Raw genomic sequence first — 57,671 nt, 5'->3', positions numbered from 1 at the left:
CTCGACCGAGCGGAATTCCTCGAAACGCAGCTCCGGCATGCCCCAAACGCGATCGCTGAGATCGATGAAGGCCTGAGCTTTGGCGTCGGCGCAGCGTGAAATATGGTCGGCGTCGAGAACGTCATTCCGCCGTGTCGCCTCAGCCCGGTCGTCGTGCATATCAGTCATTCCTCGATCACTTAAGAATATCGGTGCCTGCGCAGGCGAGCAGCACGGCCAGTCCGACGGACATTTCGGGAAGGGTCGTCGCCGGATCCACGTCCGTCCACTCGTTCAGCGTATGGGCGTCGCCACCCTTCCCTCCCCACGAAAGGGTAACGGTCGGAACACCGAGGCTCATGGCGACATTGGCATCCGTCGAAAACGAGCTGAACACCGGGCTCTGGCCAATCGCTGTGATGGCAGCCGCCGCAGACCGCGTCAGCTCACCGTCGGCGGTGACCCCGGCCGGCCGATCGCCGATCAGCACGATCTCGACTGCAATTGAGCCCTTCTCGATCGAACGGCTATCGTTCTCGACATGGCAGGACTGCAACACGATCTCGCGAAAGCGAGTATCGAGATCTGCCAGCTCGGATGCCGAATTGGAACGCAGGTCCACCATCAGCGAAACCTCCGCGGGGATGGCATTGACGGAACTGCCACCCTTGATGACCGTGGAACTGCACGTGGTCTTCGGGTCGTCCGGCAAGGACAGGCGTCCAAGCTCGACAACGGCACGGGCTGCGGCAATCATCGGATTGACGATTCCATGGTCCGCAAAACTGTGGCCGCCCGGTCCTCGGAAGGTGACCCGGTAGCGCTTCGATCCCGTTCCCGCGGAAACGATGGTATTGGCCGGCGTCGGACCATCAAGGCATACGAGAGCCGCAATGCGGTCACGATAGGCGCTGTTGGCAAAGAAGTGCCGCATGCCACGTAGATCGCCTTCGCCTTCCTCGCCAACGCTCGCCAGAACAAGAATATCGTCCCGAGTCTCTATTCCGGCAGAATCGAGAGCGCGGAGATAGGCCAGGATGGTGGCAAGGCCACGGGTGTTGTCGCCCACGCCCGGCGCGGAAAGATGAAAGCCATCGCGCCGGACGGCAACATCGGTACCCTCGGGAAACACGGTATCGAGGTGAGCGGAAACCGCGATCATGCGACCGCCCGAAGTGTTGCCCCGGCGAACTCCCATGACATTGCCGATGGAATCGATCGCGACGTCCTCCAGCCCGGCAGCTTCGAGCATGTCCCGGTATGCCTGCCCACGAGCCTCTTCCTTGAAGGGGGGCGCCGGAATTTCGGTGAGCGTCACTAGCTCGCTGATGAAACGCTCATGCGTCTGGGCGAGAGAGTTTATCACAGCGCGAAAAGACGCGCTGGCGAGGAGCGCCGGGATCGCAGTGTCTCCGGCGAGCGGGGCGGTTTTGAAGGTTTGCATGGTCAGGCCGCTTCGTTGAGATGACAGGCTGAAAGGCGCCCAGGGCCGATCGCTTTGAGTTCGGGAATGTCTCGCTTGCAGCGATCCATTGCGCTCGGGCAGCGCGGATGGAACGGACAACCCGACGGAGGATCGAGCGGCGATGGAAGCTCGCCCTGGATCGGCTTGTAGTCGCGTTCGCCGGCTTCGAGCACCGGCAACTGCTCCAGCAACAGCTGCGTATAGGGATGGTTGGGAGTAGAAAACAGTTCTTCGGTCGGCGCGATTTCCACCACCCGGCCGAGATACATGATGACCACCCGGTCGGAGATATGTTCGACCACGCCGAGATTGTGCGAAATGAACAGATAGGTCAGGTCCAGCTCGTCACGCAGATCCATGAAGAGGTTCAGCACCTGCGCCTGGATCGAGACATCGAGCGCGGCGACCGCCTCATCGCAGATGATCAACGATGGCTTGACCGCAAGAGCGCGGGCAATGCCGATGCGCTGCCGCTGACCTCCGGAAAACTGGTGTGGATAGCGGTTGGCATAGGCACCGGAAAGCCCGACCTTTTCCATGAGGTCGACGACGTAGGCCCGCTGCTCGGCCTTGCGGATCAACCCGTGGGCGACCGGCGCTTCACCGATGATATCGACCACGCGCATGCGCGGATTAAGTGAGGCGAACGGGTCCTGAAAAATCATCTGGACGCTGAGCGCAAAATCCCGGCGCTGTTCGGGCGTCATCGTCGCGGACGAAACCCCTTTGTAGCTGATGGTGCCGGCGCTGATACTGCTGATGCCGGCGATCATCCGAGCTACGGTGGACTTGCCGCAGCCGGACTCGCCGACGATCCCGACGACCTCTCCCCTTCTCACGGAAAGATCGATGCCTGCAACGGCGCGCACGTCGATCCTCTTGACCCCGGCGCCAAAGAGGTTGGCGATGTGCCCGGCCACGCCGACCGGCTTGGTGAACGTCTTGGCGAGGGAACGGAGTTCCAGCATCGGTTCCTGCTGGCTTTTTTCTGTCGTCATGTCCTGTCTCATAGGGCTGGATTCCAGCAGCGCACCGACTTCCCGCCCGGCAACAGGGTAGGTTCGGGTGCGACCAGACATTCGGGCGTCGCCCTTTCGCACCGTTCGCGAAAAGCGCAACCCTGCGGCAGGTTGAGCAGCGACGGCGTCATGCCCTTGATCTGGTGAAGTCTGTGGCCACGCGTGGCATGCGAAGGAACGGAGTCGATCAGCCCTTGTGTGTAGGGGTGCAGAGGCCTCTCGATCACGTCCGCGGTGGTACCCGTCTCGACGATGCGGCCGGCATACATGACCGAGATACGGTCGGCGAGACCGGCAACGACAGCGAGGTCGTGGGTGATCCAGATGAGCGCCGTGCCGGTCTTGCGGCAAAGCTGCTTCACCTCATAGATGATCTGACCCTGGATCGACACGTCGAGCGCGGTCGTCGGCTCGTCCGCGATGATGAGCTTCGGCTTGTTGATGAGAGCGATGGCGATGGCGATACGCTGCCGCATGCCGCCAGAAAGTTCGTAAGGATAGGCTTTCAGGCGTTCATCGGGAGACGGAATGCCGACCTGCACGAGGGTATCCCTGGCCCGCCGCCGGGCTTCAGCCGTGCTGACCTGGGCATGGGCCTGGACCGTTTCGATCAACTGCGTGTCGATGCGTAGAACCGGATTGAGGGTCATCGACGGATCCTGGAAGATCATCGCGATGTCATTGCCGCGCAATTGCCGGCGTGCCTCCTCGCCCATCGAAACGAGGTCGAGGCCGTCATAGTCTATGCTGCCGTCCACGATGCGGCCGGGCGGATCGATCAGACCCAGAATGGAGAAGCCGGTGATCGACTTGCCGGAACCGGACTCGCCGACAAGCCCCAGGATCTCGCCACGACCGAGTTCGATATCGACCCCATCGACCGCTTTCACGACGCCTGCTCTCGTGGCGAAATGAGTTCTCAGCCCCTTGATCGAGAGCAGCGGCTGTCTGGTCGTCGCCGTTGCTTGCATGCTGCTCACGTCCATCACAGGGCATTCCTCGGGTTGAGAATGTCGCGAAGGTGATCTCCCACGAGATTGATGCCGACGATGGCGAGAGCGAGCGCGATACCCGGAAAGAACGAGATCCAGTACTGACCGGACAGCATGAATTCGAAACCGTTGGCGATCAGCATGCCGAGCGACGGCTGGGTGACCGGAACGCCGACGCCGAGGAAGGAAAGGGTCGCCTCCAGTGCGATGGCGTTCGCAAGATCGATCGTTGCGATGACGATCAGCGGCGGAAGACAGTTCGGCAGGAGGTGGCGGGCAATGATGCGCCGCCAACCGAGCGAAAGACAGCGGGCCGCGAGAATGTATTCGCGGTTACGCTCCACAAGGGCGGTGCCTCGGACGGTCCGGGCAAAATAGGCCCATTGCACGATGATCAGCGCGATGATCACCTTGTCCAGTCCCTGGCCGAGGACCGAAAGCATGACCAACGCCACGAGGATCGCCGGGAAGGAAAGCTGGATGTCGACGATGCGCATCAGCAGGGCGTCCAGCCAGCCGCCGAAATAGGCCGCGCAGAGGCCGACCGTCGAGCCGATCAGAAGGGAGACCGTGACGGACAGGAAGGCAACCAGCAGGCTCGTCCGCATGCCGTAGAGAACGGCGGAGAGGACGTCGCGCGCCTGGCTGTCAGTGCCGAGCCAGTGGGTGATGCCGCTGACCTCGGCGACACTGCCTGGCGGCATCTGCGAATCCAGAATATCAAGCGCACCGATATCATAGGGGTTCTGAGGCGCGATCCACGGCGCCCCAAAGGCGGGAATCGCAAGCAGAATCATCAGGATCAGTCCCGCCATAGCCAGTTTGTTTTCCCTGAACTGGACCACAAAGCGGCGGAAGGGCGATTCCTCGACGGTTGTCGTGGGTAAAACGGTGGTTGGCGTGCTCATCAGTCGCGCACCTTTTCGCGGGCACTCGGGTCGATCGTCATGTAGAGAATGTCGACGACGAGGTTCAGGATCACCAGGAAAAACACCATCATGATCAGGTAGGCGACGACCACGGGACGATCGAGGGTGATGATGGAATCGATCAGCAGCTTGCCCATCCCGGGCCAGGAGAAGACGCTCTCGGTGACCACCGCAAACGCGATGGCCTGGCCGAATTCCAGCCCTGCGACAGTGATGATCGGGATGAGGATGTTCTTCAGCAGGTGGACGTTGAGAATGCGAGAGGGGCGCAGTCCCTTGGCGCGGGCAAATTTGATGTAATCCATCGGCAGGACTTCGCGGGTGGCAGCTCTGGTGACGCGGATCATCAGCGCGGCCTTGGCCAGACCGAGCGTGAGCGCCGGCAGCGCCAGATGCTGCCAACCGTCGATCGTCAATATGCTGAGGGCGACCGGGCCGATATTGACGGTTTCGCCGCGTGCCGAGGCCGGCAGGACACCGAGATAGACCGCAAACAGCATGATCAGCATGAGGCCGATCCAGAAATTCGGCAGGCTGAAGCCGAGAATCGAGCCCGTCATGATCGCCTTGCTGGACGGGGCCTTCGGCCGCAACCCGGCCAGGATGCCCAGCGGAACGCCGACAAGGACGGAAAACGTCATGGCAACGATCACGAGTTCGACGGTCGCGGGCATGCGCTCGATGATCAGCTGCAGCGCCGGCTGACCGGTGAGAAAGCTGCGACCGAAATCACCCTGCGCGGCATTTCCAAGAAACGTCAGGTATTGAACCCATATCGATTGATCGAGGCCGAGCGCCTTGCGCAGCGCCTGACGTTCGATCTCCGTTGCCTCGGGGCTGACCAGCATCGAAGTCGGATCACCGATCAGGTAAAGGCCGACAAAGACCAGTACCGACATGACAAGGATCACGCCGAATGCCTGAAACAGTCGGTTGATAATAAAAACGGGCACTTGCCTGTCCTTCTTTCGCGTGTTCCGGCCCGCTGCGCATCGCGACGCAGGCCGGAAACTTGATTTACTTCGCGGACGCGACGTCCTGAGGCAGGGTATACTGATCGGCGCGGGCAGCGTAGGTCAGGCCCTTGCGCAGCGCCCAGACCGGCACTTCGAAATGTACCGGAATGATACCGTAGTCGGACAGAACCATCTCGTCGGCCTTCTGCAGCAGCTCCTTGCGGGCTTTGTCGTCCATCGTGGCGGATGCCTTGTCGAGAAGCGCGTCGAGTTCAGGATTGGAATAACGCCCGCCGTTCGACGTGCCCGACCCCTTGGACGGCTCGCGGGTTCCGACCAGCGACCGCAGCGTCGTGGACATCTCCCCGGTGGAATTGCCCCAGGCGGCGAGATAAGCGCTGTATTCGAAATTGTCGCGGCTCTTGAAGAACACCGGCGGAGCGGCGGCGGCGACTTCGGCCTTGACGCCGGCACGCGTCCACATGGCGGCAATCGTCTGGGCGACGCGGGCGTCGTTGACATAGCGGCCGTTCGGAGTGCCGAGCGTGATCTGGAAGCCGTTGGGATAGCCGGCTTCCGCAAGCAGGGCCTTGGCCTTGGCAGTGTCGACCACCGGTGCGGCCTGGCGTGCCTTGACCGCGCCGAACATCGGCTCGGGTAGCAGGTCTCCCGTGGCGACGGCGACGCCGCCCATCACCCGTTCGGCGATTGCCTTGCGATCGATGGACAGCGAAAGCGCTTCGCGGACCCGCTTGTCCATCAGCGGGTTCTTGTTGCCCTGGCCGGGAATGCCGGGGCTTGGTTCGCCCTTCTGGTCCAGGGCGATGTAGACGATACGCGTACCGGGGGCTTCCGCGACCGACAGCTTGGGGTTCGTCTTGAACTGCTCCAGGTCCGTTGTCGGCGGGTCTTCCATCATGTCGATGTCGCCGGACAGGAGGGCAGCGGCGCGGGCCGCCGGATTGGTCATCGGGCGATAGATCACCTTGTCCCATGCCGCGGGCTTGCCCCAATAGTTCGGATTGCGCTCCAGAATCAGATCTGCGCCCTTTTGCCAGGAAACGAACTTGAACGGGCCGGTGCCGACAAGTCCTTCGCCGCGGTTGAACTCGACGGTCGTCTTGCCTTCCGGAGCCGGGCCGGATGCTGCCGCCTTCGAGAGGATCGGCAGGTTGGCAATATCAGTGACCAGCAGGGGATAAGGCTGCTTTGTGGTGATGCGCACCGTGTGCGCATCTGCTGCCTCGACCTTGGCGATCTGACGGGTGAACAGCGTGAAAGCCGTCGGGCTGTTCGGAACCTTGGGAATGCGATCGAAGGTGAAAACCACGTCATCGGCGGTCAGCGGCGAGCCGTCTGAGAACTTTGCATCCTTCCGCAACGCGAATTCCCAGACAGTATCGCTGGTCGCCTTCCAGTTCTCGGCCAGCGCCGGCTTGGGCACCAGCTTCGGGTCCATCATTACAAGCGGATCGAACATGGCGAAGGTCACCTGCATGTTCGGCACGAGAACGTGGAACTGGGGATCGAGCGAAGACGGCTCCGATTTGACGCCGATCTTCAGATCCGCGGCAGAAAGAGACAATGCACCCACAAGAAGGAAAGCGGCCGAAGCGGCCAGCCTGGTTTTCACGAAATTCATGATTTCACTCCATTTCTGTCTTCGTATTTGTATTTCTTCGAAGACGTTCCCTTTTTACCGATTGGCCCGGATGGGCAGGTTATTGGATGCGCAGGGTCCTTTCGAACCCCGCCATGACTTCACCGACGTCGATTGCCGCTCCCAACGCCCTGGCGAGTTCGAAAAGCGGTTCGGCCGCTGCCGCGTGGCCGCTCCAGGCACAGCAGGTCTGAAATTTTGCCCGCAGATCGTCCTCGTTCAGCGGGTTCTCCGGCGAACCTTTCGGATGGCTGACCGTCGCCTCCATGACCCCGCCGTCCTTCAGATAGACCCGTGTGGTCGCCTCGAAATTCGCGCCGTCGACCATCAGAGCATTGTCGTAAGCGATCAGGCGGATGCGAGACAGCCACGCGGCAATCCGCTCATCCCGCACGCTTTCCGGCGTGAAATGCTTGAGTTCCAGCCCTCCGTCGACCAGCATTCGCGCCATGCAATAGGTGCCGCTGAACCGCGCTTCCATTTCATCGGCGGGACAGTCGAAGCGAAGGTTCCGTTTTGCCATCTCGGGCAGAGACGTCTCGATCCGGTCGATCGCCTCCAGCGAAAAGCCCGGCTCTCTCTGCAGGACTTCCAAGGCATCCACGCTACGATGGACCGCCCCGCAGCAAGGAAAACGCTTTGCGAGCAAACCGCTCGTCTCGATTTCCAGCGTCTCATCGAGACCCTCGATCATGACTTCGCCACCGATGTTGCCCGCCCCGGTCATCGCCGCAAAACCCCAGTCGCCAACAAGAGGGTCGTCATTTGCGCTGATACCCGCCATGGCGAACCGAGCCGCAAGAACGGCATTCTTCGCGGCAAGCCCGGCATGGATCGGCTTTATCATGGAACCGAATTGCAGCTTCGAACCGGCAGCCATGCTGGTTGCCGCGCTCATTGCTGCGAGCACCTGGTCCGGAGTGGCGCCAAGCAGCCGCGCGCAAGCTCCGGCAGTGCCGATAGCTCCGATCGTCGAGGTGGAATGCCAGCCGCGCTCGTAGTGAGCAGGCTGCATGAGGCGGCCAATGCGCCCCTGGAGTTCCAGCCCGACGATGAATGCGTCGATAAGCGCGGTCCCATCGATCCTGCGACCATTCACCAGAGATAAAAGCGCGGGAGCGAGGACCGCCGTCGCATGGGTAAAGGCGGGCGCAAAATTGTCGTCGAAATCAAGCGCATGCGCCGCGGTTCCATTGATCAGGGCCGCCCAGGGCGCGCTCACTCTGCCGGATGCTCCAAACGCGAAGCATTGCCCCAGGCCATCTTCCGCTATCACGTTGACGACGGAACGGGTCGAAACGTCATTCATTCCGGCGATCATACACGCAGTGATATCCGAGAACGCGTCTTCACCGCGACGGTAGGCAAGCGGACTGAAGTTGCAGGCACCGGCCGCCCACTCGGACAATATCCGAAGTGGTTTTCGCTCCTCGCCCACTTGAGAGGCTCTTTGCGCCGTCACCGCGTTCATCGTCGTTCCCATCCGGCATTCTTGCCAGTTATTGAGGCCGATGATGGCCAAAGGGATGGATATCGGCAAGAAACTAACTAGTCGGCCATGATGAATTTTAGTTATAATAGAAGTGCTGTGGATGGGCTTTGAGCCTCTCGATGCGAGATCGATAGCGCTGAGAAACTGCCGCCTGAGAGAGCAGAGGCCATGCCAAACGCCACCTGGATAACCGGAAGTTATTGGACATGCGATTGGAGAGACCGTGGATCTGAGGCAGTTGAGAAATCTGGTTCTGGTGGCGCGTTATGCCAGCTTCGGGGTCGCAGCCGAGAGATTGAATGTGACACAGCCCGCGCTCAGCAAGAGCATTCGCGCACTGGAAGAGTCGTTGGGCGTTCGTCTCCTGGATCGTGGCCCCTGGGGCGTCAAACCAACTGACTATGGTTTGCGGCTCATCGAATATGGAGAGCTCGTGCTCTCCCTGACGGACGAGGCGCGGAACGAATTGGACGCCATGCGCGGTGCCCGCCGAGGCCGGTTACGCATCGGTGCGGTCACAACGGCAATGCGGGAAATCGTACCGACCGCCATCAAGCGATTTCTCAAAGCCCAACCGGAAGTCGATGTTTCACTCAACGAGGAGCTCAGCTCAGCGCTTTATGCTTCCCTGCTCAATGGCGCCATCGACATTGCCGTGATGGCCCGGCCAAAAGATATTTCCGAAGAGATCGAATTTCTCAATTTGCTTGAAATTCCGGTCGACATCGTTGCTGACCGCGATCATGAGTTGGTGAAGCTCCCCAAAGTGAGCCTTGCCGACCTGATAGAATATCGCTGGGTGATCCCTGCCCGGCCTGAACCGGACCGGTTGGCGCTCGAGTCTCTGTTTGCTGCCGCGCAGCTTCCCCGCCCCCTTGCGATCTGCGAAACAACCTCATCAACTTTCCAGATGTCGATGATCGCCGGCTCGAAATGGCTCAGCTATCTCACCCGAACAAGCGTGTTCGTACAGGGACGCGACGCGCAGTTCGTGGCCCTTAAACTCGACAGCCGGACGTGGACCCGCAATATCGGCATAGCCTACCGGCGCCGGAGCGTCTTGCGGCCCGTGGTGATGTCATTCGCCAAGGAACTGGAAGCACTTTGCACAAAATCACCAGGATAGGACTATAGCCTGGCCTTGAAGAGATCTGAAGCAGCGACCATGCTCTTTAGAGCGAAGCAGATACCGACGAAAGATCTCGACCTCGATCCCGGCCTCGTGAAGGTGAAGTGCGGTCGTCAATCCGCCGATGCCGGCGCCTGCGATGAGTGCCTTCATGACTGGTCCCTTCCTCCCGTTTCTAGACGCGGAAAACCGCAGACCGCGACCATCTACCGCGGCGTCACGCGTCTCCTGTATTCGAGCTGCATGGCGACGAAATCGGCCGTGTTTTCCCGATAGCGCTCGCCGATGGCCTTGAGCGTCTCATCCAGCGCGTCCGCCGGTTTGCGGGCAAGCGGCGCTCCGGGCACGCGCATCGTCGAAGCGCTCGCGTTCACCTGGTCGGGAACGATGCGGATACCGGCGCGGCTCTCCACCGCATCCGCGCCGGCTGCGAAGGTCATCACACGCGAGCGGTAGGTGCGCGACCAGGCATCCGCGACGAGAGCCAGCGAAACTTCGTCCACGCCTTGAGACAGCTCGATGCCGAGCGTTTCCCGGCTCCAGAAGGCGAGCGAGTTGCCGATTGCCGTCAATGCGAAGGGCCGCGTGAACGCGAAGGCGCCGCTGTCGTGTCGCGCATCCCAATCCGCGACCCCCAGACCGGCCGCGACAGCCTGAGCTTTCTCCCGGCCCGCGATCGCCTCGATCAGCGTCAGCGACATCGGCATGGAGGCGCTGATGCCCGTCGTCGTCGCAACGCGACCGTCGACGAGGAAGCGGCGGTCGGCGACATGGCGGATGGAAGGATGTTCCTCCAGCATGGCGTCCAGCGAATACCAGTGGGTCGTGGCTTTTCGCCCGTCGAGAAGGCCGGTCGCCGCAACCACCTTGGCACCGACGCAGACGCCGATGATCATCGCACCTTTATCGGCCTGGCTCCTGATCCAGCCCAACGCTGCCGGATCATCCTCGCGTACCATGGCGGGGACGATGACGTAATCGGCGCCTTCCGGATGCTGCCTGTCGAAATCCGCGATCGTCGCCTGCGGCTCGACCTTCAAAGCCGGATAGAGCACCATCGGCCCGGGCTGCGTCGACAATGCGACCACGTCGGCCACATCGGCGCGGCGCAGGATGCCGTAGGGCATCAGGTAGTCGGTGATCTCCGTACCGTCGTTGATGCCGACGATGGCGATCACGGGACGGGCACGTTTGGGCGGCTTCAAGGCCTCGACCGTGGCGCGTGTCTCCTCGCCGGGGATAGGGCCAGGAATAGGTTTGGCTTCGCCGCCCGACGAGCCGGACGGCAGGGAGACTATCCAGCCCCCGGCGACCACCAGGAAGACCGCAGCAAGCCCCAACCCGCCCGCAAGAACAAAGCGCCACTTCATGACAGTTTCGCCGATCGATCGGTTGCCTCTGTTTGCAGGCAAAGTTACCGCTGCTATCGTCTGACTGAAATGACATTAATCGGGCAAAAACTGCCATGGCTCGCACGATTGCTCTCGTGGTGCATCCAGGTTTCCAGCTTCTCGATGCGGCCGGGCCGACGTCGGCTTTCGAGATGGCGGAGCGATTCCTGCCGGGCAGTTACGACCTGATCCTGATGGCGCCGGGCGGTGGCGAGATCGAGAGCTCGTCGGGCCTCAAACTGTCGGCAGCCCCGCTCGCGGATGGGCCGTTCGACACGGTGATGGTCTCGGGCGGCGAGATCATCCGCTCCATGGAGGCGGTGCGCGAAATTCTCGAATGGCTGAAACGCACGGACGCAAGGCGCGTGACGAGCGTTTGTTCCGGGGCCTATCTGCTCGCCGAAGCGGGGCTGCTCGACGGGCGACGCGCCACCACCCATTGGAACAGTTCGCACGATTTTTCCCGCCGCTATCCCAACATAGAAATGCACGCCGAACGCATCTATGTCCAGGACGGCCATGTCTGGACTTCGGCCGGCATTTCCGCCGGTATCGACCTGGCACTTGCTCTCATAGAAGATGATCTGGGGCCGGATATTGCGCGAAGGGCGGCACAGCAGCTCGTCGTTCATCAGCGCCGGCCCGGTGGCCAGTCGCAGTTCTCGGCGCTTGTCGACCTTGGAGGACACACCGGCAGGTTCTCGGCCCTGATCGGCTGGATGCGCGAGCATCTGGCCGAGCGGCTGACCGTCGAGCGCCTGGCCGACCAGGCGGCGATGAGCCCGCGCAACTTTGCCAGGGCGTTTACAGCCGAAACCGGCACGACACCCGCCAAGGCCGTGGAGCGCCTGCGGCTCGAAACGGCGCGGATGGCGGTCGAGACCAGCCACGCGCCGCTCGAACACATTGCCGAGGCCGCCGGTTTCGGCGACGCCGGGCGAATGCGGCGGGCGTTCCTGAGAAGCTTGGGACAGCCCCCGCAGGCGCTCAGGCGTGGATACAAATAACCTCGGACGCAGATAGCCCGTCAAAGACGCGCCTAGAACTCCTGCCAATCGTTGTTGACCGCAGCGGCCGCGGAGCCGCCGGAGAAGGCAGTGGCAACCTTGCGGGCCAGATTGCGGGCCGGCGAGGCAGCCGGCGTGTCGCGGCGATCGGCCGGACGCGGAACGTGGCGCTGACCGGGCAGCTTGAACTGGGCCAGCAGTTCGTTGAGCGATGCCGCATCCCGGGCGAGACCATGGCTTGCGGCGGTCGATTCCTCGACCATCGCGGCATTCTTCTGGGTATCCTGGTCCATCTGGTTGACGGCCGTGTTGATCTGCTGAAGACCCGAAGACTGTTCCTGGGCTGACTCCACGATCGCGTTCACGTGCCGGTTGATCTCCTGCACTTCCGAAACGATCGTTACCAGCGCCTGTCCGGTCTGGCCCACCAGCTGCACCCCGGCATTGACCTGCTCGTTGGACGTCGTGATCAGCGCCTTGATCTCCTTGGCGGCCTTGGCGGAACGCTGGGCGAGTTCGCGCACTTCCTGAGCGACGACGGCAAAGCCCTTGCCGGCATCGCCCGCCCGGGCCGCTTCGACGCCGGCGTTCAATGCCAGAAGATTGGTCTGGAAGGCGATATCGTCGATGACGCCAATGATGTTGGAAATCTCGCCCGAGGACTTCTCGATCTGTTCCATCGCCTTGACGGCGCGCTGGACGACCTCGCCGGAGTTTTCCGCGCCGCTGCGGGTGCGGGCAACCAGCGCGCCGGCCTCCTGAGCGCGCTTCGTGGCGTCCTTGACGGTGGTGGTGATTTCTTCGAGAGCCGCGGCGGTTTCCTCGACGGAAGCGGCCTGCTGTTCGGTGCGCTTGGCCAGATCATCGGCGGCTGCCTTGATCTCCGCCGAGCCGGCCTGGATGCTGCGGGCATTCTCTGCCACCTGCTCCAGGGCCGTCTGCAGCTTGGTAGCCGAGGCGTTGAAATCGTTGCGGACACCGTCCAGCGTCGCGGTGAACTGCTTTTCGATGCGATAGGACACATTACCATCGGACAGATGGCTAAGGCCTTCCGCCAGATTGTCGACGGCGAACTTGATCTCGGCGGCTTCGCGCGTCTTCTGGGTTTCGCGCTCCATGCGCTCGCGCTCGGACAGGCCGCGATTGTCTTCGGCTTCCCGTTCCAGGCGTGTGCGCTCCAGCGCGTTGTCGCGGAAGATCGCAACGGCCTTGGCCATCTCGCCGATTTCGTCCTTGCGGTCGAGGCCGTCGATGGCGGCTTCCGTCTGACTGGCAGCCAGCGAAGCCATACGCTCACGCAGGCGGGCCATCGGCGCGGTGATGCCCTTATGGGCTATTGTCATGGACAGCACGGCCGCGATCGCGATGCCTAGAAGCATGCCGCAGATCGCATAGGTGATCGTGCTGGAGACCGATTGGCTCAACGTCTTGGCGCCGTTGTTGAGGATTTCGGCCATGGCGCCGTTGTTGGCGCCGAATTTCGGCGAAAGATCGACGATCGCCTGGTCGAGCTTGGCGGAGAGCGCGCGGACTTTTTCCTGCTCGCCTGCGGTATGGGCCTTGAGAAGATCGTCGCCGACCGCCTTCAGTGCGTCTGCACCGGCAAGCAGTTCGTCGATCGCAGCCTTGCGGCTCGGCACCAGCGCCGGGATCTGGGTCAACCGGTCACGGGCGCCCGCAAATTCCTTGGAAAACCGGCCGGAAAGATCCTGGAAAGCCGCGCTTGCCGGGTCCTGGGCCAGCGCGCGGCTCAGCCATGTCGTCGAGGTCCACATGCCGGCAGCGCCGCGGGGTCCGAAGGTCGCCGCATTGCTTTCCTTCTGCAGGAAGCCGGAATAAGCCTCGTTGGCGGCGCTGAACCTGCTGGTGACATACATCAGGCCTGCAAGGGAAATGACCGCGAGGATGGCAATCGCCATGAGAAATTTTGTCTTAATCTTTAAATTCTTGAGCATCAGATACCTCGAAAAACGCTGAGAGAGCGACAGAGCATCAAAAAGTGAAAAATGCCGGAGCCGTGCCGGACGGTGCACATCATGCGCATGGTGATCGAACTTGATCCTTCGTTTTTCATAAGCGCTTTTTCATAATAAAATCTTACTCTTGCCGCAGCGCGTCAAATGTTCATCCGGACCTCCCGGGAGGATTACACCACTGCTTAACCAAAGGCGGCAGAAAGCAATCTTGTTTGTTGCGACGCACAATGGACTGCCTTTAACTGTGAGGCGGACCGTGGTCTCGGTTCCCCGTCAAACCGGGCAAATTGATATGAAATCAACTATCCATAATCGAAGGATTTCAACGTGAATTTTTCACGCCGCAACATCATGACGCTTTCAGCGGCCGCCCTGGCAACCGCCTTCCCGAAAACGGCATCCGCGCAAGCGATCGGCTTTACGCCGAGCCCCATCTATCCCGATCCGGCCATCCAAATCCTCGATCCGAGCTTTGCGAAATATCGTGTCGCCAGCAGCTCGCTCGAACAGGTCGCAACCGGCGCTCGCTGGCTGGAAGGTCCGGTCTGGTTCGGCGACGGGCGTTATCTGCTTGTCAGCGACATTCCGAACAATCGGGTCATGCGCTATGACGAAGCCAACGAGAGCTGGAGCGTCTACAACGCCAACGCCAACTATGCCAACGGCCACGCCCGCGACCGTCAGGGCCGATTGCTTTCCTGCGAACATCTGACACGTCGGGTCACCCGCACCGAATATGACGGGTCGATCACCGTGCTCGCAGACAACTACAACGGCAAGAAGCTCAACTCCCCGAACGATATCGTCTGCAAGTCGGACGGCTCCATCTGGTTCACCGACCCGCCCTTCGGCATCGCCGGCGAGTGGGAGGGCGACAAGGCCACGGCGGAGCTGCCGCACTCTGTCTATCGCATATCGCCGGACGGCAAGCTTGGCCTCGTCACCGACGAGCTCAAAGGCCCGAACGGCCTCGCATTTTCGCCGGATGAAAAGAAGCTCTACGTCGTTGAAGGCCGCGCATCGCCATTCCGCATCATCTGGAGCTACGATGTCGGCGCAGACGGCGTGAGGCTTTCGAACAAGACGGCGCTGGTAACGGCCGACGACAACGGCGGCCTCGATGGCTTCAAGATCGACGTCGATGGCAATCTCTGGTGCGGCTGGGGATCGAACGGCGCTGCAGGGGCCAAGCCCGAGGATCTGAACGGCGTCAAGATATTCAACCCGGCCGGCAAGGCGATCGGCTTCATCAAGCTTCCGGAGCGGTGCCCGAACCTTGTCTTCGGCGGCCCGAAGAAGAACCGCCTCTATATGGCGAGCAGCCACTCGGTCTACGCGATCTACGTGGAAACCCGCGGCGCCGTTTAATCACCGCGACGAAATCCGAAGCGGCCGGCCGTCAGGTCCGGCCGCTTTCGCCGTGGCCGTCGATGCGCCACGCTTTCCCCGGCAATCCGCATCGCCGCGCCGTAGCCTTGCTATGCTCGACAGCGGGTCCCGAGCTTAGGCCGGACGCCGCGATATCTACCTCGTCTTCCGGCGGAAAGCCCAAAAAACTCTTTTCTGTACCCCGCCGACAGCGATCGGAGCTTCGTCATTCTCGAGCATGCGGATGATCTGGTTTATCTAGGCCGATAGGCAAAGACCTTACCGCAACTTCAACATCAACGCCCTACCTTTAGCCCCCCGATTTTCAGGGGTCGGTCATGTTTTTTTAACATTCGTCAGTTCTTATCAAGCCAATTGCGAATCTTGCTCAAATTTTTCGAAATCAATCTCAAAGAGCATTTTACGGGGGCTACATTATGCGGACTGGCTGTCGGTTTCACGGGACCAGGAAACAGACGCTACTTTCGGGGGTCTGCGGGGCGGCGTTGCTGTTGGGCTTCTGCTTCGCAATGCCGGTTGCGGCCCACGCCGTTGACTGGCACGGATTGACGAGCAGTGACTGGACGGACGGGAGCAACTGGGCAGGCGGCAGTGCGCCCGGCGTTGGCCAGGTCGCCAACATCAGCACCGGGGGGCACCCGGGGTTACACCCGTCGTCCTCGGCGTCACAGGGCCGGCCAACGTTACGGTCGGGACGGTAACCGTTGGACAGGGGGGACCAGTGCCCGGCATCCTGACGATCCAGAATGGCAGCACCCTGACTAGCACTGGTACTTCCCGGCTGGGCGGAGCAGGGGGAACCACCGGTATCGCCACCATCACCGGACCAGGATCACAATGGACTGCAACAGGCACTTTTTATATCGGATTTCTTAGTAGGGGCATCCTCAACATTGGGAATGGCGGGCAATTCAACGCGGTCACCACAGTCCTAGGTAACATCGCCGGCTCTTCCGGCACACTCAATATCAGCAGCGGCGGGATACTGCAGACCCAATCCTTTCGGGGCGGTGCCGGCGCAAGTCAGGCCAATTTCGACGACAGCATTCTGCGCGCGACTGCCGCTAATGCGACCTTCATCAACGGATTTACCGGCACCGAGCTCAACCTGCTCGCGGGCGGGCTGACGATCGACACCAACGGCTTTGCCGTGGCAACGGATGCCGCGTCCGGCTTCAGTGGCGTTGGCGGCCTCACCGTCACCGGTGGCGGCATTTTCAACCTGCAGGCAAACAGCATCTACTCAGGCGAGACCCAGATCGACTTCGGCAGCAGCCTCGCCCTGACCGGCGCTGGCGCCGTCGCCAATTCCAGCCGGGTTGTCGCAGACGGCGCCTTTAACGTTTCGGCAGCCACGGCTCCGGCCATCCAGAGCCTGGCCGGCGGCGGCACCGTGCTGCTTGGCGCTCAAACCTTGACGATCACCAATGCCAACGACACGTTCGCCGGCGTCATCGGCGGCACGGGCGGATTGACCGTCACCGGCGGCAGCCAGACGCTTTCGGGCGTCAACACCTATACCGGCGCGACGACGGTGAGCGGCGGCCGGCTGGCCGTCAACGGCTCGATCACCAGCCCGGTCGCGACCTCGGGGGCCGGCATTCTCGGCGGCACCGGCACGATCTTCGGCGATGTGACCAATGCCGGCACGATAGCGCCCGGCAATTCGATCGGCACGCTGACCATCGCCGGCAACTATACCGGCACGGGCGGCACGCTCGAAGTCGAGGCCGTGCTCGGTGGGGATGCCTCGCCGACCGACCTCCTCGTGGTGACGGGCAATACCGCGGGCACGACGAACGTCACGGTCATCAATCTCGGCGGCGGTGGCGCGCAAACCGCCGAGGGCATCAAGATCGTCGATGTCGGAGGCGTGTCCGGCGGCACTTTTTCGCTGCTCGGCAGCTATGTGTTCGAGGGCGATCAGGCCGTGGTCGCTGGTGCATATGCCTATCGGCTCTACCAGGGCGGCGTCAGTACGCCTGCCGACGGCGACTGGTATCTGCGTTCCGCGTTGCTTAATCCTGTCGGCGCCCCCATTGGACCGCTATATGCGCCGAGCGTTCCTATCTATGAGAGCTATGCCGGCGTGCTGCAGACGCTCAACGAATTCGGCACGCTGCGCCAGCGCAACGGCGGGCGGGCGATCGACGAGGGGTTAGCGGAGAACGATCCCGCCAAGGCGATCTGGACCCGCATCGACGGCACGCATGCCCATTTCAATCCGAGAACGTCGACGACCGGCACCGAATACGATGTGGACACCTGGACGATGCAAGCGGGCATCGACGGAATGCTGCATGAAAGCGCCGCCGGCGCCCTGATCGGCGGCGTCAGTTTTCACTTCGACACGGCCTCGGCGGATATCTCTTCGCGCTTCGGCAAAGGCAGCATCGATACGACAGGCTATGGCTTCGACGGCACCTTGACCTGGTACGGCAATAGCGGCTTCTACGTCGACACGCAGGCGGCTGCCACCTGGTATGACAGCAACCTCAACTCCTCGACCCTCCAATCCACACTTGCCGACAGCAATGACGGCTTCGGTTATGGCCTCAGCGTCGAAGCCGGACAAAAGATCGCCCTGACGCGCCAGTGGTCGCTGACGCCGCAGGCGCAGCTGGCCTATTCCTCCGTCCGCTTCGACGATTTCACCGACGCCTATGGCGCTGCCGTCTCGCTGGACGACGCCGACAGCCTGACCGGCCGCCTCGGCATCTCGGCCGATTATGACAGCGACTGGAAGGACGAGACGGGGGGATCAGCCGCTCGAAGTTCTACGGCATCGCCAATCTCTATTACGACTTTCTCGACGGTTCGAATGTCGATGTCTCCGGGCTCAACGTCGTCAGCGACAACCAGCCGCTCTGGGGCGGCCTCAGCCTGGGCGGCTCGCTCAGCTGGTCCGACGACCGGTATTCAGTCCACGGGGAAGCCTTCGCCCGCACCAGCCTCAAGGACTTCGGCGACAGCAACGCCATCGGCGCCAAGGTCGGGTTCAGCATGAAGTGGTAGCGAGACCGGCGCCCGTCGACCGGGGCGCCGCGATATCTACTCCGTCTTTGCGGCGGAAAGCCCGAAAAACTCTTTTCTGTATCCCGCCGACAGCGGTCGGAGCTTCGTCAAATTCTTGAGAACCCGGACAGGCCGCTTCAGAACGTTCCTGTTCAGGAAATACATATGGATCAGGCTCGGCGCCTTGCTGTGCGATCCCTTGTGGGCGACACGGTAGACCGCCCCCCTGAACGGCAGCGCGTTCAGGGGCGTACCGCGTTCGGCCAGAATGGATTCTATGCGGACGTGGCTGCCAAGCATGTCCTTGATCCATGGGAGGGAAACGTCTTCCGCCTTTGCCGGCAGTCCGTAGAGGTCCGAACGAATGATCAGCGACGTTCCGCAATAGTGGTTGAACTGGTCGCGGCACAACAGAATGCTGCCGCCATCGTCCCAGATATAGCCCTTGTCGATCGTCCAGCCGTTCTCGTTCGGGTTCCGGGCGGCATATTCGGTAATTCGGGCGCTGACGAAATCGTCATCGTCGACGATCATGAAGAAGCGGCAATCGCGGGCAGTCAGCATGCCGGCAAGCACGCGGCGGCCTTTGTCGGCGCGGAATGAATCGAGAAAATCCTCTTCCGTCGCATCGCCCCGATCGTGGATGTCGTTCGGCGGAAAGTCCACCCAAGCCACCGAGAACTTCTCCGGCAGGACAGGAAGATCGGCACCCCTGTTGGCGACGATCACACCCCGCCAGTCAGGATTGGTCTGGTTCGCGATGGACGCCACGGTCTGCGTCAGGTTTCGCTTCAGGATGCCCCAGTCGCGCGCGTTGTCCTGATGCCGTACAGGGATGATGAAGGTCACAACACTCATAACAGCCTCCGGTCGTTGATCTCAGGCAGCGTCATGCCGCGACACCCGCCTGCTCTCTTGCCCATCTGATGCCGTCGTCGAGCGAAGTCGCCTTGTAGGAGAGATCGGTGCCTCCTGAAAAGGCGTTCATGAATCGGCGGATCTTTCCGTAATTGTTGTCGAGCACCGCATGGCTGCGTCCGATGAGAAGCGAGCAGATATGCACATGCAGCCGGTCGGTCACGATCGCCTTGCCGCGGGAAATCTGGCTTATGCCGCGCTGGAAACGGTTGTTGGCCGCGGCATCCAGTTTGCGCAGCCGCATTTCAGAAGGGGTGAGATGCAGCAGTGCCGAGGCCGCCCCGAGCGCTTTTGCAACGCGCACCTTCGATCGGCTCTCGGTAATCCAGTCTTCCTTGGGGATGTCCGGATAGGCGGAAAAGTCGACCGTTCCGACCTGCTCCTTGTCCTGGCGGAGCATTGCGAGGACCGGAAATTCCGGCGCGGCCGGCTCTATCTTGCCGATGCAGAAGGCCATGTCCGGGCACAGATAGACCTGGCAATCGAAATTTTCCTTGGCGAACTGAAACGACTCCTCATCGCGCACCAGGAGCACGAAATTCTTGTGCTTGCCGATCGCGCGCTTGCTCTGCTCCAGCCGTTCTGCGGACTTGTAGTGAATCGATTGCGGAAACTGGACGATCTGCCGGTCGGGAAACAGCTCCATCACGCGCTCCCGGAAATCCTGGTGAAAGACCCATATATCGCCGAAATTGCCACCCCCATGGATGAAGATCGGGCCGTTCGGGGCAGAGCTCTTGAGTTCATCCGGTGAAAAATCATCGGTCGTGCAGACGTAGGAAGGCCGCTTTGCATACCGCTGCTGCAAATAGGCCATCTCTCCCAGCCAGATCGCGGAATCTCCGCAATTCCTGATGTCGGGAAAGTCCAGTATCGCTATCGGTTCATCAGGCCGGATGAACTCCTTAAGGCAATCGTGGGTCCTGTCCTGAAGCTTGGTGATAAGTTCGGATTGCTGAGCACCTGACATTATGCCTCTCTTTCAAAAGTTTAGAAGAACAAGCCCCGCGATCAGGCGTGGCTGACTTTGGACAAGACCTTGGCGGCGATCTTTCTGACTTCAGTCTCCGGACCGTTCGGACGATCCATAACCAGCCAGAGAAAGATGCTGGAGCCGCAGTAGAGAACGCCTCCAAGGCAGATAAGGGCGGCAAGCTGGAGGACAAGCCCGGTATGCGTGGTCTCGATGCCCATGTAGCGATCGGCAAGCGAGACGCCGGCCGCCATGACGGCCGAGCTGGCAAGCGCTCTGAAATTTGCCCATAGCTGTGCGGAGACCGAAACGCTTATGAAGCGCTTCACGATGATCATGTTCACGAAAGCGCTGAAGAGGCCGGTAAGCACACGGCTGAATATCAGCCCCGGAAGCCCCCAGAACACCAGGCCGATCGTAATCACCGGAATCCGGACGAGAAGCATCTGCGCGTCGCGGATGAACAGGGTCCGGGTTTGCCCCAGCGCCATGCCGAGAGGCTGATTGAGAGATCCCAAAGTCTGCAGCGCATAAACAGAGGCCAGCGCCTGGATGATGAAAATCACCGGAAGCCACTTTTCGCCAAGCACGAGCCTGACCAGGGGATCTGCGATGACCGCCATCCCTATCCCGGCGGGCAACGCGACCGCCGTCAGCAATGCCTGCGTTCGCTGATAGGCTGCGGCAAGACGCGCGGGATCGTGGCGGACATTGGCAAAAGCGGGATAGATGGTGGCGGTCAGCGGCGCGGTCGCCTCGCGCGTGGGCGTCATCGCCAGCTGCCCTCCCAGCGAATAATATCCCAGGGCAGAGCCGGTCAGCAGCTTGCCGATGAGCAGGTAGTCGAAACGCCAATTGAGCGTGTTGACGATCTGCCCGGCGGTAATCCAGATCGAAAACGAAAAGAATTCGCGCATATGGGAGAAGGTGATCCGGGGACGGAACGGCAGGATGAAATAGGACGCCACGACATTGGTGATCTGCATCACCAACGTGCCGACCACCAGCGCCCAATAGGTTTGATAGATGACGGCGATGGCGACGGTTGCCACAAATCCGGCAATCTTCTGGGCCACGTTCAGCACGAACTCCTGCCAGAAAATCAGCTCCCGCTGGAGCATGATCCTTCGCGGATTTGCGAACCCGTTGATGAGGAGGCTAAGGCTCAGGACAAGGAGGACGCCGAAAAGGCGCGGCTCGTCGTAGATGAGGGCCGCCGGATAGGCGAGTGCGGCGAATAAAGCGCATAATATCAGGCCGCGGGTCGCAGCCAGTGTCCATGCGGCGCTGAAATGGGACTCCCCCGGAGCCTCGTGACGGATAAGCGCTTCGTTCAACGAAAGCTCGGTTATCGTCGTCACGATGGCGAGCATGGTCGTCGCGAGCGCTACGAGGCCAAAATCCGACGGCAGCAGATACCAGGCCAGGATGATGGTACTGAGGGTCGACAATCCATTGACGATGATCCTCGAGAAGGAGACCCAGAGACTTCCGGTTACCAGGCGGTCAGCGATGCTCATGACCGACCTCTTCGAGACAAATACCGATCGTACGTGAACGACATCATTCCGTAGCTACCCTCTTTCGCGGAGTTTCGGCTCCTTTTCAAGCCGCAGGCTCCGCGCCCATGATGCGTGAGATCTCCTTGCCGCATTAAAATGGGCGGGCCTATCTGCTGGACACTTCGGTCATCGATCTCTCCATGCAATTTTTCCCCTAGTAGCTTAGCCCGCATTCTCAATGACCGAACCGGTCGATCGTCTCGTCCGACGGCGCGATCCGGCAGCCTTGGCCAAGGCTGCAGACCGCCGACGATCTAGTTGGCCGGAAATGATGTTGGTTTTGTGGTGCCGTTCGCAAGTGCGAAGAGCAGGTGCACAATGTCGAGAGGATGCGCGCGTTTCCAGCGTTTGTCGTCCGATTGCTTTTGGCATTCCCGCGATCGGGCGTTAATACATTTGCCAAGGCGAAGCCGTCGATGGGGACGATGGGCTGCCGTCTGAGTCCGTAGAAAGAATAAAGGCCTATCGGGAAAACGCGATGAGTGAATGCTGTTCAGGATCGAGACGGGAAACGGGCCAGGGAATATTCGACACACCTGCAAACACGATCTCTCGCGGCCTCCGGGGGGCAACGATTGCCGTCAAGGGTGGCGACACGTTCGTCGGAACCCATGATCCGGTGATTTCCGCCGATGGCGAGGGGCCGGAGCGCAAGGTCTCGCTGCAGGATTTTCACCTCGAGGCCGAGACGGTCACGATCGGCCGGTTTGCCGAATTCGTCGAAGCGACCGGGTATGTGACGGAATCGGAACGCTTCGGCTCTTCCGCCGTGTTCGCGCCGCTGCTCGATGACATCAGCCTTGCGACGGGTGGTGTCGTCGGTACCCCGTGGTGGACGCGCATCGACGATGCCACGTGGCGTCAGCCGGAAGGTCGGGACAGTTCGATCGACAATCGGCTTGACCATCCGGTCACCCACGTCTCCTGGAACGACGCGCTCGCATTCGCGCAATGGGTCGGCGGCCGCCTGCCGACGGAAGCGGAATGGGAGCATGCCGCGCGCGGCGGAAACCGCCGCCGGCGGTATCCCTGGGGCGAGGAGGAGCCGAGCGACGAGGCGATCTTCTGCAATATCTGGCAGGGCCGCTTTCCCGACACCAACACGCTGCGGGACGGATATTTCGGCACCGCGCCGGCGCGCAGCTTCGCCCCGAATGAGGCTGGTTTCTACAATCTCGCCGGCAATGTCTGGGAATGGACCGCCGATCCTTTCAAGGTGCGCTCACTGTCGAAACAGGCGAAGGCGCGGAACGAGCATGCCAGGCGCTTTTCCGACAAGGTGCTGAAGGGCGGTTCGTTCCTCTGCCACAAAAGTTACTGCTATCGGTACCGGATCGCAGCGCGAATGGGCCTTTCCCCGGACAGCGCCTCGAGCAATACAGGCTTCCGGGTTGCCTATGATGTCGTACCTGGAAAGGATAATGGCGCTTGATCGCAGGTGGCGCCTCAGTCGGATCGACCGAAGAGCTCCGCATGCCTTTGCCGGAGGCGATCAGTATCGCGCGTCAGGCGCTCCGGCGAAGGGATCGACGGGACTGTTGCGATTCCACGGCCTCCGCCCCATCAGCGCATCCACCACAGCGGCCTGCATCGCCTCGTGGGTGGAATAGGCGTTTATATAGGTCGGCACCCGGGGGGCGTCGTAGAGATAATAGGGAAAGCCGAAGGAAATCATCACCGTCGGCAGGCTCGTCCACGGCCGTTTCATGGCGGCCCTGAAATCTCCATGAAGTGCGCGCCAGTCCAGAAAAATACGCCCGCGCGTCAGAAGCGTCTCCTCGCCGAACAGGTAGAGGACGAGGTCGTGCCCGTCCGTATCGAGCGGCGTGCCATAGGGATGGAGGGTCACCTCGAAGCCCTCGGCAGCCAGCATGTCCGGCAGCTTGAAATCCAGCCTCGCATTCTGCATCGGCTCGACGATCCCGCCGGAAACGACAAGGATGCGGCGATGCTTTTCGCGATCGAGCGGCAGCGTGGCATTCCTGTCCTTCACCAGTGTGGGCGCGCGAGCGAAGGCTTCGTGGGCGAGCTTTTGGGCGGGAGCCGCACCGGCATGGATGGGCATCTCGACGCTGCGATGCAGGCCGAGCGACGCCTTGAGGGCGAGGACGCGTGTGACCGCGTCGTGGAAACGCTCCGCCGGAATGCGCCCGGAATGGGCGGCGTCACGCACAGCCGCGATTTCCGCCTCCGGTCTGGAGGAGAAAAGAACCATATCGCAGCCACTCGCGATAATCTCGATCTTCGCGTCATGCGCCGGCATTACCCCCGAAAGGCCGGCCATCTCGCTGGCGTCGGAGACGATCAGGCCGTTGAAGCCGAGTTCGCCCCGCAGCAGTGCTGCATTGAGGGGCGCAGAGACCGAAGCCGGCAGATAGGCTTCTTCGCCTGCATCCGGATCGCGTTCCAGGACATAGGCCGGCAGCGCGATATGCGCCGACATAACCGACTTGACCCCCTGATCGATGGCCGCCTTGTAGAGCAGGCCGAAGGTGGCTCGCCATTCTTCCATCGATAGGGGATTGATGGTGGTGACGAGGTGCTGGTCACGTTCGTCATACCCTTCGCCCGGCCAATGCTTCACGGTTGCGGCAAGGCCGAGGCGCTGGAAGACGCGCATCTGCGCAAGTGCGTGACGTTCGATCAGCGCCGGATCCGAGCCATATCCGCGGGTCGCCACGATCGGGCTGCGAAAGGCCGCATTGATATCCAGCACCGGCGTGAATGACCAGTTGATCCCGACGGAGCGGGCTTCGCGCGCCATCAGGTCGGAGATCGCCTCCGACAGCTCGACATCATCGACGGCGGCCAGGGCCAGTGGATTGGGAACGGCCGTGCCGAAGGGGAGGCTCATGCGTGAGCCTTCGAGATCGGCGGAAACGAGCAGGGGGACCCCGGCCCTGGCTTGGATCGCTGCCATATGCGCGCGTTCCCCCGTGCCGTCGGCGCCGAAATAACGGGTGATGCCACCCGGCTGCAGCTCGCCGAGGCGGACGATCTCCGTCTCGCGGTCGTCCCCGCGCGAATTGAGATTAAAAAGCTGGGCGGCGCGCGCGGTATCGTCCAGGGCCTGGAACGTCCGAGTCACCCAGTCGAGGGCTTCGCGATCGAGATTGAAGGGCGATTTCGTCAGATGATCCAGTGTCGATGGCATCGATCCCTCCGTTCAAACCTGCTCGGTGAGCGCGCGCTCAAGCGCCTCGAGCTTTTCCCGGTCCAGTTCCGGCCAAGCCGTTGCGGCCTGCACGAGCGTCTTTGCGGCGAGCGGGGCGGGCAGCGGCTTGTCCGCAAGACGAGGAAGCTCCGCGAGCAGGATGCGGCGCGTCGTTTCGTCGGCCATGAGCTTCGCGATCGGGATATTCGCCACCCGAGCTCCTTGCGCAAAATCACTCGCCCGCGCCACACTGCGCTGGCCGGAAACGACCTGCGCCCATTGTCTTTCGACGAGCAGGTGTTCGTCGCGCACCGGTCCCGTTTCCGGAAGGCCCAGCCGCTCGAACTGATCGGAGGGCGCATCGGAGGCACGCATCAGATCGACGAGCAGCTCGGCCATCCGCAATTCAATTCTATCGTCTCGGAGCGGATTTTTCTGCTCGGGATCCGTCTCAAGATCGTAGAGCAGCGTCCCGAAAACCCAGGGTCCACGGATCGTCCATCCCGGTATGCGCAGGACAGGAGCCCCTTTGGTGAAAGAGAAAGGCTGCGCGAGCTCCGCCTTCGACAGTTCGTCCGGGGAGAAGCGCGCGCGCATGTGGGTCGGCATCAGCGTATATTCATGGAGCGGCGAGTTGTCCTCGGCGGCGCAGCAACGCATGTAGACGTAACGGCCATCGGTGACACACACGTGCCCCCCGAAATTCCCGAACAGCCCGGCCGTGCGGACCGGAGCATCGTTCCTGACCGTCTCGAGAAGCGGTTTTCCCTGCATATCAGGCGTCGGCCGGAGGCCGAAGAGGTCGAGAAGCGTCGGCGCTATGTCTATGGTCTGAACGAGCGCTGAACGCCGTTCGCCGGCAACCTTGGCCCGCGGATCCCAGATGAAGAAGGGCGTGTGGATCGTCTCGTCGTACCACGGCATGACGGACTTGCCCCACCAGCCCCTTTCGCCGAGCATATAGCCATGGTCCGTGCAGACGATCAGCATCGTATCGTCCCACATGCTCTTCTCGTCCATCATGTCGAGCAGCCGGCCGAGATTGCGGTCGCACATCGAAAGCAGCGCCAGATAGCGATGCCGCGCCTGGAGAACCCGTTCTTCCGCCTCGGTGACGCGATCATAGGGCGGCCAGTCGAAATCCTCGCCGGTATCGGGATAGAGCGCGTGATATTCGGCATAGCTGAAAAACGGCTCGTGCGGATCGAAGGTCTCGAGCTGCAGCATCCAATCGTCCTGGCCGGCATTGGTCTCGATGAATTGCAGGCCGGCATCGAATGTCCGGGTTTGCGGGTGGTCACGCTCGTCCCTGAGATAGGTCCGGTTGATGGGGTCGTGCCGCTTCATCTGGTAGAGGAAGTCGACGAGACGCGTTCGATCCACGCCTTCGACAATGCCTTTCCAGAGGTCGCCTTCCTGGCCGCGAAAGAACTCGTGCGAAGAAAAGCGCGTGTGATAAGTCGCCCCCCCATCCTCCCAATAATGCTGATGGTCGGTGACGAGGTGGGTGTAGATCCCGGCGTTTCTCAGCAATTCCGGCACGCTGTCATCGAACGGCTCGATTGGCGACCACGACCGGTGAAGAAAGTTGTACCGGCCGGTATGCATTTCGCGCCGCGCCGGCATGCAAGGCATGGAACCGGCATAACAGCGGTCGAACGTGGCCGTCTTTTCTGCAAGCCGCCCGAAATTCGGCGCATGCGCGGTCCTGTCGCCATAGGGCGGCAGAAGACGACGGTTGAGGCTGTCGAACATCAGGACGATGGCGCGCATGGTTTAGGCCGTCATTTCGAGGGCGCGAAACGCGGCGCGCCGTTCCGCCTGCCTTGCGGGATCGGCGACGGGCGCGGCGAGAAGCAGGCGCTTCGTGTAGTCGTGAGCGGGGCGCGCCGTCACCTGATCGCATTCTCCGAATTCAACGATCTCGCCGAAGCGCATCACCGCGACGCGATGCGAGATGTGACGCACCGCAGCCAGATCGTGGGACACGAAGAGATAGGCGACGCCCGTCCGCTCCTGGATCTCGATGAACAGATCCATGACGCGGGACTGAGTGGAAAGATCGAGTGCGGAGACCGGTTCATCGCAGACGATGAGGCGCGGAGACAGCGCCAGCGCCCGGGCAATGGCTATGCGCTGACGCTGGCCGCCGGAAAACTCGCGGGCAAACCGTTCCGCCGCGTCGCTTGGCAGGGCGACCTGATCGAGCAGCTTGCGGACCTGCCGGGAGGCATCCGTACGCGAGGCGAGGCGACGCGCGACAATAGGCTCCGTCAGGATGTCCTCGATCGTCATCGACGGGTTGAGGGAGCTATAGGGGTCCTGGAAGACCGCCTGGATGGCCGCCTGGCCTTTGCGCGCGCGGGGCGGTACCCCGGCGATATTCTCGCCGTCGAACCATATCTCGCCGGAGCTGACCGGGCCGATGCCGAGAATGGCGCGCCCGAGCGTCGTCTTGCCCGACCCGCTCTCTCCCACCAGCCCGACGGTTTCACCGGGGCGGATGGTGAGATTGACGTGCTTCAGGACATGGTGGGCGCCGAAATGGACGTTGACGTTGCGGCAATCGACAAGGATCTGATCGTTCATGCCCGCATCCCCTCCGTCATCGGTGGTCGATATGTGCGCGTTCCGCCATCTTCGAGGACGGAATCGAGAAGCATGCGGGTGTAGTCGTGTGCCGGCGCGGCGAAGAGGTCGGCCACGGTGTTGATTTCCACGATCCTGCCGTCCTTCATGACGGCCACCCGGTCGCAGCTATCCGCCACGACACCGAAATTGTGGGTCACCAGCATGACGGCCATGTTGAACTCCTTTTGCAGGTCGCGCAGAAGATCGAGCACTTCCGCCTGCACGGTTACGTCGAGCGCGGTGGTCGGTTCGTCGGCGATCAGAAGGTCGGGACTGCAGGCGACAGCACCGGCAATGAGGACGCGCTGGGCCATGCCACCCGAGATCTCGTGCGGATAGGCGCGAAACACCCGTTCCGGGTCCGGCAGCTTCACGCGGGCAAGCAGTTTCAGCGCCCGCCGCGTCGCTTCCGCCCGCGAAATCCCAAGGACCGTCATCATCGGCTCAACGAGCTGGAATCCGATCCGGAACGCCGGATCGAGATTGGCCATCGGCTCCTGGGGAACATAGGCGATGCGCTTGCCCCGAAGAGCCCGGACCTCATCCCCGGAAGACTTTCCGAGATCGATACCGTCGAACCGGATGGAACCGGAGAGAATCCGGCCGCCGGGCGACAGAAGTCCGAGGATGGCAAAGGCCGTCTGGCTCTTGCCCGATCCGCTTTCGCCGACGAGCCCCAGAACTTCGCCTCGCCTGAGGCTGAGGCTCACGCCCTTGACGACTTCGCGCCAGCCGTCGTTTGCAGGATAGGCAACAACCAGATCCCGCACGTCGAGGAGCACGTCGGATGCGGTTTGCGGCAGCGGTTCGCTCGCCGCCAGGGGAAGGACTTTCGGCGCCCTGACCTGAACGCCGCCCTGCTGCATGCGGTCGCGGATGGCATTCGCAAGCAGCACCAACGAAGCTACCGTTGCCGTGATTGCCAGCCCCGGCCAGAGGATCGCCTGCGGCGAAACATAGATGTTGGAGAAGGCGTCCTGCAGCATGCCGCCCCAGGTCGGCGTGCTGGGGTCGCCCAGCCCGAGGAATTCGAGACCGGACTGGACGACGATGGCGATCCCCGCGACGATGGAGGTCTGGATGACCACCGGCGCCCGCACCGAAAGCAGGATATGCCTGGTGATGATCCTGAGGTCGCTCAGGCCCGAGACCCGTGCCGCATCGATATAAAGCTCGTGTTTGACGCCGTTGACGAGATTGCGCGTAAGCCGGAAGAAGCCCGGCGACAGCATCACCCCGAAGACCGCCATCGACAGGTAGATCGAGGCCCCGAGCGCCTGATAGAAGGCGAGCAATACGATCAGCGCCGGCAGCGCCATGATGCCGTCGGAGATCCAGCGGGCCACCAGATCGAGTTTCCTGCCGTAAAAGCCGGCGAAGAGCCCCGCCGTCACCCCGATGGATGCCGCGATGACGACCGTGATCAGCGCGCCGAGGAATGTGTTGCGGCCCCCATGGACGAGACGGCTCCATATGTCGCGCCCCGAACCGTCGCCGCCGAGGAGATAACCGTCGCCGGCAACGGCATTGACCTTGAATATCTGGACGGCGGACGGATCGTTGGGTGCAAGCAGAGGCGCGAAGATTGCCGATGCGATGACGATCAGCAGCGCCAGCGCAGCGACAAGGCCCGTCGGATTGGTGAGCACCGAGCGGACGAAATGACGGCGCTGCGAAGCGGCGGGGATTGGCGGCTGGGCGGTGTTGATATCGCTCATGACATCCTCACCTTCGGATTTGCCCATGCGTTGAGGAAGTCGACCAGTATGTTCACCAGAACGACCACGATGATGAGGGTCACGACCACTCCCATGAGCACGGGAACATCGCCGATCAGTGCAGCCGAGACCGTCAACGACCCCATGCCGGGAATGGCGAAGACGCGCTCGATGACGGCGGCACCGCCGAGAAGGGCGATGAACTGAACCGAAAGGACGGTCAGCGCCGCCGGCATCGCATTGCGCAGCGCATGGCGATAGAGCACCGAACGCGGGCTGACGCCGCGGGCGCGGAGTGTGCGCACATAATCCTGCTTGAGCGCATCGATAACCGCGCCCCGGATCTGCTGGGAGGCCGAGGCTATTCCCGAAAGCACCAGCGACGTTACGGGAAGCACCAGGGAAGCCGCCCAGGCGGACGGTGAAGCACTGAACGAAACATAACCGGTCGCAGGCAACAAGCCGAGCTCGACCGAGAAGGTGAGGACCAGCAGCAGGCCAAGCCAGAAGTTCGGCATGGCAAAACCCGCGACGCTGACGATCTGGATGGCGCGGTCCGCCCAGCCGCCGCGCACGGCCGCGGCGATGCCGAGCATCGCCGCAAGGAGCGCCATCAGCGCCACGGCGATCGTTACCATCGACAGGGTGACGGGCAGCCGGCTCGCAAGTGCCGACGCCACGCTCTCGCTCATCGTCCATGACGGACCGAGGTCGCCGCGGACGGCATGGCTCACCCAATCCCCGAACTGGACCATCAGGGGTCGGTCGAGCCCCAGCCGGCTGTTCAGCGCCGTCACCTGGTCGGCTGTGGCGTTTTCACCGAGGATGTTGCGGGCGACGTTGCCCGTGGCCCCGAAAACCATCATGAAGGTTACGGTCGAGACCAGGCAAAGCAGCGCGATGCCGGAAGCGACCCGTTTCAGAAGATACCGTATCATTGGCGTCCGAGCTCACTTTGCGGGCGCATAATTGCGCGGCCAGGGCACGATGTTCTGCGCCTGCATCTGGACCTTCACCTGCGCGTTGGAAATGTAAATGCTGTCGATCCGGAACCAGGGCGCAAAGAAGGCATTCTCGACCATGTATCGATTGGCGGCCTGCATCGCGGCATTCTGCTCCTTGCCTGGAGGCGTGTACTGGGCGGTCTTCAGAAGAGCCTCCAGCTTTTCGTCCTTTGCCTTGGAGGTATTCCACGGGGAGTTTGCGAAGGCGAATTTGTTGAAGTCGGCCCAGGGCGACTGGCTGCCCAGACGGAAGAGGAACATCGGGTATTTGCCCGACAGCAACTCGGCGACCGTGACGTTCGGCGGGACTTTCACCCAGCTGACGGTGACGCCGATATCCTTGAGCTGCTGGGTGATGATCGGCGTGTAGGGAGCAAGCGTGCCGATATCCGGCATCGTGACGCTGAAGCCGTTTGGATAACCCGCTTCGGCAAGCAGGGCACGGGCCGCCTTCGGGTCATATTGATAGGTCCCGTCGAGTGATGGATCAAATGCCTCGCTCGGCGGGACGAAAGGTTGATCCGTGACTTCGCCATAACCCCGGGCGACGAACTTCAGGATCGCCTTTTCATCGAATGCCATATTGAGCGCGCGCCGGACGCGGACGTCGGACAGCGCCTTCACCATTTTGCCGTCGCGGTCGGAGAGAAACAGACCCAGCCAGTCCACGGGCAATCTGGAAACCGTCAGCTTGCTCGCCTCGGCCTCGGTGACGACCTGCCCTTCGCCCGCGGCGGCATCCACCTGGCCGGATTTCAACGCATTCATCCGCGCGCTGAGATCGTTGATCGGCGTGATCGTCATGGTTTCGAAGGGGAAGGCGCCGGCGTTCCAATAATCCGGATTGCGCTTGTAGACGTATTGCCGCCCGGTCACCGAGCGCGCCGTGTCGTAGATGTAAGGCCCGGAGCCGATCGGGAGCATTTTGGAATCAGCCTTGCCGAGCGTCGCGGGGCTCGCCATCGCGCCGCCGACGGTCGCCAGATTGAAGAGCATGCCCGGATCTGGCTCCTTGAGGTGCAGCTTCAGTTCGGCAGGGCCTACGATCTCGACATTCTTGATGGCGCCAGCCATCCAGGTGTTCTGCCCGACGCCGTCGCGCAGATATTCGAGGTTTGCCTTCACCGCCTCCGCGTTGAAGGGCGTACCGTCGGAAAATTTGACGCCTTCGCGCAGCTTGAGCGTCAGCTCCGTGCCATCGCCGTTGAAGCGCCATTCGGTGGCCAGGTTCGGCATCGTCTTGCCGTCCGGGGCCGTATAGAGCAGCGTGTCGAAGACCGGCATCCAGTATTGGGCGCGATGGCCGATGGAAAGGCCGGCACGGTCGAAGGTGTCGTTATCCAGAATGCCGGCGATCGCAAGCGTCTCGGGAGTGTTCCCGACCTCTGCTTGGGCGACCGGCGGCACGGATAAAAAAGCCGCCGTCAAGGCGGACAAAATCAATCGGTTTCGCATGCTCTCCTCCCCGAGAGCCTGACTTGCCCGCTCCCCGGCCAGACAGGCTGCATGTAGCGAATAAGATCCTGCCAGATACAAATTCTTGGCATCCCGAAGCCATACCAGTTGAGGCAATGCACGGAAAATGCAATTAACGGCGTGACCGATAAACGAAGCTTATCACTGCTATGCTGGATCAGATCACCCACCTCTTCCGTCTTCAGGCGATCGTGGAGGAAGGCAGTCTCCGTCGTGCCGCCGAGCGGCTGAACCTCACGCAGCCCGCTTTGTCTCGATCTCTCGCCCAGTTGGAGGCCCATTTCGGGCGGCAGCTTCTGGAGCGGCATGCACGCGGCGTCCGTCCGACGCTTTTCGGCGAGAGGGTCTTGTCAGAATCGCTGCGGATGATGCGCCACTGGGAAGTGGCCGAGCAGGAACTGATGTCCGACAGGGCAATAGGCAAGGCCTATCTGCGGATCGGCGCCGGACCGATGTGGCGTCCAGCAATCCTGCCGGAACTGCTCGTCGACATGCAGCGGCAGTTCCCCAAGATCGTATTCGAGCTCAGGAACAGCCGTTATGCAACCTCGATCACCGATCTCCGGGAGGGGCGCCTCGACATGCTGTTCACGGGAATGACGATCGATGATCCGCAAGACTTCCGCCTCGTCGCGCTTCCGCTGACGAAAGTGATCAACAATGTGATGGCCCGCGAGGATCATCCGATCTTCGCCGCGCGCGATGCGGCAGGAGCGGTTCCGCCGGAGTGCCTGCTCGACTATCCCTGGCTCGTCCATTCCGAGCTTCCGATCTATCAGGCCACCACGCAGCACGGTCTTTTCGAGCGGCTGGGGCGGGAGCCCGACATCCGGTTGAGCTGCGAGAGCCTGCATTCGACATTGTCCATCCTTCAGCGGAGCGATTGCCTCTGTCTGCTGCCCGATGCGGCCGTGCTTGCGACCTCCTGCCCGCGCATCGTCCCGGTGCCGGTCAATCTCAGTTACAGGCACACGCGGACGGGGGTGATCTATCGCGAAGAACTCAGCGACTGGGCTCCGGTGCGCCAGCTGATCGCGCTCTGCAAGGAGCGGTTTCATCCTGAGAGCCCACCGGAGACCGGACGAAGCGATCAGCAGTGATCAGTTTTCCGCATCGCTTGCTTCTGAAATTGCATTATTTGCGCATGGCCTGACGCTGTATCCTTGACCAAGGCGGCGACGGGTTCGATGGTTGCGATCATACGTCTTCCTGCCGCATGCGAGGGAGGAAGACTTGCGACCGAATATCATTTTCATCATGTCGGATGACCATGCCGCGCGGGCAATCTCGGCCTATGGCGCAGGTCTCAACCACACTCCGAATCTCGACCGCCTCGCAAAGGAGGGTGTGAGACATGACGCGACCTATGTCACGAACTCGATCTGCACGCCGTCCAGGGCCGCGATCCTGACCGGCACGCATAACCACGTCAATGGCGTCACGACGCTCGTAACGCACATGAACAATCGTATCCCCAACGTGGCCAAGATTTTGAAAGCGGCAGGCTATCGCACCGGCATCTTCGGGAAATGGCATCTCGGCGAAGGTCCTCTCCACGAGCCGAAGGGGTTCGATGACTGGGCCGTCGTCCCTGGGCAGGGCGATTATTGGGACCCGGCCTTCATAGATCGTGATGGCCGGCGCCGAATTCCGGGCTATGTCACCGATATCATCACCGACAAATCGATCGATTTCATCGAACAAGGCGACGGCCGCCCCTTCTTCCTGATGTGCCACCACAAGGCGCCTCATCGCCATTTCGTGCCCGACCCCAAATACAATCATCTCTGGGCCGAGGAAGATCTTCCGCTGCCGTCGACGTTCAACGACGATTATTCCGGTCGGGCGGCCGCCGCCGCCGCTGCCCGCATGCGCGTTCGTTCCGACCTCAACTGGGAGGATCTCGGCCTGGTGCAGCCGGAGGGGCCGGCGACCGTCGCGGGCGAGCTGATGCTGGATCAGATCCCGGTTCGCCGCGTGCCTGAACTCAAAGGTGGCGAAAGCATCACTGTTGTATGCGCTTCGACCGGCCGGAATTACACCTTCACCGATCCACAGGCTTTCGCAGAATTCAAATATCAACGCTACATGAAGCGCTATCTACGAACGGTTCAATCGATCGACGACAATGTTGGCCGCCTGCTCGACTACCTCGACGAAAAAGGCCTGACCGAGAACACGCTGGTGATCTACACCTCCGACCAGGGCTTCTTCCTTGGTGAGCACGGCTGGTTCGACAAGCGTTTCATGTACGAGGAAAGTCTGCAGATGCCGTTCCTGGCGCGTTACCCCGCGGCGATCCCGGCTGGCACGGCCAGTCGCGATCTCGCCTGCAACGTCGATTTCGCGCCTACCTTCCTGGACTATGCAGGGGTGCGGACGCCTTCCTTCATGCAGGGGCGGTCGATGCGACCCGTGCTGGAGGGGCGGACGCCGGGCGACTGGCAGCAATTGGTGTACCATCGCTATTGGATGCACAACGATGCCATCCACGGCGCCTGGGCGCATTACGGGGTGCGCGACGCCCGCTACAAGCTTATCTACTGGTACAACGACGATCTGGGACAGCCAGGCGCTCGACCGAACGGCGCACCGCCGGAATGGGAGTTATTCGACTGCGTGGAAGATCCGCACGAGTTGCGGAACGTCGCCAACGATCCGGCCTATGCGGGAGTTTTCCGCGAGATGCTCGACAAGCTCGACAACCATATGGCCGAGATCGGCGACATCGCCGAGCATCCCAGGCAACCGGTTTAAGGGTTGTCTCTTCTGAAGATCCAGTCATGGTCCGGGTGGTTCTTGAACCGCCATTTGCGGATCGGGCCGGCCATGACGTTCAGATAATACATCTCGTAGCCATAGGGCGCGCCGCAGGGGTGATGGCCCTTCGGCACCAGCACGAGATCGTGGTCCGAGACGGCCATGGTCTCGTCAAGCGAGCCGTCTTCGGTGAACACCCGCTGGAACCCGAACCCCTGCGCCGGGTTCAGCCGGTGATAATAGGTCTCTTCCAGATAGGTCATGTCGGGAAAATTGTCCTCGTCATGCCGGTGCGGCGGATAGGAGGACCAATTGCCGGCCGGCGTGAACACCTCGGTCACCAGAAGGCTGTCGGCGACGTCCCGCTCTTCCATGGCGATCGGGAAGATGTAACGGGTATTCGCATCTTTGCCGCGGGTATTGAGGGAAAGCCCCTCCGGCCCGATCACCGCCGCTTCGCGTCCGGGCCTGGCCGGCGCGGTGCAGACTGCGAGCGTGCATTCGGTGGTCGCCTTGGCGCTCCAGTCGGAACCGGCGGGCACATAGACGCAGTGCGGTGGCTTGCGTTCGAAGACGTTCACCCGGTCGCCGAGCTCGCCGAAAGCCTTGCCGCCTCCGGAGATATCCGCCCTGCCCTCGACCAGCACGAGGATAACTTCCGTATCGCCGGTGCTTTCGGCGGCGCTTTCGCCGGGCTTCAGGCGGTAGAGGCCAAAACCGACATAACCCCAGCCGGCATCCTTCGGCGTCACGTCATGCACCTTGCCGGATGCGCCCTTCGGCTTGCGCAGCAGGTTCGTCATGCGTTGCCCCTCCCCTTGTCGAGGCCGGCGGCTTGCGCCATCGCCGTCAGCGAGGAAAGACCCATGCTCTGGTACTCGAAGGGATTGCGCACGTCCGGGTCCTGTTCGGCCTCGATCACCAGCCAGCCTTCATAACCGTGGTCGGCGGCGATCTTCAGCACGGGGGGAAAACTCACGCCGCCTTCCTTGTCGCCCGGGACGGTGAAGACGCCGCGGCGGACGCCTTCGAGAAAGGAAAGGCCTTCGTTGCGTACCTGCGCGGCGATGTCGGGCCGCACGTTCTTGGCGTGGATATGCCCGACGCGGGCCATGTGGTTTTTCGCGGCGCGCTCCGGATCGCCGCCGCCGAACAGGCAATGGCCGGTATCGAGCAGGAGCTTCGCATGCGGGCCGGTATGGGCCATCAGCTTGTCGATCTCGGCTTCGCTCTCGACGATCGTGCCCATGTGGTGGTGGTAGACGAGGCTGATGCCCTGCCCGGTCGCAAATTCCGCCAGAGCCTCGATGCCGGCGCCGAAGGATTTCCACTGATCGTCGGCAAGCTTCGGGCGGTCGTTGACGGCCTTGCCGTCGTCGCCGTGGATGGCGTTCGAGGTCTCGCAGACGATGATGACCTTCGAACCCATCGCCTTGAGGAGATCGAGCGCCGGCTGCATCGCTCGTTTCTCGTCCTCGACCGAGTTGACGAGCAGGTTCAGCGAATGCCAGCCGGAAACGTAGCGCAACCCGCGCGGCTCCAGCACGGCCTTCAATGCCCCCGGTTCCTGCGGGAACTTGTGGCCCTTCTCGATGCCGTCGAAACCGATCTTCGCGGTCTCGTCCAGGCACTGGTCGAGGCTGATATGAGCGCCGAGCGAGCGGTCGTCATCGTTCGACCAGGCGATGGGGTTGGTACCGTAGAGGATCATGTCAGCGTCTTTCCTTGAGTGCCGCCTCGTAGGCGGCGCGAGCCTGCGTGACTTCAGCGCGGTCCGAAACCTCCGGCACAGCGACGTCCCACCAGTACCCCCCGCCTTCGGGCGTCGGATAGGGATCGGTGTCGATGACGATCACGGTTACAACCGTCGCTTCCCGAGCACCGTTGAGCGCGGCTTCCAGATCGGCGATCGAGGAGACCTTGCGGGCAGCGGCACCCATGGCAGCGGCGTGGGCGGCGAAATCGATCTGCATCGGGTTCGCCTGGTTGGTGTGTGCATAGAGATTGTTGAACTGCTCGCCGCCGGTCGCCATCTGCAGCCGGTTGATGCAGCCGTAGCCGCGGTTGTCGGTGATCACGACGGTGATCTTGACGCCCATCGCAACGGCGGTCGCAAGCTCCGAGTTCATCATCATGTAGGAGCCGTCGCCGACCATGACGATCACGTCGCGATCCGGCTCCGCCATCTTGATGCCGAGCCCGCCGGCGATTTCGTACCCCATGCAGGAGAAGCCGTATTCCATATGGTAGGAAAGCGGCCTGCCTGCCTTCCAGAGCTGGTGCAGCTCGCCCGGCATGGTGCCGGCCGCGCACATGACGACCGTATTGTCACGCGAGGCGCGTTGCACGGCGCCGATCACCTGCATGTCGGTCGGCAGCAGATTGCCGTCCTTGGGGGCAGCGGTGACCGCATCCGCATTGGCGAACCAGTCCTCCTTGAGGCCGGCATCCACTCCCCGAAAACGGTGATCGCCGAGCGCCGCACTAATCAGCTCCAGCCCGACCTTCGCGTCCGAGACGAGCGGGATCGCCTCGTGCTTGGCGCTGTCATAGGGCTGGACATTGAGCGACAGGATACGGCGCGTGGAATTCTTGAAGAGCGCCCAGGAGCCGGTGGTGAAATCCTGGAACCGGGTGCCGACCCCAATCACCAGATCGGCGTTTTCGCAAACGGCATTGGCGCTCGAAGCGCCCGTCACGCCCACCGGGCCGAAATTGGATGCATGGTCCCAAGGCAGCACCGACTTGCCGGCCTGCGTCTCGACGACCGGGATATTGTGCCGGCTCGCAAATGCCGCGAGCGTCCCGGTCGCGCCGGAAAAATGCACGCCGCCGCCAGCGACGATGACCGGGTTCTTTGCGGCCCTGATCGCCTCGACCGCACGCTCAAGCTCGTTCTCATCCGGCCGCGGCCGGCGCCAATGCCACGTCTTCGGCTCGAAGAAGCTCTCCGGATAATCATAGGCCTCGGCCTGGGTGTCCTGGCAGAAGGCCAATGTCACCGGTCCGCAATCGGCCGGATCAGTCAACGTCCGCATGGCGCGCGGCAGCGCGGTCAGAAGGTGTTCCGGCCGGCTGATGCGGTCGAAATAGCGGCTGACCGGCCGGAAGCAGTCGTTGACGCTCGCAAGACCATCGCCGAAATCCTCGATCTGCTGCAGGACCGGATCCGGACCGCGATTGGCAAAGACGTCGCCCGGAATGAAAAGCACCGGCAGGCGGTTCACATGCGCCAACGCCGCTGCCGTCACCATGTTGAGCGCGCCCGGGCCGATCGAGGAGGTCACCGCCATCGCTCGGCTGCGGCGCAGCTGTTTCGAATAGGCGATCGCCGCATGCGCCATCGACTGCTCGTTCTGGCCGCGATAGGTCGGCAGGTCAGGCCTAATGCCCGCCAGCGCCTCGCCCATGCCGGCGACGTTGCCGTGCCCGAAGATCGCCCAGACACCAGCGATGAAGGGCACGCCCTCCTCCGTCATCTGGTTTGCAAGATAGCGCACCATCGCCTGCGCGGCGGTCAGTCTCACCGTTTTCATCGCCCGTTTCCTCCTCCGCTGCCGGCACTTGCGCGTGCCGTGTCCCAGGCCGTGCAGAGTTCGCGGTATTTGCGCACCATGTCGGCCACCGCCTCGTCGTCGCCGATCGCACCGGCAAACCAGCGCCGCGCCGCATCGCCAAAAATCGTCCGGCCGACGGCAAAGCCCTTCACAAGATCGAAGCGCGCCGCAGTGGCAAAGCTTTCCTCCAGCTCCGCCATCGGCGCATCGAGCCCGAGCACGACGATGCCGCGCACATAGGGATCGTGCTTCTCGATCGCGGCGCAGGCATTCGCCCAGGCGGCCTCGCTCTTCATCGGCTCGAGCTTCCACCAGTCGGGATAGACGCCGATCTCATAGAAACGCTCGATGATATCGGCAACGGTTCGATCGTTGACCGGTCCGACCTTGGAGGGGATCACCTCCAGCAGCATTTCCAGCCGGTTGCGGCGGGTGGCGGCAAACAGGCGCTGGATCACCTCTTCCTGTTTTTCCCGCATCTCGGCCGGGTCATCGGGATGATAGAAGCAGAGAACCTTGGCGACATTCTCGACCGGCCATTCCGTGATGCCACCGAAATCGGGACCAAGCTCGGGCTCCAGGGTCAGCGGGCGCGAGCCCGGCCATTCCACCGGCCGGCCGATCCACAACCCCGTGCCCGTCGCCTTGTAAAGCGTCTCGCGGCCGAGCCGCCCGTCGCAGAGAATACCGTAGCCATGCCTGCCATCCGAAACGTCGAGCGCGGCCTTCAGGCAGAGTGCCTTGAACTCGTCGATCCGCTCCGAACTCTGGCCCGCCTCATCGGCAATGGTTTCGAGCTGCATGCGGTGATCGAAGGCGAAGACCCGCAATTGCGACCACTCGCCGGTCCGGTTGGTGGACCAGTGCACCTGCTCCAGCGCACCGTCCTTGCGCAGCGCCTTGTCCCGGATGCCGGTGCGGAAGAAATATTGCAGCTCTTCCCAGCTCGGATAGGCCGGCGTGCAGCCGTGGCGCGAGACGGCGAAGGCGCCGCAGGCGTTGGCGTATTTCAGCGCCGTCGGCCAGTCCTCGCCGGTGAGCCAGCCCTTCAACAGGCCTGCCATGAAGCCGTCGCCGGCGCCGAGCACGTTGAAGACCTCGATGGGAAAACCCTGCCCCGTCTGGCCTTTGTCGAGGCTGTCGGGAATATCGCCTTCGAAGACGACGGCGCCCATCGGGCCGCGCTTGCAGACCAGCGTCGCCTTGGAAACGGCGCGAACCGCTCTCAGCGCCTGGAGCGTATTGGTCGAACCGCCGGCGATATGAAATTCCTCTTCCGTCCCGACCAGCAGGTCGAACAGATGCAGGCTCGATTGCAGCTTGGCGGTCACCTTGCCGGACTCGATGAAGCGGCTTTCGCCTGCCTCATGGCCCGCAAGGCCCCAGAGGTTCGGGCGATAGTCGATGTCGAGGGCCGTGCGGGCGCCATTCTCGCGGGCGAGCCGCAGCGCCTTCAAGACGGCAGCCTCGGTGTTCGGATGGGAAAGATGGGTGCCCGTGGCGCAGACGCAGCCCGCTTCTGCAATAAAGCCGGGATCGATATCATCTTCGCAAAGCGCCATGTCGGCGCAGTTCTCGCGATAGAAGATCAGCGGAAACTGGTGCTGGTCGCGGATGCCGAGCAAAACGAGCGCCGTCAGGCGCTCCGGATCGGTCTTGACGCCGCGCACGTCGACTTTCTCGCGGATCAACTGCTCACGAATGAACCGGCCCATATGCTCGGCGCCGACGCGGGTGATCAGCGCCGATTTCAGCCCGAGCCTTGCCGCACCCGCAGCAATGTTCGTCGGCGAGCCGCCGATATATTTGTTGAAGGAGGCCATATCCTCCAGACGCCCGCCGACCTGCACGCCGTAGAGATCAACGGACGAACGGCCGATCGTGATGAGATCAAGTGACGCCAAGATTTCCTCCCTCGCGGCGGCTGGGCTTTATGCCCGTCGATACCGCCCGGAACCGGCCGATCCTCCCCGGCCGCCTCCAATCAGAAATGGACTATAAATTCTATTTTCCTACTTTTCAACATAAACATTCATTCGGATCGCTTTGTGCCCACCGCCACCGACAGCACAATGGCCAGACAGAGCGTCGCCGACAGCGAGCGGAAAGCGCCGAAATCAACCTCCGAGACGGAAAGTGTGATCGCTTCGAACTTCCGCAGGGGGCTGACGATCGTATCGGTCAGGGCCACGACCGGGATGCCCCGCGCGCTCACTGCCTCGACCATATCCACCGTCTCTGCCGAATAGGGAGAAAAGGTGACCGCCAGCAGCACGTCGCCGGTACGGATGGCATTGTGGTTGTCGAGCCCGCCGACGCCGGAATGCAGCATGGCCGGAACGTTCATCTTCTCGAACGCATAGGAGATGTAGCTTGCGACCGGGAAGGAGCGCCTGAGGCCGATGATGTGGATCATCTGGGCCTTCGCCAGCGCCTCGACGGCGTCGTCCAGGGTCTTGGCGTCGATCGTCTTCAGGAGGTTTTCGAGCGAAGCGCGGCCGGCATCGACGAACTCGCCCAGCAGCGCGGAAGCGCTGCCCTCGGCCTTTTCCCGCAGATTTTTCAGCCGTGTCGAATAGTCCGGCCAGCCGCCGGCATAGGACTCGCGAAACAGCCGCTGCATTTCGGAGAAGCCGGAAAAGCCGAGGATCCGGCAGAAGCGCATGAAGGCCGAAGGCTGCACGCCGGCCCCTTCCGCCATCTCGGCCACCGTGGACACCGCGATCCGGTCCTTGTTGGCCGCGACATACTCGGCGCATTGCCGCAGTCGTTTCGGCAGGCTCTCCGATACGTCGATTAGCCGTTCTTCGAATTGCTTGATGCTGGCTGGCGCCCTGTCCTCCATTCGGTCCTTCCGTTCTCCTTGACATGGATGAAATCACAAACTAGCAAAATAGAACATATATTCCAAATTTCGATTTGGACAGTCTGAAACGCAGCAGGAAAAACGGCTGCGTCACCCGCGCAGGCGGGTCTGGCTGAAACAGCGGACAATGTCACGGGAGGACATCATGGTCACGAAACTGGCGCTTCTCGGCGCAGGTCGAATCGGCAAGGTACATGCGCGCGCCATCACGCAGGACAAGCGAGCGAAGCTCGTCGCGGTGGTGGATGCGATGACCGACGCGGCGCAGGCAATTGCCGACAGCACCGGCTGCAAGGTCAGCACGATCGATGCGGTCGAGGCCGATGGCGATATCGATGCCGTGATCATCTGCACACCGACCAATACCCATGCGGACCTGATCGAACGCTTCGCCAAGGCCGGCAAGGCAATCTTCTGTGAAAAGCCGATCGACCTCGACGTAGACCGCGCCAAAGCCTGCGTCGAGACGGTTCGCAGGACCGGCGCCAAGGTCATGCTCGGCTTCAACCGCCGCTTCGATCCGCATTTCCGGGCCGTGCGACAGGCGATCGACGACGGCAGGATCGGCAAGGTGGAAATGGTGACCATCACCAGCCGCGATCCCGGCCCGCCACCGGCGGAATACATCAAGGTTTCCGGCGGTATTTTCCGCGACATGACGATCCACGACTTCGACATGGCACGTTTTCTGCTCGGCGAGGAAATCCACAGCGTCATGGCGTCCGGCGCCGTGCTGGTTGATCCGAAAATCGGAGAGCTTGGCGACTATGACAGCGCAAGCCTCATCCTGACCACGAAAAGCGGCAGGCAGGCCATCATCTCCAACTCCCGCCGGGCGAGCTACGGCTATGACCAGCGCATCGAGGTGCACGGATCGCTCGGCTCGGTCGCCGCCGAAAACCAGCGGCCGGTCTCGATCGAGATCGCCAACAAGGACGGCTATACCCGCCCGCCGCTGCACGACTTCTTCATGACGCGTTATACCGAGGCCTATGCAGCGGAAATTTCCGCCTTCATCGACAGCCTCGAAAGCGGCTCGGCCCCCTCGCCTTCCGCCGAAGACGGTGTGATCGCGCTGACGCTGGCCGATGCAGCCGTGCGGGCCGCCAAGGAAGGCAAATCGATCGTCATCGACGAATAAAGTCCAAGGCATCCGGTGTCGGACACAGACGCTTCCGTGGGAAGACGGGACTGCTCCACAATAACGGCGACGCGGCTTTTCGACGAAAGGCCGCGTCAAGATTGTCTTGCCTTGGAGCCCCGTGAGCATGCATGATGGACGGAGTTCATCGCATCGGGGAGATGAAGCATCGCTCCGGCAACGGGTCGTGCGCGGAGATATCCAAATAGCCTGCACGAACAATGCGAGACATTGTTTGCTCGTATCGGCGCTTCAAAACCCAGCTTAAATCGAAAGAAATTCTGTTGAAAGCCAAGCTCGGCTTGAAAGATGTGGCTCTGGATGCCGGTGTTTCGCTCAGTACCGCGTCCCATGTTCTCAACGGAACCGCGCCGATATCCATAGAAGTTCGGGAGCGGGTGCTCAATTCCGCGCAAAGGCTGGGATATCTGGAAAAGCGCCGAAGCCGGGCGACGATCGCCACGCTTCGCACGATCCTTCTGGCGATCACCAGCGATGCGGCGCCTCACAGCGACGTCAATCTCGTCAGCTGGACGATGCTCAACAGCCTGCGCCAGGAATGCGAGCGGCTCAGCATCCGGATCGTGCCTTTCGTCAGCGCCGGCACCCGGATCGACGCGGGCGAGGTGCGCCGCATGGCGCAGGCCGAAAACGTCGACGGCATCGTCATCCTCAACGACGACCGGCCGGAACTGATCCGCGCCCTTGCCGCGGGGCGGGCGCCGCTCGTCATCCTGAACGGCGAGGACCCTTCGATGCTGGTCGATACGGTCACCGGTGAAAACCGCTTCGGCGCCCGCCACGGAACCGAGCACCTGCTGTCGCTCGGCCATCGCCGCATCCTGCATCTGACCTGGAAGGGCAGGACCACTATCCGCCGCCGGTATGACGGCTACGCCGATGCGCATCTCGCGGCCGGCCTTGCCGTATCGCCGGAGATGATCGTCGAGGCGGAAGGATACGAGCCCCACCAGGGCGAGCAGGCGATCCGCCAATTGCTTTCCGAAGGCCGCGGCCTGCGCGGCGCGACGGCGATCTTCTGCGCCGCCGACAACTTGGCGCTCGGCTGCCTGAGGGCGCTGGCGGCATTCGGCATGCGCGTGCCGGAAGACATGTCCGTGCTCGGCTTCGACGATATCGTGCCCGGGGAATTCAGCACGCCGCCGCTCTCGACGGTCCAGTTGCCGACCGACCGGCTGGGGGCGGCCGCAATCAGCCTTCTGGAACAGCGGCTCGTCGCCAACGATCCGCTGCGGCCGGCCTACCGGCTGGAGCTCGGGTGCAAGCTGGTGCTGCGGGGCAGCGTCGCGGCGCCCCGCAGGTGAACCTCACTTCATTCCGGTGCCGGCAATACCCGTTGTGATGTATTTCTGCAGGAACAGGAAGACGACAGTCACCGGCGCCAGGCTCAGGAAGGTCATGGCGAGGATGTAGTTCCACTGCACGGAGAACTCCCCCTGGAAGGCGTTGAGCCCGACCTGCAGGGTGAAGTTTTCGCGGCTGCTCAGGACAATCAGCGGCCAGAGGAAGTCGTTCCACCGCCAAAGGACGGAAAAGATCGCCAGCACCGCGAGCGCCGGCGCCGTCAGCGGCAGGACAATGCGCCAGAAGATCCGGAACTCGCTTGCCGCGTCGACACGGGCCGCCTCGATGAGTTCGTCGGGAATGGTGAGCATGTACTGGCGCAGCAGGAAGACACCCGTCGGCGAGGCGATCGTCGGGATGATGATGCCCCAGAGACTGTCCACCAGGCCGACGCCAACGACGACCAGATAGGCCGGGACCATCACCACCGTCAGGGGAATCATCAGCGTCGAGATGATCAGCACGAAGATCGCCTTCTCGCCCCGGAACCGGTATTTCGACAGCGCGAAAGCCGCAAGCGCGTTGACGACGAGTGTCAGCAGTGTTGCGACGAAGGTGACGAAGACCGAATTCTTCAAAAAGGTGAGGAAGTCGAACCGGGTGAGCGGATCGGTATAGTTCTCGGTGGCGATGGTGAGCCGCTGGACTGGCGACATGCTTTTGACGTCGACGCTGACCGGCGGGCCGGGATTGCTCGGATCGACCATCTGGGCTTTCAGCCCGATGCGCCGGACCATCGCCATCTCGCGCGGCTGGCCGTCGACATCGACGGTCCAGAGGCTGAGCGGGGCGTCGAAGCCGGGGACAGTCTGCTGGACCGCCGCACGCGGCAGCAGCGTCGGCGGAAAGCGGGTGATCTCGGCGGCCGGCTTGAACGAGGAAAGCCCCGCCCATACCACCGGAATGAGCACGGCAATCGTGCCCAGGATTAGCCAGGCCCAGGAGAGAATGTCGGTGACGCCGATCCGGCCCGGCCGGCGGGTGCGTGTCAGGAAGGCGATGGGTGAGAGGCCTTGCGACATGGTCAGGACTCCATCTTGCGGCCGAGCCGCAACTGTATGAGCGTCAGAGCCAGCAGCACGAGACCCATCAGCACCGAGGCCGCCGAGGCGAGGCCGAAAAGGCGCAGGTCGCTGCCGAAAGCCATCTGGTAGATGTACTGGACGATAAAGCTGTTTGCGGTGCCGGGGCCGCCGCCATTGGTCAGCACCCAGGCTTCGTCGAAGATCTGGACCGAGCGGATCATCAGGAGGATCAGCACGACGAGCAGGTTCGGCCCGAGAAGCGGAAGCGTGATCCGGAAAAGCGTGCGCCGTGGCGACGCCGCGTCGATCGAGGCTGCTTCGTAGAGATCCTTCGGAATGGCCTGCAGGCCGGCCAGAAGGATCAGCGTATAAAAGCCCATGTGGAACCAGACCGAAACGACCACCACGAAGAAGCGCGACCAGCCAACGTCCAGCAGGAAGATTTCCGGCGGCACGCCGAGCATTTGCAGGAAGGCGTTGAGCAGGCCGTTGCGGTCCAAAAACCACTTCCAGATCAGGCCGATGACGACCGGCGACAGCAGGACGGGATAAAAGAACATGGCCCGGAAGAAACCGCGCGCGGCCATCGCCCGGTTGAGGATGAGAGCCGTCACCAAGGCCACGAGCAGGGTCGCGGCAACGTTGAAGCCGACGAACCAGAGCGTGTTCCAGACCGCCGTCCAGAACAGGGACTCGCGGCAGCTCCCCGGACGAAGGTAGTCTTCGCACTGCAGGAGCTGGCGGAAATTGTCGAAGCCGACGAAAGGCCGCTCCGACACGAACAGGCCGGTGCCCCCGGTAAATGCATAACCGACCGCGATGGCGATGGGCAGGAAGGTGAATATGCCGAAAAGGATGAGGTTCGGCGCGAGGAACAGGTAGGGCATCCGCTTCCTGCCCATCAGCCGCTCGAACCCGTTGATCGGCGCCTCGACGATGCCCATGACGAAGTCGAGGGCACGGCCGCCGAAATCGGTCGCCTTAGGCGTGCTCATGGACATCACTCCGTTGGCTAACGGTCTGCGGCAGAGCCAGGCCACTGTCCGGATCGAAGACGTGCACCCGGCCGGATAGCGGCATGATCCGCAGAAGGTCGCCGGGCCGCGGCGCGAAATGACCGGTCTGGTGGACGATGATCTGCTCGTCCCGCCCCTCGAGCGTCCCGTAGACATAGGTCTCGGTCCCAAGGCTCTCGTGATACTGGACGACGAACGGCAATCCTTCGTCGCCGACCGAAAAATGCGCAGGTCGTATGCCGACGAGCACGGCCTGGCCTACTTTCGCCGCGGCGGGATCGATCGACGCAGTGAGCGGCGCGCCATAGCCGGCGTCGATCGTCACCCCGGCTTCGCCGACCGCCGTCACCTGCCCCTTCAGCATGTTCATCCGCGGTGAGCCCAGGAAGCCCGCCACGAAGAGGTTCCTCGGATTGTCGAAGAGTTCGAGCGGCGTTCCGACCTGTTCGATCCGGCCGGCATTGAGCACGACGATCTCGTCGGCCATGGTCATCGCCTCCACCTGATCGTGGGTGACGTAGATCATCGTCGTCCTCAGTTCGCGATGCAGCCGGGTGATTTCCGCCCTTGTCTGCACGCGCAGCGCCGCGTCGAGGTTCGAAAGCGGCTCGTCGAAGAGGAAGATATCGGGATTGCGCACGATGGCACGTCCGATCGCGACACGCTGGCGCTGGCCGCCGGAAAGCTGCCTTGGCTTGCGATCCAGATAGGGCTCGATCGCCAGCATGCGCGCCGCCTCCCCGATCCGCGTCTCGATTTCACTGCGCTTGAATTTCAGGTTTTCGAGCCCGAAGGCGAGGTTCTTGCGCACGCTCATATGGGGATAGAGCGCATAGGACTGGAAGACCATGGCGATCTTCCGTTCCGCCGGCGAAAGCTGGACGACGTCGCGCCCGCCGATCTCGATGCCGCCGGCGCTGATGTCCTCCAGCCCTGCGATGATCCTGAGGAGGGTCGACTTGCCGCAGCCGGACGGACCGACGAAAACGACGAACTTGCCGTTGTCGATCGTCAGGTCGATGCCGTGCAGAACGGTCAGCGCGCCGAACGCCTTGGTGACATTCGTAAGTTTCAGATTTCCCATTCCCTGCTCCCGTCAGGTTCAGTCACTTTATGGATGACGCTTTCGACGTTCCAGCCTTCCGGTATCGGTTGCGGCCTCTCGAAATGCGTCTCCTCGATCGTAATCCCCTCTATGCCGGCGGTAAAAAGCGCCGGCATGCCGCCCGGGTAGCCGACGAGGCCGACCACCCGTCCGTCCGCGCCCTTCGTCCAAGCATTCGCACGGCCGGCAGCGTCCGCGCTCGGTGCGATATCCGCGTTGGTCGGCCTCAGATCATAGCGAAGTCCGGTGCCGAGCGGGCCTTTTCGCTGCCGCAGTCGCAGCCGCGAAAGCCTGACGCCCTCGATTCCTGCGGCGGACGTCGAGACGAGCGCGATCGCTCCCTCCATCTGGCCGTCGAGGTCCTCGACGACGAGGTTTCGAACGGCACCGGCCCGGCGGGTGGGGATGCGATCCACCACCGTTACCGTCAGCGCTTCGCCCGATCCCCAGAAGCCGTCGAGCGTCTCGTGGCAATCGACCTCTATCCGGGAGAAGCGTATATCGGTCATGTGCCCGCCGTCGCGCGAAAACAGCCCCAATCCCCTGTTTGAATCGTGGACGCGGCAGTCCTCGAAAACGACGTCGGTGAAATCGCCGTAGGATTCCGTGCCGATCTTGAGCGCGCAGCTGTTGCTTTCGACCAGGCAGCGGCGCACGAGCACGTTTTCGCATTCTCCGATCGCCTGGCCGTCCGGTCCGGCGCTGGTCTTCAGGCAGATACCGTCATCGGCCGTCGATATGACGCAGTCCTCCACCACTGCATGCCGGCAGGCGTCGAGCACGAGGCCGTCGGTATTCGGCATGCGCCGGTTGTTCGATACCTTCACACCGCCGACATAGACGTCGTCGCAATTGACGAGGTGCAGCGTCCACATCGGCGAATCGACAATTTCCAATCGCTCGATCCGGACGCCGCGGCAGGATTCGAAGACCACCACCCGCGGGCGGAATTCCGCCGGGACAAAGGTGCCCATCGCCTCGTCGTTGCCGGCGATGAAATGTTCGCCGCCAGCCTCGATCCGTCCAGGGCCGGTCAAGGCTATATCCGTCGCGTTTCTGGCGACGATCATGGCACGGTTCGACTTCTCGGCGACAACCGAAACCGATGTCTGCTCGTAAGCCCCGTAGTCGGCCGCCGGGCGGAGGATCGCGCCACTGGCCAGATGAAGCTCGACGCCGGATTGTAGCCGCAGGCCGCGCGTATTGTGGATGCCTTCGGCAAGTTCGACGCAGCCGCCGCCGCGCGCTGCCACTTGGTCGATCGCCGCCTGAATGCGCGCCGTCTCATCCTCCTGCATGGGCTCGATGAGAAGGGACGGGAACCTGTTCATGCACCCTCCTCGCCCTCGAGCAGGACTTCGGTCAGCAGCAGCATCGTCAGCGCCTGCCCGTAAGGGGTCGGCAGGTTGGGGATCCGACGATAGAAATCCAGATCGTGCCCCATCGGTGTGCCATCCGAAACGCCCTGGACGACGCCCTCGTCATCGACCTGTGAGAGCACGGCCGCCAGCGCGCGTTCCGCATGCACCCGGTTGGAGGCATCCAGGATGCCCGCATCGATGCCGCGCAGGATGCCGTAGGCAATACCGGCCGTCGCCGATGTTTCAAGGGGAGATGTCGGGTCGTCGAGCAGCGTATGGAACATGCCGTCCGGGCGCTGCAGCCGCTTCAGCGAGCGCACCTGGCTCGCAAGCACGTTCGACAGGAAACGCTTGTCCTTTTCCTCGAGGTCGGGAACGAGCTCGAACAGTTCGGGAATGGCGACCGTGATCCAGGCGTTGCCGCGCGCCCAGAAGGCCTTGGCGAAATTGTGCCGGCCGTTGAAGGTCCAGCCGTGATACCAGAGCCCCGTGACCGGATCGGACAGATAGCGGGCATGCACCATGAACTGGTAGACGGCCTCGTCGATCCAGTCGCGACGCCCGCAGGCGACGCCTGCGCGTGCCAGAAACAGGCCGGCCATGAACAGCGTATCGTCCCAGAGCTCGCCGTCGTTCAGCCGTTCCTTGACGACGTGCTGAAAACCGCCGTCCTCGGTCTTCGGAAGCCGGTGGACGAGCCAGTCCGCCCAATCCTCGACGAGCGTGCGGAAATCCGGCCGGTCGACATGTTCGATGAGGATGGCGAGCGGCAGCATGGGTGCCGTGCTGTTGATCTGCCGCGGCGGCAGGCCCCGGCCGATTTGCCGGCCGTACCAGGCGACGAGGTCGTCGATAGCCTTCCGGTCGCCGGCGGCAAGCGCGCGGCGCAGGAAGCCGTAGAGGCCGACGCCGACTTCCCAGTCCCATTCGTCGAACTGGATACCGCCGTCCGCATCCGCACCGGCAAGGCCTTCCTTGATGCCCTTGAGGCGGCTGAACGCAACCGCGACCTGATCGATCGTCTCCTGCAGGACCGGTTTGTTGAGGGTCATCGAATCCATCGGTCGGAATGTCCTTTATGCATAAAATGGATGGGCGCCGGCGTCGGCGGTCGTGCTGTCATGGGTCAGGATCGGCACGGGCTGGTCGTGGATGAAAGGTCGCGGCTCTCCGCCGACGGTGAATTCCCCGGCATAAGCGAGCGCCAGTGTTTCGCGGTCCGGCGGCGAAAGGCTCAGCACCTTGCTATCGGTGTCGAACGAGACGGAGGTGGCGCGGATACGTTCGACGAAACGATGGAAAGCGGCTTCGTCGCCCGCGCCCACCACGGCCGCCCAGCCGGTGAGGACACCCTCGGAGCGCACCTCGCGTCCGGCGGTCGCTCCATCGGTCACGAGTTCAAGGCCGTTCGTGGCGTAGAGCGCCGCGAAACCCCGGCCCGAGCGGGTGATGAGCCAGTTTCCGTCCATGACGACCTCGTCGAGGCCGTCGCGTCCTAGATAGGCATGGGTCCAGGCATGGCGCGTGCCTTCGGTGTCGGCAATCAGCAGGGCGACGTCGCGATATTGCATGACGCGGGGGAGAACGCCGTTGCCGGCCCAATAGGAGGGGCGTTGCGTGCCCCAGGGGTCGTCTTCGCCGGGATGGTTCACCCAGAGCCTCGCCATCGGATGGCCCGCAAGCCGAATGTCGAGCACATGCTGCTGATGCCCCCGCCGGCCCGTCTTGTGATCGACCACGGTCGAGAGCTGCGAGGCTTCCGTCTTGAAGAGCACGAGCTTGCCGCTTTCGAGCCCCTGCGCATAACGCGCCTCGATCGAGCGTCCGCGCGCCAGCTGGGCAAACTCCGGCAGGTCGGCCGGCGGCGCGTAGGAACCGGCGCAGAACATCGGCAGCGAAGCGACGCCGCCGTTCAGCCAGCCGCTGCCGAATGCCACGCGGGCGAATGGCGCCAGCTCCGTGAGAGGCCCGGCCCGCAGCTCCTTGTCGTAGGCCCGCCCCTGCGAGCCGGCCGGAACGCCCGCCAGCGTGTGCAGCGCGATCATCCGGAAGATCAGATCCAGCTGATGGCGGGCACGCGGGGCGATATCGTCTCCGCCCCAGCGTTCGAGAGCGAGCAGACCGATGAAATCCACCGGATAATAGGCTGCGGAATTCCATTCGGCGAGGCCGTGGGCCTCGACGCTGTCGAACCAGCGCCGAAGCCGCTCTTCCGCCAGTTGCGCCTGCTCGCGTCCCGCCCTGCCCGATGCGGAGAACACGGTATCCGGCATCAACCTGCCGGCGATCAGCTGGCTCGTGTGGAAGCACAGGACGTGGTTCTCGCTCCAGAACCACATGACGTCGTTGCCTGGCTCGTCCACCCAGTAGCGGTAGCCGGCGACGGAGGCGCGGATGTTTGCCGTCGTCTGCGGTGACAGGACATGCTGATATTCGCCGAGGAGCCAGAGGAGCGGCACCATCACGAAATCGGAACAATCCTCCCGGCGGTCGATGACCTCGAGCGTGGCGGCGATGATCCTGTCCATCGCCTGGCGGTCGATCTCGCCGGTTGCAGCCATGGCAAGCACGCGGCCGATCCGCTCGGCGCCGAAACGGGCGCTGAAGATCAGCGCCTCGCGCTTGCGCTCGGCAAGCGTGGCGGCGGCTTGCGGCAGGACGAGGCCGCTCATGAAGGCGGCGTCGATATGGCGGGCGACGGCGGCGGCGCCGGATCCGATCTTCAGCCTGATGCCGTGATATCCGTCCGGCAGGCCTTTGATTGCGGCAGCGACAAGCCGTGTCTCGCCGGCACCCAGCGTCAGGTCCGCCTTCGCCAGCACGGCCCGGTCATGGCCATGGCTGTAGACCTCGATGCCGACGGGCAGATCGGCCCCAGGCGGGGTGTCGAAGAGGATTTCCAACGGGCGGTCGACGAAAACGTCGGCCGCGGGGCGGATGGCGCGCGCTAGGAGCTCCAGCCGCCGGACTTCCTGCCGGTCCAGCACGGTGGGCAGGGCGATGTCCAGGGGTTGGGTATCGGCCAGTTCCAACTCGAAGAACCAGATCGTGTCCCTTTCCGCCAGGTCTTCGGTCAAGAGAAGGATGTCGTTGTCGCCGGCCTTCAGCGCCAGGACGATCTCGGTCTCGCTTTCGACGTTGCGCCGGAAGGGCTCGAACCGCACCTGTTCCTCGCCATTCACCCAGATCCGCACGCCGCCGCAGGTTCTCAGCCGCATCGGCACATGGCGGACGGCCTCGGCGCGGAAACTGCCGCGCAGCCAGCGTCCGACATGGATGGGCACGTGCCAGAAGCCGGTGAACTCGACGCGGCGGTTCGGCCCCGGCAGGTTCAGGGAGGCCGGTTTCCAGTCGTGCTCGGCACGAATTTCCCGCCCGATCATCTGTGCCTGGAAGGCTTTTCTGCAAGGCAGGTCGCCGACATCCACGAAGCCGTTGATGAAGCGATAATCGACGCGATCTTCCGCCGGCGCCGGTTCACCTGGAAAATACGTCTGGCGCAAATCCGAGACGACCCACGCGGTGAAGGTTTCGCCGGGAGCGACATGATAGCTGGCGCCGTCCGAACGACCTGCGGCTGCAGGTGAATGCTCCATGACTGCCTCCCTCAGATCATGAAAATATTTTCATAAATTGAAACTCGCAACGTCAGCTTTGTGAGCAGTTTCGAATTTAGGGCGACAAGACAGCTTGACGTTTGGATTGTCAAGCTTCAAAAAGGAGAAATTCGAAGGAAAATCCGAAAGGAAATCTTTCGAATTGTGAAAATATTTTCATTGGGAGGATGAAAAATGCAGAGACTTCTATCCGGGATAAGTGCGTTCGTATTCTCGGCCTTCGCTCTTTCGGGCGCGGCCATGGCGGACGCCAAGACCATTACTTTCTTGTTCACCGACGACGACCAGGGCTACGTCGAGCGCATGGCCGCCTTGAGCAAGGAATTCGAGGCGTCACATCCCGACGTCAAGGTCAATTTCGTGTCTTCCGGCTATGATGCGGTGGTGAAACAACTGCCGGTCCAGTTGGCGGCAGGTAAGGGTCCGGATCTGGCCAAGATCACCGATTGGCAGCTCGCGCCCTATTATCTCGACATGCGTTCCCACATGAAGGACCCGGACGCCTTCGCCAAGCTCCACGGAGACAGCCTCAACCAACTCCGCCTGCCGAATATCAACGACCCGAAATCGATCAACGGCTACGTCGCGTCACAGACGCTGAACCTGCCGTTCGTCAACAAGACCTTGTTCGAGCAGGCCGGCGAACCGCTGCCCGGCCCGAAGGCCACGCTCAAGGAGATCGTGGAAGCCTCCGCCCGCGTCGCAAAGGCGACGGGCGCGCAGATCCCCTTCACCATGGACCGGTCGGGCCACCGTTTTTCCGGCGGCGCCTATTCCTACGGCTCGGTCTACGTGAAGGACGGCAAGTTCAATTTCCCGGATGCAGGCGCCCGCAAATATATCGCCGACCTCTATTCCTGGACCCAGAACGGCAGTTTCCCGAAGGAAATGTGGGGGGCAGCCGGCGGCTCGCAGTACAAGAACATGGGCGATGAGTTCGTCAACGGCAATGTCGTCACCTACCTCGCCGGCAACTGGATGGTGAACCCCTTCCAGAAGAAGATCGGCAACGCCTTCCAGTGGACGGCGATCAACGCACCCTGCGGCGATGCGGGTTGCTATGCGATGCCGGGTGCGACGGCAATCGTCGGCTTCAAGCGCACGGAACATCCCGAAGCCGTGGCGCAGTTCATCGAGTTTCTCGGCTCCGAGAAGGTGCAGCGCGAAATCGCCGAGACCTATGTCATCCTGACGGGAGCGGACATCAAGAACCCGCAATACAAGATCTCCAGCGACGACGCCAAGGCATCCATGGCGGTGTTTCTGGACAACAAGAAGAACGTTCCGCAGGCCGCGCGCGATTTCGAACGCATGAAGGGCGGGACGGCGATCTACCAGCAGATCGTCCAGCGCATGAGCCAGCTCATCGTCGGCGAATTGAGCCTGGAGGAAACCTACAAGAACCTCGAGGCAGATGCCGGCAAGATCAACGAGGCGCTGGCGGTAAAGTGACGATCCGGCATGTCGGGTGGCGACCCAACCCGGCATGCCTTACCAAAGACCTGAGGTGGGAAGCGCTTTGATCTGGCGGCAGGTGCTCGGGTGCCTGTCTCTCAGACTGAACGGCTAAAGGCCCGCCCGGGCATCAATCTCCAGGGACCCGGCAAAGAAGGCGCTCTGTCCCGCCAGCCGCCCCCAGGCCGGCTCACCCGGCTGCGGCGCCGACGGTGGTCATTCCGACTGCCAGCAAAGCGATGATGATCAACAGCCACCGCGCCTGATACACGCTCTCTTCCATCTGAACCTCCTTTTCGAGACGCCACGAACCCGCGATTGCGGTCCAAGTTCCGCGTTCGCGACCTTTTCCTCATTGCACCGGACCTTGGTCGATGTCGCCCATGGCCTAAGGTCTAAGCCTGGATGGGACTGAAGCCTGAGGGCGGGAACACGCGCCGTCGGAAGCCAGTTTTCTCCACAGCTTCGGAAACGCTGTTCGCGGTCGGAAGCATGTGGAAACTCAAGGAGATAAGACATGAACATTGTTACACGCGCGGCGTTTGCCGCGGCGCTTCTCGCGGGCACCACTCTGTCTGCCTTCGCCCAGACCAGCAGCACGGTCGGCACCGGAGGCACCAGCGCCGGCGGCGGCACCTCCAGCAGCACGGTCGGGACGGGCGGCAGTTCTGCCGGAACGAACTGCGCCCCCGGCACGACCAACTGCGGCTCCGGTTCCGCCTCGACCCTGGGCACCGGCGGTTCTTCCGCAGGCGGTGGCCAGTCCAGCAGCTCGGTTGGCACCGGCGGTTCGGCGGCAGGATCCGGCAGCGGCTCCGGCTCGGCATCCACGCTCGGCACCGGTGGCACGTCCGCAGGCGATGGCCAGTCCAGCAGCTCCGTTGGTACCGGCGGTTCGGCGGCAGGTTCCGGCAGTGGGTCGGGCTCCGCTTCGACGCTCGGCACCGGCGGCACCTCGGCCAAGGACGGCATGTCGACCAGCTCGGTCGGAACCGGCGGCAGCTCGGCTGGCGCGGCCGGCTCTGAACATGGACAGGGCAAGAAGGCATGTCCTCCGGGCCAGGCCAAGAAAGACGGCGCTTCCTGCTAGTCCCATCCATCGGACGAGGGCGGATAGCTCCGCCTTCGTCCTATCAATAGGAGAGCCGAAATGACCTCGGCATCATTCGCATACAAAGGCACGTTCGCACTGCCGCTGATCCTGGCGACCATTACCGCGATCTCGGCCTTTGCCACCGAAACCATCAAGCTTGACGACGGCACGACCTGTACCGTCATCGAAAGTACAGGCTCGATCGCCAACGGCACGTCCACATCGGTAACCGCAGGCGGCGGCAGCGTATCGTCCTCGACGACAATCGACGGCAAGACAACGACGATGCATTCGGGCGGTGGCTCGGCTTCGTCCAGCGCCGGCTCGTCCGTCACAACCGGCACGGCCGGCAATCAGGCATTTTCGACGGCAAGCGTCACCAGGCCTGATGGAACGGTGATCACCCGCCGGTCGGACGGCACCTGCGACGTCACCAAGCCTCGGAAATGAAGGAGATAGACATGTCGAAGAAAATATCCCTGGCGTGCCTTGTGCTTATGGCCACGGTCGCCACCACACCCTTGCTTGCACAGGACTGCAAATCGGCCGGCACGGTCGGCTCCGCCGGCAGTGCCGCCGCAGGCGGCACATCGGCAAGCACACTCGGCACCGCCGGAGCCTGTCAGACCGACGATGGCACGACAGCCTCGATCGGCTCTGGGGGCAGTGCGGCGACGGCCGATGGCAAAGCCAGGAGCCAGACCAAGATCAACGAGAACCCGAACCAGCTGAAAGCGCAGTCGAAGGCGCAGGCCATGGACCAGGGCACCTTCAGCAAATCGCAGACGAAAACGCGGGTCAAGGGTGATGAGCTGCAAAGCAAGACGCGCAGCATGTCCCACGTTCCGGGGCAGAAGCCGGTCAAAAGCACCACTGACAGCAGCGTGGTTCTGCCGCAGCAGTGACCTGGAAAACGACGAACCGGCTCCCACGAAAGAGCGGGAGCCGGAGCCTTCGGCGGCAAGCGGATGATCCCCAGGTGTTTAGTCCGCCGCCGCTTACGAATTCTGCCGTTCAGCTCGCTGATTGGAACTGAATGCCGGCTGGCGGCTTTAAAACCGCACAGACTTCGGAGGATGAAGATGGACGAAAATACTTTTACGCAACTGAGCACCATAAGCCAGCAGCTGCACAAGCGCTCCCTCGCGCTGTCCCACCAGGGGAAGGATGCTGACCTCGCAATGCTGATGTCGGCCCAGGCCGTGACGATGGAAGCGGTCAAATCCCTCGGGGAAGCTTTGAACAGGATCAATGGGCCGATTGGGCTTGGGGCAGCGGGAGACTAGGCGGCGCGTCTTGCTGTCCTACTTCGTCCACTCCTTTTTCAGTGCCTCGCAATGCCGGCCGGAACTTTCTAACGCCCCGGCAGGTTGGGCTTTCAGGAGGAGAACGAGATGCACCGCAAACCCGACCACCAACATGAACTGGCGTTTTACATCGGACTGAATGCAGCGCTTGGCTGCCTGATCATCGCCAGCGTCCTGCTTGCGGCAGCGGCCTGAAGACGAGCTTGATCCTGGGAGCCGTCGACCGCTCGCAGAGCGCAATCATGACCTGCCGGCATCGGGCGAGGAACTCTTCTTCAATCAGCCTGTTGGAGCCTTCATGAACGACACGTCCAGAAAAGTCGGCAACAACATGATGAAATTTGTCACCGCCATTCTAGCGGCCGCACTTGTCATCGGTGCGGTCTATTTCTTTTTCCTGACCCCCGGCGAGCCCACGAGTTCTCAGACACCGCCGTCTCCGCACGCCATCGACCAGAGTGATCGACGATGAAGCCACCCCGCTGCGCCTTGCGGCCTAGCGGGGGAAGATGATGCGCAGGCCGTTCAAATTGCCGCGTTCCGGGTTTCAGACCGGTAACCACCCCGCCAGCTAAACCCACACGCATTCTTATCATATGATAATTTTGACAAAAATTCGCATCAGAACGATACGCCGAGGAAACCCGAAAGATGCCCGACCGGATTCCGGTATATGACACGCGTACCCGCCACGGTTCATTGCTGGTCAGAAGACGTCCCCAGCCGGACATTCGTCTCGCTGGAAAGGGCATTGGCCTATTGCAGAAAGAATATCAGCGAGCTTCCGGCCATCGAGCTCTTCGTTCATTGCGGCCAAATCCCCGAGCCGATCATCAGCGGTGAGGAACTCGCAGCCCTGATAAAGACAAAACGGCGCAACCTGATCTGACGGAGCTTGTTTGAGCGCAACGCGGACGGGATCTGCGACGCAGGTGACGATGTGCCTCTGGCAGAAGGTCGGCTTGCAACATCAAAGATGACTGGCTTTATCTTGTTAAAACCAGCAGGAACGGCTATTCGCCATGGCAGACTTGAACCAGGACCTGCCATGCTCACGCTAAAATCCACCTTGACCGCGCTGTTGATCGCGACCGCATCCAGCTTCACTGTTTCCTCGGCATTCGCCTCGACGAAATATCCCCTCACCATCGAAAACTGCGGCGCCCAGGTCAGTTTCCAGAAGGCGCCCGAGCGGGCAATCGGGCTTGGCCAGAACAGCGCGGAAATCCTGCTGCTGCTCGGCCTCCAGGACAAGATGGCCGGCACCGCCTTCTGGCCGAGCAAGGTTTTGCCGCAGCTTGCCGAAGCCAATGCCAAGGTCAAGCTTCTGAGCGTCGAATTCCCGACCTTCGAATCGATCCTGGCGGAGAACCCGGATTTCGTGGCGGCCGCTTTGCCGAGCCTGGTCGGCCCGAGCAGCAAGGTCGCCAAGCGTGAGGATTTCGACAAGGTCGGCGTTCCGAGCTATCTCTCGCCCAGCACCTGCCTCAGCACCAAGGAGGTCAAGGACCAGTACGGCAGCCGCGCCCAGCTTTGGAACATGGACCTGCTCTACAAGGAAATCGACGAACTATCGCAGATCTTCGATGTCGCTGATCGCGGCCAGGCATTGATCGCCGACTTCAAGGCGCGCGAAGCCAAACTCCGCTCCAGCGTGTCGAAGGACGGCAAAAGCCTCTCCTACGTCTTCTGGTTCTCCAGCCCCAGCCCGTCGGCCGATGCTTATCTTGGCGGCAAGAACGCAGCGTCCGGCTTCATCGCCGATGTGCTGGGCGGCCGCAATGCCGTTACCGCCGAAGCCGAATGGCCGACACTCGGCTGGGAAAGCATCATCGCTGCCAATCCGGACGTGATCGTCGTCGCCAATCTGGACCGCAACCGCTGGGAACTCGACAAGCCGGAAGCAAAGATCAAGTTCCTGACCACCGATCCGGCCGTCAGCCAGATCACCGCCGTGAAGAACAAGGCAATGGTGGTGATGGACGGTCAGGCCATGAACCCGACCGTGCGGACGATCTATGGCGCCGAACAAGTGGCCGAACAGTTGAAGGCCATCGGTCTTCTGAAGTGACGGAAAAGCGCGGCTCCCTTCAGCAGCTTTTCGCCTTCGCGGCCGTGCTGGTGGCTTCGCTTGCGGCCATCGGTCTCGTTGTCGGCATAAGCGTCGG

General features: G+C 62.3%; 47 protein-coding genes and 2 pseudogenes (2 of these 49 only partly in view). 18 read left to right on the top strand and 31 right to left on the bottom strand.

Features of this window, described 5'->3' with window-relative positions; genetic code table 11:
* From LZK81_RS25440 to LZK81_RS25405, 8 genes are all read right to left on the bottom strand, one after another.
* Nucleotides 1-159, bottom strand: partial view of a M20 family metallopeptidase gene (locus LZK81_RS25440; RefSeq protein WP_233957820.1) — the 5' portion only. Its footprint begins 1,302 nt before the window's first position; the window shows 159 of its 1,461 coding nt (coding positions 1-159); it begins with the start codon at nt 157-159; its stop codon lies off the left edge, out of view.
* A gap of 16 nt (nt 160-175) precedes the next feature.
* Nucleotides 176-1,423, bottom strand: coding sequence for a M20/M25/M40 family metallo-hydrolase (locus LZK81_RS25435; RefSeq protein ID WP_233957772.1), 1,248 nt, complete (start codon nt 1,421-1,423; stop codon nt 176-178).
* A gap of 2 nt (nt 1,424-1,425) precedes the next feature.
* Nucleotides 1,426-2,442, bottom strand: a complete 1,017-nt coding sequence (locus tag LZK81_RS25430; RefSeq protein WP_233957771.1) for an ABC transporter ATP-binding protein — start codon at nt 2,440-2,442, stop codon at nt 1,426-1,428.
* An 8-nt stretch (nt 2,443-2,450) separates the two neighbouring features.
* Nucleotides 2,451-3,449, bottom strand: coding sequence for an ABC transporter ATP-binding protein (locus LZK81_RS25425; RefSeq protein ID WP_233957770.1), 999 nt, complete (start codon nt 3,447-3,449; stop codon nt 2,451-2,453).
* Nucleotides 3,449-4,363, bottom strand: a complete 915-nt coding sequence (locus LZK81_RS25420; protein WP_233957769.1) for an ABC transporter permease — start codon at nt 4,361-4,363, stop codon at nt 3,449-3,451. The genes LZK81_RS25425 and LZK81_RS25420 overlap by 1 nt, the downstream gene beginning before the upstream one ends.
* Nucleotides 4,363-5,283, bottom strand: a complete 921-nt coding sequence (locus LZK81_RS25415) for an ABC transporter permease (RefSeq protein WP_418936528.1) — start codon at nt 5,281-5,283, stop codon at nt 4,363-4,365. Before LZK81_RS25415 ends, LZK81_RS25420 begins: the two co-directional genes overlap by 1 nt.
* A gap of 118 nt (nt 5,284-5,401) precedes the next feature.
* Complete coding sequence (locus tag LZK81_RS25410) at nt 5,402-6,982, bottom strand: ABC transporter substrate-binding protein (protein ID WP_233957767.1); 1,581 nt, start codon at nt 6,980-6,982, stop codon at nt 5,402-5,404.
* Nucleotides 6,983-7,061: 79 nt separating this feature from the next.
* Nucleotides 7,062-8,471, bottom strand: coding sequence for an MmgE/PrpD family protein (locus LZK81_RS25405; protein ID WP_326491531.1), 1,410 nt, complete (start codon nt 8,469-8,471; stop codon nt 7,062-7,064).
* A gap of 244 nt (nt 8,472-8,715) precedes the next feature.
* Here LZK81_RS25405 and LZK81_RS25400 point away from each other — a divergent pair, with 244 nt between their 5' ends.
* Complete coding sequence (locus LZK81_RS25400; RefSeq protein ID WP_233957765.1) at nt 8,716-9,618, top strand: LysR family transcriptional regulator; 903 nt, start codon at nt 8,716-8,718, stop codon at nt 9,616-9,618.
* 63 nt (nt 9,619-9,681) lie between these two features.
* Here LZK81_RS25400 and LZK81_RS25395 read toward each other — a convergent pair.
* Both LZK81_RS25395 and LZK81_RS25390 read right to left on the bottom strand, forming a co-directional pair.
* Nucleotides 9,682-9,774 (bottom strand): annotated as a pseudogene (locus tag LZK81_RS25395) (NAD(P)-binding protein); the annotation flags it as partial.
* A 53-nt stretch (nt 9,775-9,827) separates the two neighbouring features.
* Nucleotides 9,828-10,991 carry a DJ-1/PfpI family protein gene (locus tag LZK81_RS25390; protein WP_233957764.1) on the bottom strand — a complete coding sequence of 388 codons (1,164 nt, stop codon included), beginning with the start codon at nt 10,989-10,991 and terminating at the stop codon, nt 9,828-9,830.
* 95 nt (nt 10,992-11,086) lie between these two features.
* Between LZK81_RS25390 and LZK81_RS25385 the strand changes: the two genes are divergently transcribed.
* Nucleotides 11,087-12,019, top strand: coding sequence for a GlxA family transcriptional regulator (locus LZK81_RS25385; RefSeq protein ID WP_233957763.1), 933 nt, complete (start codon nt 11,087-11,089; stop codon nt 12,017-12,019).
* A 32-nt stretch (nt 12,020-12,051) separates the two neighbouring features.
* Here LZK81_RS25385 and LZK81_RS25380 read toward each other — a convergent pair whose 3' ends face one another.
* Entirely contained in the window at nt 12,052-13,974 is a 1,923-nt protein-coding gene (locus LZK81_RS25380) for a methyl-accepting chemotaxis protein (protein WP_233957762.1), read from the bottom strand.
* Nucleotides 13,975-14,322: 348 nt separating this feature from the next.
* On the opposite strand from LZK81_RS25380, the gene LZK81_RS25375 reads away from it, so the two are divergent.
* A complete protein-coding gene (locus LZK81_RS25375) occupies nt 14,323-15,363 on the top strand; it encodes an SMP-30/gluconolactonase/LRE family protein (protein ID WP_233957761.1) in 1,041 nt (346 codons plus the stop codon).
* 437 nt (nt 15,364-15,800) lie between these two features.
* A pseudogene (locus tag LZK81_RS25370) lies at nt 15,801-18,399 on the top strand (autotransporter outer membrane beta-barrel domain-containing protein).
* A gap of 36 nt (nt 18,400-18,435) precedes the next feature.
* Here LZK81_RS25370 and LZK81_RS25365 read toward each other — a convergent pair.
* Genes LZK81_RS25365 through LZK81_RS25355 form a run of 3 tightly spaced genes read right to left on the bottom strand, consistent with a single transcriptional unit; the run spans nt 18,436 to nt 21,810 of the window.
* Nucleotides 18,436-19,257, bottom strand: coding sequence for a galactosyl transferase (locus LZK81_RS25365; RefSeq protein WP_233957760.1), 822 nt, complete (start codon nt 19,255-19,257; stop codon nt 18,436-18,438).
* 31 nt (nt 19,258-19,288) lie between these two features.
* Nucleotides 19,289-20,287 carry a polysaccharide pyruvyl transferase family protein gene (locus LZK81_RS25360; protein ID WP_233957759.1) on the bottom strand — a complete coding sequence of 333 codons (999 nt, stop codon included), beginning with the start codon at nt 20,285-20,287 and terminating at the stop codon, nt 19,289-19,291.
* Nucleotides 20,288-20,328: 41 nt separating this feature from the next.
* Entirely contained in the window at nt 20,329-21,810 is a 1,482-nt protein-coding gene (locus LZK81_RS25355; protein ID WP_046604979.1) for a lipopolysaccharide biosynthesis protein, read from the bottom strand.
* A 520-nt stretch (nt 21,811-22,330) separates the two neighbouring features.
* Here LZK81_RS25355 and LZK81_RS25350 point away from each other — a divergent pair.
* Complete coding sequence (locus LZK81_RS25350; RefSeq protein WP_233957758.1) at nt 22,331-23,284, top strand: formylglycine-generating enzyme family protein; 954 nt, start codon at nt 22,331-22,333, stop codon at nt 23,282-23,284.
* Nucleotides 23,285-23,344: 60 nt separating this feature from the next.
* Here the strand turns inward: LZK81_RS25350 and LZK81_RS25345 are convergent, their stop codons facing one another.
* From LZK81_RS25345 to LZK81_RS25320, 6 genes are read right to left on the bottom strand one after another with little or no spacing between them, the layout of a single operon-like run.
* The gene (locus tag LZK81_RS25345; RefSeq protein WP_233957757.1) at nt 23,345-25,006 is read right to left on the bottom strand and encodes a glycoside hydrolase family 3 protein; all 1,662 of its coding nucleotides are present in this window, start codon (nt 25,004-25,006) and stop codon (nt 23,345-23,347) included.
* A gap of 12 nt (nt 25,007-25,018) precedes the next feature.
* Nucleotides 25,019-26,779 carry a sulfatase-like hydrolase/transferase gene (locus tag LZK81_RS25340; protein ID WP_233957756.1) on the bottom strand — a complete coding sequence of 587 codons (1,761 nt, stop codon included), beginning with the start codon at nt 26,777-26,779 and terminating at the stop codon, nt 25,019-25,021.
* Nucleotides 26,780-26,782: 3 nt separating this feature from the next.
* Nucleotides 26,783-27,595: an ATP-binding cassette domain-containing protein gene (locus tag LZK81_RS25335; RefSeq protein ID WP_233957755.1), complete on the bottom strand. Its 813-nt coding sequence runs from the start codon at nt 27,593-27,595 to the stop codon at nt 26,783-26,785.
* The gene (locus LZK81_RS25330; protein ID WP_233957754.1) at nt 27,592-29,355 is read right to left on the bottom strand and encodes a dipeptide/oligopeptide/nickel ABC transporter permease/ATP-binding protein; all 1,764 of its coding nucleotides are present in this window, start codon (nt 29,353-29,355) and stop codon (nt 27,592-27,594) included. Before LZK81_RS25330 ends, LZK81_RS25335 begins: the two co-directional genes overlap by 4 nt.
* A complete protein-coding gene (locus LZK81_RS25325; RefSeq protein WP_233957753.1) occupies nt 29,352-30,293 on the bottom strand; it encodes an ABC transporter permease in 942 nt (313 codons plus the stop codon). Before LZK81_RS25325 ends, LZK81_RS25330 begins: the two co-directional genes overlap by 4 nt.
* A gap of 12 nt (nt 30,294-30,305) precedes the next feature.
* Nucleotides 30,306-31,814: an ABC transporter substrate-binding protein gene (locus LZK81_RS25320; RefSeq protein WP_233957752.1), complete on the bottom strand. Its 1,509-nt coding sequence runs from the start codon at nt 31,812-31,814 to the stop codon at nt 30,306-30,308.
* Nucleotides 31,815-31,984: 170 nt separating this feature from the next.
* Between LZK81_RS25320 and LZK81_RS25315 the strand changes: the two genes are divergently transcribed.
* Together LZK81_RS25315 and LZK81_RS25310 are read left to right on the top strand one after the other, a co-directional pair.
* Entirely contained in the window at nt 31,985-32,935 is a 951-nt protein-coding gene (locus LZK81_RS25315) for a LysR family transcriptional regulator (protein WP_233957751.1), read from the top strand.
* Nucleotides 32,936-33,092: 157 nt separating this feature from the next.
* Nucleotides 33,093-34,592 (top strand): sulfatase, encoded by a 1,500-nt coding sequence (locus LZK81_RS25310; protein WP_233957819.1) that lies wholly within the window; start codon nt 33,093-33,095, stop codon nt 34,590-34,592.
* Here the strand turns inward: LZK81_RS25310 and iolB are convergent.
* From iolB to LZK81_RS25285, 5 genes are all read right to left on the bottom strand, one after another.
* Complete coding sequence (gene iolB, locus LZK81_RS25305) at nt 34,589-35,398, bottom strand: 5-deoxy-glucuronate isomerase (RefSeq protein WP_233957750.1); 810 nt, start codon at nt 35,396-35,398, stop codon at nt 34,589-34,591. The genes LZK81_RS25310 and iolB overlap by 4 nt on opposite strands.
* The gene (iolE, locus tag LZK81_RS25300; protein ID WP_233957749.1) at nt 35,395-36,306 is read right to left on the bottom strand and encodes a myo-inosose-2 dehydratase; all 912 of its coding nucleotides are present in this window, start codon (nt 36,304-36,306) and stop codon (nt 35,395-35,397) included. Before iolE ends, iolB begins: the two co-directional genes overlap by 4 nt.
* Nucleotide 36,307: 1 nt before the next feature.
* Entirely contained in the window at nt 36,308-38,131 is a 1,824-nt protein-coding gene (gene iolD, locus LZK81_RS25295; RefSeq protein ID WP_233957748.1) for a 3D-(3,5/4)-trihydroxycyclohexane-1,2-dione acylhydrolase (decyclizing), read from the bottom strand.
* Entirely contained in the window at nt 38,128-40,056 is a 1,929-nt protein-coding gene (locus LZK81_RS25290; RefSeq protein ID WP_233957747.1) for a bifunctional 5-dehydro-2-deoxygluconokinase/5-dehydro-2-deoxyphosphogluconate aldolase, read from the bottom strand. Before LZK81_RS25290 ends, iolD begins: the two co-directional genes overlap by 4 nt.
* Before the next feature lie 128 nt (nt 40,057-40,184).
* Nucleotides 40,185-40,997 carry a MurR/RpiR family transcriptional regulator gene (locus LZK81_RS25285; RefSeq protein ID WP_046665916.1) on the bottom strand — a complete coding sequence of 271 codons (813 nt, stop codon included), beginning with the start codon at nt 40,995-40,997 and terminating at the stop codon, nt 40,185-40,187.
* A gap of 166 nt (nt 40,998-41,163) precedes the next feature.
* Here LZK81_RS25285 and iolG point away from each other — a divergent pair, with 166 nt between their 5' ends.
* Together iolG and LZK81_RS25275 are read left to right on the top strand one after the other, a co-directional pair.
* Complete coding sequence (gene iolG / locus LZK81_RS25280) at nt 41,164-42,159, top strand: inositol 2-dehydrogenase (RefSeq protein WP_046604994.1); 996 nt, start codon at nt 41,164-41,166, stop codon at nt 42,157-42,159.
* Nucleotides 42,160-42,443: 284 nt separating this feature from the next.
* Nucleotides 42,444-43,484: a LacI family DNA-binding transcriptional regulator gene (locus tag LZK81_RS25275; RefSeq protein WP_233957746.1), complete on the top strand. Its 1,041-nt coding sequence runs from the start codon at nt 42,444-42,446 to the stop codon at nt 43,482-43,484.
* A gap of 3 nt (nt 43,485-43,487) precedes the next feature.
* Here LZK81_RS25275 and LZK81_RS25270 read toward each other — a convergent pair whose 3' ends face one another.
* The 6 genes from LZK81_RS25270 to LZK81_RS25245 are packed head-to-tail and all read right to left on the bottom strand — an operon-like array spanning nt 43,488 to nt 51,627.
* Nucleotides 43,488-44,546 (bottom strand): carbohydrate ABC transporter permease, encoded by a 1,059-nt coding sequence (locus LZK81_RS25270; protein WP_233957745.1) that lies wholly within the window; start codon nt 44,544-44,546, stop codon nt 43,488-43,490.
* Between the two features lie 2 nt (nt 44,547-44,548).
* Nucleotides 44,549-45,544, bottom strand: coding sequence for a carbohydrate ABC transporter permease (locus tag LZK81_RS25265; RefSeq protein WP_105401564.1), 996 nt, complete (start codon nt 45,542-45,544; stop codon nt 44,549-44,551).
* A complete protein-coding gene (locus LZK81_RS25260; RefSeq protein WP_233957744.1) occupies nt 45,531-46,649 on the bottom strand; it encodes an ABC transporter ATP-binding protein in 1,119 nt (372 codons plus the stop codon). The genes LZK81_RS25265 and LZK81_RS25260 overlap by 14 nt, the downstream gene beginning before the upstream one ends.
* Entirely contained in the window at nt 46,637-48,001 is a 1,365-nt protein-coding gene (locus LZK81_RS25255; RefSeq protein ID WP_233957743.1) for a glycoside hydrolase family 28 protein, read from the bottom strand. The genes LZK81_RS25260 and LZK81_RS25255 overlap by 13 nt, the downstream gene beginning before the upstream one ends.
* On the bottom strand, nt 47,998-49,092 hold the full coding sequence (locus LZK81_RS25250; RefSeq protein WP_233957742.1) for a glycoside hydrolase family 88/105 protein: 1,095 nt from the start codon (nt 49,090-49,092) through the stop codon (nt 47,998-48,000). Before LZK81_RS25250 ends, LZK81_RS25255 begins: the two co-directional genes overlap by 4 nt.
* A 15-nt stretch (nt 49,093-49,107) precedes the next feature.
* Nucleotides 49,108-51,627: a hypothetical protein gene (locus LZK81_RS25245; protein ID WP_233957741.1), complete on the bottom strand. Its 2,520-nt coding sequence runs from the start codon at nt 51,625-51,627 to the stop codon at nt 49,108-49,110.
* Between the two features lie 195 nt (nt 51,628-51,822).
* Here LZK81_RS25245 and LZK81_RS25240 point away from each other — a divergent pair, with 195 nt between their 5' ends.
* The 9 genes from LZK81_RS25240 to LZK81_RS25200 all read left to right on the top strand — a co-directional run.
* Nucleotides 51,823-53,100 carry an ABC transporter substrate-binding protein gene (locus LZK81_RS25240; protein ID WP_233957740.1) on the top strand — a complete coding sequence of 426 codons (1,278 nt, stop codon included), beginning with the start codon at nt 51,823-51,825 and terminating at the stop codon, nt 53,098-53,100.
* 520 nt (nt 53,101-53,620) lie between these two features.
* Nucleotides 53,621-54,193 carry a hypothetical protein gene (locus tag LZK81_RS25235; RefSeq protein WP_233957739.1) on the top strand — a complete coding sequence of 191 codons (573 nt, stop codon included), beginning with the start codon at nt 53,621-53,623 and terminating at the stop codon, nt 54,191-54,193.
* A 60-nt stretch (nt 54,194-54,253) separates the two neighbouring features.
* Nucleotides 54,254-54,646, top strand: a complete 393-nt coding sequence (locus LZK81_RS25230) for a hypothetical protein (RefSeq protein ID WP_051903798.1) — start codon at nt 54,254-54,256, stop codon at nt 54,644-54,646.
* A gap of 11 nt (nt 54,647-54,657) precedes the next feature.
* Nucleotides 54,658-55,101, top strand: a complete 444-nt coding sequence (locus LZK81_RS25225) for a hypothetical protein (protein WP_233957738.1) — start codon at nt 54,658-54,660, stop codon at nt 55,099-55,101.
* A 177-nt stretch (nt 55,102-55,278) separates the two neighbouring features.
* Entirely contained in the window at nt 55,279-55,482 is a 204-nt protein-coding gene (locus LZK81_RS25220) for a hypothetical protein (RefSeq protein ID WP_046612577.1), read from the top strand.
* A gap of 319 nt (nt 55,483-55,801) precedes the next feature.
* Complete coding sequence (locus LZK81_RS25215; protein ID WP_233957737.1) at nt 55,802-55,975, top strand: hypothetical protein; 174 nt, start codon at nt 55,802-55,804, stop codon at nt 55,973-55,975.
* A gap of 201 nt (nt 55,976-56,176) precedes the next feature.
* Nucleotides 56,177-56,392 carry a hypothetical protein gene (locus tag LZK81_RS25210; RefSeq protein ID WP_233957736.1) on the top strand — a complete coding sequence of 72 codons (216 nt, stop codon included), beginning with the start codon at nt 56,177-56,179 and terminating at the stop codon, nt 56,390-56,392.
* Nucleotides 56,393-56,551: 159 nt separating this feature from the next.
* The gene (locus LZK81_RS25205) at nt 56,552-57,574 is read left to right on the top strand and encodes an ABC transporter substrate-binding protein (protein ID WP_037078378.1); all 1,023 of its coding nucleotides are present in this window, start codon (nt 56,552-56,554) and stop codon (nt 57,572-57,574) included.
* Nucleotides 57,571-57,671 carry the 5' portion of a FecCD family ABC transporter permease gene (locus tag LZK81_RS25200; protein ID WP_233957735.1) on the top strand. Its footprint extends 940 nt past the window's final position, so only the first 101 of its 1,041 coding nucleotides appear in the window; its start codon is at nt 57,571-57,573; its stop codon lies beyond the right edge, outside the window. The genes LZK81_RS25205 and LZK81_RS25200 overlap by 4 nt, the downstream gene beginning before the upstream one ends.

The organism is Neorhizobium galegae, assembly GCF_021391675.1.
Lineage (GTDB): Bacteria > Pseudomonadota > Alphaproteobacteria > Rhizobiales > Rhizobiaceae > Neorhizobium > Neorhizobium galegae_B.
The sequence above is the reverse complement of the archived record's forward strand: the minus strand, read 5'-3'. Positions and strand labels throughout refer to the sequence as shown.

Bases quoted from the DNA above. Each gene is read 5' to 3' on its own strand.
- LZK81_RS25315 (WP_233957751.1), top strand. From the start codon at position 31,985: ATGCTGGATCAGATCACCCACCTCTTCCGTCTTCAGGCGATCGTGGAG.
- LZK81_RS25320 (WP_233957752.1), bottom strand. From the start codon at position 31,814: ATGCGAAACCGATTGATTTTGTCCGCCTTGACGGCGGCTTTTTTATCC.
- LZK81_RS25265 (WP_105401564.1), bottom strand. From the start codon at position 45,544: ATGAGCACGCCTAAGGCGACCGATTTCGGCGGCCGTGCCCTCGACTTC.
- LZK81_RS25435 (WP_233957772.1), bottom strand. From the start codon at position 1,423: ATGCAAACCTTCAAAACCGCCCCGCTCGCCGGAGACACTGCGATCCCG.
- LZK81_RS25335 (WP_233957755.1), bottom strand. From the start codon at position 27,595: ATGAACGATCAGATCCTTGTCGATTGCCGCAACGTCAACGTCCATTTC.
- LZK81_RS25385 (WP_233957763.1), top strand. From the start codon at position 11,087: ATGGCTCGCACGATTGCTCTCGTGGTGCATCCAGGTTTCCAGCTTCTC.
- LZK81_RS25245 (WP_233957741.1), bottom strand. From the start codon at position 51,627: ATGGAGCATTCACCTGCAGCCGCAGGTCGTTCGGACGGCGCCAGCTAT.
- LZK81_RS25350 (WP_233957758.1), top strand. From the start codon at position 22,331: ATGAGTGAATGCTGTTCAGGATCGAGACGGGAAACGGGCCAGGGAATA.
- LZK81_RS25205 (WP_037078378.1), top strand. From the start codon at position 56,552: ATGCTCACGCTAAAATCCACCTTGACCGCGCTGTTGATCGCGACCGCA.
- LZK81_RS25390 (WP_233957764.1), bottom strand. From the start codon at position 10,991: ATGAAGTGGCGCTTTGTTCTTGCGGGCGGGTTGGGGCTTGCTGCGGTC.
- LZK81_RS25415 (WP_418936528.1), bottom strand. From the start codon at position 5,283: ATGTCGGTACTGGTCTTTGTCGGCCTTTACCTGATCGGTGATCCGACT.
- LZK81_RS25235 (WP_233957739.1), top strand. From the start codon at position 53,621: ATGAACATTGTTACACGCGCGGCGTTTGCCGCGGCGCTTCTCGCGGGC.
- LZK81_RS25240 (WP_233957740.1), top strand. From the start codon at position 51,823: ATGCAGAGACTTCTATCCGGGATAAGTGCGTTCGTATTCTCGGCCTTC.
- LZK81_RS25225 (WP_233957738.1), top strand. From the start codon at position 54,658: ATGTCGAAGAAAATATCCCTGGCGTGCCTTGTGCTTATGGCCACGGTC.
- LZK81_RS25340 (WP_233957756.1), bottom strand. From the start codon at position 26,779: ATGCGCGCCATCGTCCTGATGTTCGACAGCCTCAACCGTCGTCTTCTG.
- LZK81_RS25430 (WP_233957771.1), bottom strand. From the start codon at position 2,442: ATGACGACAGAAAAAAGCCAGCAGGAACCGATGCTGGAACTCCGTTCC.
- LZK81_RS25255 (WP_233957743.1), bottom strand. From the start codon at position 48,001: ATGAACAGGTTCCCGTCCCTTCTCATCGAGCCCATGCAGGAGGATGAG.
- LZK81_RS25230 (WP_051903798.1), top strand. From the start codon at position 54,254: ATGACCTCGGCATCATTCGCATACAAAGGCACGTTCGCACTGCCGCTG.
- LZK81_RS25210 (WP_233957736.1), top strand. From the start codon at position 56,177: ATGACACGCGTACCCGCCACGGTTCATTGCTGGTCAGAAGACGTCCCC.
- LZK81_RS25310 (WP_233957819.1), top strand. From the start codon at position 33,093: ATGTCGGATGACCATGCCGCGCGGGCAATCTCGGCCTATGGCGCAGGT.
- LZK81_RS25325 (WP_233957753.1), bottom strand. From the start codon at position 30,293: ATGATACGGTATCTTCTGAAACGGGTCGCTTCCGGCATCGCGCTGCTT.
- LZK81_RS25220 (WP_046612577.1), top strand. From the start codon at position 55,279: ATGGACGAAAATACTTTTACGCAACTGAGCACCATAAGCCAGCAGCTG.
- LZK81_RS25285 (WP_046665916.1), bottom strand. From the start codon at position 40,997: ATGGAGGACAGGGCGCCAGCCAGCATCAAGCAATTCGAAGAACGGCTA.
- LZK81_RS25405 (WP_326491531.1), bottom strand. From the start codon at position 8,471: ATGAACGCGGTGACGGCGCAAAGAGCCTCTCAAGTGGGCGAGGAGCGA.
- LZK81_RS25260 (WP_233957744.1), bottom strand. From the start codon at position 46,649: ATGGGAAATCTGAAACTTACGAATGTCACCAAGGCGTTCGGCGCGCTG.
- LZK81_RS25215 (WP_233957737.1), top strand. From the start codon at position 55,802: ATGAACGACACGTCCAGAAAAGTCGGCAACAACATGATGAAATTTGTC.
- LZK81_RS25425 (WP_233957770.1), bottom strand. From the start codon at position 3,449: ATGGACGTGAGCAGCATGCAAGCAACGGCGACGACCAGACAGCCGCTG.
- LZK81_RS25365 (WP_233957760.1), bottom strand. From the start codon at position 19,257: ATGAGTGTTGTGACCTTCATCATCCCTGTACGGCATCAGGACAACGCG.
- LZK81_RS25410 (WP_233957767.1), bottom strand. From the start codon at position 6,982: ATGAATTTCGTGAAAACCAGGCTGGCCGCTTCGGCCGCTTTCCTTCTT.
- iolB (WP_233957750.1), bottom strand. From the start codon at position 35,398: ATGACGAACCTGCTGCGCAAGCCGAAGGGCGCATCCGGCAAGGTGCAT.
- LZK81_RS25250 (WP_233957742.1), bottom strand. From the start codon at position 49,092: ATGGATTCGATGACCCTCAACAAACCGGTCCTGCAGGAGACGATCGAT.
- LZK81_RS25355 (WP_046604979.1), bottom strand. From the start codon at position 21,810: ATGAGCATCGCTGACCGCCTGGTAACCGGAAGTCTCTGGGTCTCCTTC.
- LZK81_RS25345 (WP_233957757.1), bottom strand. From the start codon at position 25,006: ATGCCATCGACACTGGATCATCTGACGAAATCGCCCTTCAATCTCGAT.
- LZK81_RS25330 (WP_233957754.1), bottom strand. From the start codon at position 29,355: ATGAGCGATATCAACACCGCCCAGCCGCCAATCCCCGCCGCTTCGCAG.
- iolD (WP_233957748.1), bottom strand. From the start codon at position 38,131: ATGAAAACGGTGAGACTGACCGCCGCGCAGGCGATGGTGCGCTATCTT.
- iolG (WP_046604994.1), top strand. From the start codon at position 41,164: ATGGTCACGAAACTGGCGCTTCTCGGCGCAGGTCGAATCGGCAAGGTA.
- LZK81_RS25420 (WP_233957769.1), bottom strand. From the start codon at position 4,363: ATGAGCACGCCAACCACCGTTTTACCCACGACAACCGTCGAGGAATCG.
- iolE (WP_233957749.1), bottom strand. From the start codon at position 36,306: ATGATCCTCTACGGTACCAACCCCATCGCCTGGTCGAACGATGACGAC.
- LZK81_RS25380 (WP_233957762.1), bottom strand. From the start codon at position 13,974: ATGCTCAAGAATTTAAAGATTAAGACAAAATTTCTCATGGCGATTGCC.
- LZK81_RS25360 (WP_233957759.1), bottom strand. From the start codon at position 20,287: ATGTCAGGTGCTCAGCAATCCGAACTTATCACCAAGCTTCAGGACAGG.
- LZK81_RS25270 (WP_233957745.1), bottom strand. From the start codon at position 44,546: ATGTCGCAAGGCCTCTCACCCATCGCCTTCCTGACACGCACCCGCCGG.